Here is a 57,671-nt window from a genome sequence, read left to right as displayed (position 1 = left end):
GGGATGAGGACGTCGACCAGGCCCCGGGCGCGCATCAGCTCCCGCACGCTCTCCCGGCTCTGGCCCGGCACGAGCTGGACCGCGTCGGCGGGCAGTCCGGCACCGCCGACGGCGTCCCGGATCACCCGGACGAGGGCGGTGTTGGACTCGTAGGCGGAGGCGGAGCCGCGCAGCAGGACGGCGTTGCCGGACTTCAGGCACAGGGCGGCGGCGTCCACCGTCACGTTCGGGCGGGCTTCGTAGATGATGCCGACGACGCCGAGCGGGACGCGGACCTGGCGCAGGTCGATGCCGTTGGGCAGGGTCGAGCCGCGCACCACCTCGCCGACCGGGTCGGGCAGCGCGACGACGTCCCGCACGTCGGAGGCGATGGCGCGCACCCGCTCCGGGGTGAGCGTCAGCCGGTCGACGATCGCCTCGCTGGTGCCGGCCTCGCGGGCGGCGGCGACGTCCTTGGCGTTGGCGTCGACGATCTCGCTCGTACGGACCTCCAGCGCGTCCGCGATGGCGAGCAGCGCGTCGTCCTTGACGGACCGCGGCAGCGGCGCGAGGTCGGCGGCGGCTGCCTTGGCGCGGTAGGCGGCCTGGGTGACCGGGGTCATCGAGTCGTACGGCGAGAGCGTGGTCATGAGGGAAGCGTAGTGCGCGGGACGGGCCGGTTCACGGGATGTCCCACACCGCGAGACAAGCCGTCCGAAGCTCACGCAAAAGGGGTTCTCCAGGGGCGCTCGACGCGGCGGTGTCAGTAGGGGTGCACACCCACCGGGGAGGCGGGCGGCGGGCCGTATCCCTCGGCGATGCGCTGGTGGTAGGTCTCCCGGTCGATGACCTCCAGGCCGACGATCTCCCAGGGCGGCAGGCCGGCGCTCTGCCGGTGCTCGCCCCACAGGCGCAGCGCCACGGCGGCCGCGTCGTGCAGGTCGCGGGCCTCTTCCCAGTACCGGATCTCGGCGTGGTCGTGGGCGTAGCGGCTGGTCAGCAGGAAGGGGTGGTCGTGGGCGAGCTGTTCGAGGGCGCGCCGCACCTCCTTCAGCGGGGCTTCCTCGCCGGAGACGCTGAGGGTGACGTGCCACAGCCGGGGCAGGTCCGCCGGCTTCGTTCCCCCGGCCAGCTCGCCGGTCGCGACGCTGGTCAGGGCGCGCTCCTCACCGACCGCCCGGGAGGAGGAACCGCCGATTCCACCGCCGGACGCCGCCGCCCCAGGGCGCACTCGTCTCACGACGGCCTCCTTCGTCCCACGGTCGAGCAGTGCTCGCACGGAATGTCCCTGAGACAAAGTTGAGCAGTCCGCAAGCAGTTCTGTGGCACTTTTGCGGAACGTCCACCTGAGGGCGACACCTTTGCCGGGGCGTTCACCCCGTTTTCGGACGGAGGCCGGGTCAGGGCTCCAGCAGGACGAGATCGTCCCGGTGGACGACCTCGCGTTCGTAGGCCGGGCCGAGTTCGCGGGCCAGCTCGCGCGTGGAGCGTCCGATGAGCTGGGGGATCTCCTTGGCGTCGAAGCTGACGAGGCCGCGGGCCACCGCCCGCCCGGTGCTGTCGCGCAGCTCGACCGGGTCGCCCGCGCTGAACTCGCCCTCCACGGCGGCGATCCCGGCCGGCAGCAGCGACTTGCGGCGGTCCACGACCGCCCGCACCGCGCCGTCGTCCAGGGTCAGCGAGCCCTGCGGGGTGGAGGCGTGCTGGAGCCACAGCAGCCGGTCGGCGGACCGCTTGCCGGTGGCGTGGAAGTAGGTGCCGGTGTCCCCGCCGGACAGCGCCTCGGCCGCGTGGACGGCGCTGGTGAGCACCACGGGGATGCCCGCGGCGGCGGCGATCCGGGCGGCCTCGACCTTGGTGACCATGCCGCCGGTGCCGACGCCGGCTTTGCCGGTGCTGCCGATCTCCACGTCCGCGAGGTCCTGGGGTCCGCGCACCTGCGCGATCCGGGAGGTGCCGGGCTTGCTGGGGTCGCCGTCGTACACGCCGTCCACGTCCGACAGCAGGACCAGCAGGTCGGCGCGGACCAGGTGGGCGACGAGGGCGGCGAGCCGGTCGTTGTCGCCGAAGCGGATCTCGTCGGTGGCGACGGTGTCGTTCTCGTTGACGACCGGCAGGGCGCCCATCGCCAGGAGCTCGTCGAGGGTGCGGGAGGCGTTGCGGTGGTGGGCGCGGCGGCTCATGTCGTCGGAGGTGAGCAGCACCTGGCCGACGCGGACGCCGTAGCGGGCGAAGGAGGCGGTGTAGCGGGCGACGAGCAGGCCCTGGCCGACGCTGGCGGCGGCCTGCTGGCGGGCGAGGTCCCGGGGGCGGCGGCGCAGTCCGAGCGGGGCGAGACCGGCCGCGATGGCGCCGGAGGAAACGAGAACAATCTCACGTTCTCCCCCGCTGCGGATCTTGGCGAGGACGTCCACGAGGGCGTCCACCCGGTCCGCGTCGAGCCCTCCGGAGGCGGTGGTCAAGGACGAGGAACCCACCTTGACGACGATCCTGCGGGCCTCGCCGACGGCCTGCCTTACGCCTGTCACCTGGTGTTCCGTCCCCTCGCGCGTCGACTGTCCCGCAATCTACGCGAACGGCGCCGCCCGCCGCTCGCCGGTCCACTGCCCGGACAGCGGGCCGGTAACCGCACGCTCACTCCTCGCGCATGACCGAAAAGTTGTACTGGATGCTTATAGAAATGAACGGCCGATCAAACTTACTCTGACGTTTGTGTCATCGAATGTTCCTCCCTCACGGCGCATCCTCCTCAGATCGGGGAAGAGCCCCTTCGACGTCGTCCCCGTGGAAGAAGCCCTCCACCGCGACGTCATCGCCACCAACTCCGGCAACCTGATCTTCAGCGACGCCACCCACAAGATCCTGGAAGTCCCGGGCACCGAGGTCGTGTCCAACGGCATCCGGACGAATGTGCAGGCCGCGGGGAGGATCAACGAGAAGTACGACGCCTTCGTCGTGCCGCTCGCCAACGCGTTCCGGCCCTCCTTCGAGCCGCAGCTGACCCGGCTGACCCAGCTGATCACCCGGCTGAAGATCCCCGTGGTCGTGGTGGGCGTCGGCGCGCAGACCGGGCTGTCCTACGACCCGGCGCGGCTGAAGCCCATGGAGCCGGCCGTGCGCGCGTTCGTCTCCGCGGTGCTCGACAAGAGCGCCTCGATCGGGGTGCGCGGCGAGTTCACCGAGAAGTACCTCAAGGACATGGGCTTCAAGGACGTCGAGGTCATCGGCTGCCCGTCGATGTTCATGCACGGCAAGGACCTCACCGTCGCCAAGCGGGCCCCCGAGCTCACCCCCGAGTCCCGGGTCGCCGTCAACGGCTCGCACAGCGCGGTCCGCACCCAGGGCATGGACCGGATCATCATGCGGGCGCACGAGCGCTACCCGCACCTGCGTTACATAGGCCAGAACCTCAGCGACGCCCTCCAGCTGCACTGGCGGGACGTCTCCGGCCCCAACGGCAAGATCACCGAGATGCCGACGCACCCGGACCACCCGATGTACCGGGAGGACAAGGCCCGCGTCTACATCGACCCGATCACCTGGATCGACGATCTGCGCGAGTTCGACTACTCCTTCGGCTCCCGCATCCACGGCAACATCGCGGCGCTGCTGGCCGGCACCCCCGCGACCGTGCTGTGCAGCGACTCCCGCACGCTGGAGCTGTGCCGCTACTTCGACATCCCGCACCAGCGGATCGACGAGGTCGGCAAGGGCGAGGACGTCGACCCGGCGAAGCTGTACGCGCAGGCGGACTTCGGCCCGCTGGTCAGCGGCCACCACGAGCGCTTCGAGCGGTTCACCGGCTTCCTGGACCGCAACGGCCTGAAGAACACCTTCACGCACGGCGACGGCGGAGCCGCGTTCGAGCAGCGCATGCGCTCGCTGTCCTTCCCGGCCGGCATCCGCCCGTGGAACGACGCCGATCCCATCGCCATGGCGGCCCGGTTCGGCTTCCTGCAGAACCGGATCAGCAAGCTGAGCGCGGACAACGCCAAGCTCAAGCAGGAGCTGGCGCGTTCCGGCTCCAAGGCGGTCGTGGCCCCGTCCTCCGTGTACCGGCGGGCGCGCCGCGTGGTCGGCAGGGCGCTCCACTCGGGCCGCCAGTAGCACAAGGGCTCACTCCAAGGCGTTTCGGACACCTGCGTGTCGTCCGGAGGCAGGCGCGCGTTAACCCAAACGCACGTCCTGCGCCGACCTTGGAGTGACCGCAGTGCCCCTGTCCTTCCCCCGCCCGCCCCGCCTCCGGATCCCGGTGCGGGCGCTGGTGGCGGCCCTTCTGGCGGGCGCGTTCTGCGTCCAGGCCGTGGCCGCCCTGCGCCCGCACGTCCCGTTGCTGATCGCCGCGACCGTGCTCTCCCTGGCCGTGGAGGGCGTCCTGTACCGCTGGCAGCGCGGGATGCTGTCGGTGTTCGCCAAGTCGCACCTGGACATCACCGTGCGCCATGTGCTGCGGGACCTGTTGCTGGTGGTGGGCCTGCTGCTGCTCGGCGGCCAGGACCGGGAGTCGGGGTACGCCCCGCTCGTGGCCGGTCTGCTCGCCTTCTACGCCCTGCACTGCGTGATCCAGGCGGTCTCGGTCCTGGTCCGGCGCACCCGCACGCTGCCGGTGGTGACCCGGAACATCGACGCCTCCGCGCTGCGCCTGTCCCCCGCCCCACCGGTCCTGCTGCGCCGCCCCGGCCCCCGGCTGCTGGCCTTCGGCCTGCCTGCGACCGCCGGTCTGCTCGCCACGGCCGCCACCGCCGACCGCCACTGGGCCGCCCTCGGTATCGCGCTCTCCCTCGGCCTCGCGGTGCTGGGCCTGTGCGACCTGCTGCTGCGGCTGCTGCCGAGCCGCCGCCCTGCGAACGAACAGCAGACACTGGACTGGCTGGACGCCTGGCTGGCCGAGTACCGCCCCACGGTCGGCCTGTACTTCTCCGGCGGCCCCTCCTCGGCGTACCAGGCGAACATGTGGCTGGAGCCGCTCGCCAAGCTGGAGGGCCGGCCGCTGATCGTGCTGCGCGAGCGGTTCATGGTCCAGAAGCTGGCGGCGACCGACGTCCCGGTCGTCTGCCTGCCGAAGGTGTCCACGCTGATGCGCCTGGAGCAGTCCACGCTGCAGGTCCTCATCCACCCGTCGAACTCCGGCAAGACCTCCCAGGTGGTGCGCATCCCCACCATCAAGCACACCTTCGTCAACCACGGGGAGAGCGACAAGCTGTCCTCCTGCAACCCGTACGCGAAGGCCTACGACGAGGTGTGGGTCGCCGGACCCGCGGCCCGCGAGCGGTACGCGCTCGCCGAGGTCGGCGTCGAGGACAAGGACGTCGTGGAGATCGGCCGCCCCCAGCTGGACGCCGTACGGCCCTGCGCGGGCCCGCCGGCCGGGACGTACACGACCGTCCTGTACGCGCCGACCTGGGAGGGCTGGGACGGCAACCCCGGGAACACCTCGGTGATCGAGGCCGGGGAGAACATCGTCCGGGCGCTGCTGGCGGATCCGCGGGTGCGGCTGCTGTACAAGCCGCACCCGCTGACCGGTTCGGTCGATCCGCGGGCCGGGGCGGCCGATCTGCGGATCCGGGAGCTGGTGCGGGCGGCGAACCGCGAGCGCTCGGGGGAACGGCCCGCCGAGGACGGCGAACTCGCCCGTCTCACAGCGGAGTTGGACCGGCTCACCCGCTGCGTCGCCCGGTCCGGTGCCGATCAGCTGGAGCGGATGGGGAGCCAGTCGGCACCGGAGGAGGGGCGCGCGGAGGCGGTGGCCCGGGTCACCGAGGCGTGGGACGCGGCCTACTGGGCGGCACTGCCGGAGTGGGAGCACCAGGTCGTCACGGAGGCCCGGCCCGCGCTGTACTCCTGCTTCAACCAGGCGGACCTGCTGATCAGCGACGTGTCCAGCGTGATCAGCGACTTCCTGGCCAGCGAGAAGCCGTACGCGGTGGCCAACACCAGCGGGCTCTCGGCGGACGGGTTCCGCAAGGCGTTCCCGACCGTGCGGGCGGCGACCGTGCTGACGCCGGACGCGTCCGGGGTGCCGGAGCTGCTGTCCGCGGTGCGGGACCCCGGGAAGGACGAACTGGCCGGGGCGCGGGCCGAGTTGAAGCGGCATCTGCTGGGGCCCGCCGAGCCGGCCGCGCAGGAGCGGTTCAACACGGCTGTACAGGAGCTGTGTGCGGCCGCTCGGGAGCACCGGGTGCGGATGGCCGAGCGGCTGGCGGCGGAGCTCCCCGGGCCCCGGCGGCGGGAGGTGCCCGCGCCTCAGTGACCGGCGGTCGCGGTCCGGCCGCCCGAGCGGAGCGTCCGGCGCAGCTTGCGCAGGACGCGGCGCAGGAAGAGCCCGGGTCCGCCCTCGCGGTAGCCGGGGTGGGCGCGGGCCTCCCGGGGCTCGGCGAGATAGACCGCGTCGGGGATGCCGGCCTCGGGGTCGCGGAAGTACGGGTAGGCGAGGTACAGGCGGCGGCCCCGCTGCTCCAGGAGGGCCGCCGGCTGCTGTCCGGCCTTGGTGAACCGCAGGACCTCCAGCAGGCGTTCGGTCTCCTGCCGGGCCACCAGACGCAGCCGCAGCCGTTCGTCGACCTTGAGGCGCCGGGCGGTGTCCTCGTTCCAGTACGCGGCCATCAGCGGCGCGGCCAGCTCCAGCTTGTGCCGCCGGATCTTCGCGCTGTCCTTGAGGAACCTCGGGCCGAACTGCGGCAGCAGGGTCACCAGGAAGGGCCGGACCAGGAGCGCGTCGCGGCGCGGGCCGGGCGGGACCATGTCGGCGATCAGCTGCATCAGGGCGCGCGCGGAGTCGAAGCGCAGGGTGTAACTCCCGCCCTTGGTCACATGCTTGCCGTCCGCGCGGCCCACCAGGTAGTAGCAGGTGTAGTCGGCGAGCACGGAGACGCCGTCGGCCCGCAGATAGGCCTCCATGGTGAACAGCGCGTCCTCGCCGGTCCACAGGGACTCGTCGAAGCGCATGCCGTGCCGGGTGAGCAGTTCCCGGCGGAACAGCTTCTGCGCGCTCAGCGTGAACTTGATGTTGGAGGACCAGACGTCGGTGCGCTCCAGCGTGCTGCCCCACATCGACTGCGGGGGCTTGCGGTTGACGCCCTCGACCCGGCCGAGGACGACGTCGGTGCCGTTGCGGTCGGCCATGGCGACCATCCGCTCCAGGGCCTCGGGGCCGAGCCGGTCGTCGGCGTCGAGGAAGAAGACGTAGCGTCCGGTGGCCTTGCCGAGGCCGACGTTGCGCGGGGCGCTGGGACCGCCGGAGTTGGCCTGCCGGATCACCGTGACCGGCATGGGGGCGCGGTCCGCGAACTCCTCCAGGCAGGCGCCCGTGCCGTCGGACGAGCCGTCGTCCACCGCGATGACCTCGACGCGTGCCGGGTCGATGGTCTGCGCCTCGACGGACGCCAGGCACTCGACCAGGTACGGCATCGCCTCGTACGCCCCGATGACGACGCTCACATCAGGCTGCGTCACGGTCACCTGTTTCCCCTCAGTCAACGGAAGGTTTTCTCCCGTTTCTCCTTTTCGCTACCTAGTAGACGGTTCAAGTCGAGAAGCGGTTGCTCCGCGGCGAACGTTTCGTGACTCAGGTCACAGTACGTACCAGGTGTCAAAAGCGTTCGGCCCCCGAGGAGTTGAACTCCTCGGGGGCCGAAGGGGGTCTCGGTGAACCGGCGGTCAGCCCGCCAGTTCCGCCTCCTCGGTCGCCGCGATCCGGGCCGCCTGGCCGAGGTTGCGGGTCTCGGCCTTCAGGGCGAGGTTCGCGACGGCGGTGTTGAACTGGTCGAGGGAGGTCGGCTCGTCCGGGCCGAGCAGATACCGCTTCAGCTCGCCGCGGTCCTCGGCCAGCGGGTCGGCGGACGGGTCGCGGACCGCGTCCAGCAGACCGCCGAGCTCGGCGGCGCTGTTGGAGAGGATCACGGCGGCCCGCACCGCGGTGTTCTGCCGCTTGAACTCCTCCTCGCCCAGCTCCCCGGAGTCCGTCACCGCGTACGGCTTGCCGCTGGCGATGAAGTCGGAGACCACGCTGGAGATGTCGGAGACCATCGCGTCGGAGACGTTGAAGCAGTCGTACAGCCGCGGCTCGGCGCCCGTGATCACCCGGTGCTCATGGCTGCCGAAGGAGCGCCAGTACGCGTCGTTCCATTGCGCGCGCAGCCGGGCGACCTCCTCGTGCCGGGCCACGTCCACCAGGCTGTCCCGGGTGGCCTCGGCCTCGTCGCCGCGCTCCTTGCCGTTGCCGGCCAGCTCGGCGAGCCGGGCCTCGATCCGGGCCAGTTCGGCCTTGGCGGCGCTCTGGGCCGCGGTGTCGGCGGCGAAGCGGGCGTCGGCGGCGCGCTCGGCGCCGGCCTTCTCCACCAGGGCGGTGATCCGCTGGTGGGCGGCCTTGGCCTCGGCGCTGACCGTACCGGTGAACGGGTGCGGCTTGTACAGGACGCGGACCGGCGGATCGGCCTTGACCAGGCTCTTCACGATGTTCTCGCCGGCCAGCACGATCGAGGTGTTGCCGGGGTTGCCGTCCCAGCCCTCCCAGGTGGGGGCGTACAGCACGGTCGGCATCCGACCTTCGGGCACGCCCTGCCAGGTCTGGATGGGCGCCAGCTGCGGGCGGCCGACCTCGACGATGTCGTCGTCGCGGACGCCGACGTCCGCTATGGCGTACCGGTCGCGGCCCGCGCGGCCCGCGGTCCACACCTCGTCGTAGACCTTGCTGAACGGGTTGACGCTGGCCAGCTTGTCGCTGTCGCCGTGGCCGATGAAGACGTGCTTCATGGTGGGCACGCGCAGCAGGTGGATGTTCTTGCCGACGTTCGCCGCGTACAGCGCGACCCGCACCGTGCTCAGGTCCAGGTTCATCAGGTGCACCCCTCCGGGCACGCAGATGACCGGGACCGTGGTCGGCGCCAGGTTCGCCAGGATGACCCGCTCGCGCAGGATGATCAGCGGCCGGGTGTCCAGCTGCTCCATCGTCTCCAGCCACATGTTGACCTGGTACGCGGACTCCTTGGAGCCGGAGAAGTACAGCACCGTCTCGGGCCGGTACTCGGCCAGCCAGGCGTCCATGGCGGCCAGTACGGCGTCCGCGTTCGGCGGGATCTTGCTGCCGCGGACGTACGGCACGAGCGCGAGGACGTAGAGGCAGCCGAGGAACACGGTGACGCCGATGCCGATGAACCCGGCCATGGCCTCGTCCAGGAACGCCGAGACCAGCACGCCGGCCATGGCGGCGAGGTCGAGGTGGAGCATCTTCTCGGCGGAGCGGTTCAGCAGACCGCGCGGCGGGGCGTCCGGGATGCGGATGCGGGAGGCCAGGTCGATGTTGCGGGTGGCGACCGGCATCCGGCGGCGATTGCGGATCAGGGTCACCAGGGCGCCGTGCGGGGCCTGCAGGCCGTAGAAGGCGATGAAGCCCGCGACCGCGGCGTAGAAGACCAGGTTGTCCGAGAGGTCGACCCGGGCCAGCAGCAGGATCAGCAGCAGCTGTCGGATCAGGAAGCGGATCGACAGGCCGGCGCGCACCTTGCTCAGGCGGTTGACCAGGTAGCTGCCCTTGCGGTGCAGATAGTGGTCCGCCAGGTACGTCACGGCCGCCGCAACCGTGAAGGCGGGAACGCTCGGGACGAGCGCGGCCACCATGAGGCAGGGGAAGCCCAGCATCACGAGGACCGCCGCGGCCAGCTCGGCCGCGCTGCCCACCCGGGCGACGCGTATAGCGGTGGAGATCACGGATAAACCTGCTCTGGGAGGGGTTGCCGGTCTGGAGGGCCAAGGACTCAGGCCCCTGTGAATTCTTCGTGAATGAAGAAACGCAGAGGCCTGAATTCCGTAAGGCTATTAAGAGCTGATTATGCCACGCCGTCCTGACGGTCCAGCACACTGGCCAGCGCCGCCTCGAAGCCGGACGCCTGGCCCGCGGCGGCCGTCGGGTCCTGCTGGCGGACGTCGATGACATGACCGGTCAGCTCGGAGAGCAGCACGTCCAGCGAGGTGCGCGCGACCGCCTCGGAGGAGAGCAGGGAGCCGGCCGGCTCCTGCCCGAAGGCCTTGGTGCGCATCGGGGTGGCGGTGCGCTCGGGGTTGATGCAGTTGACCCGGACGCTGTCGCCGGCCCACTCGTCGGACAGCGCCTGGGTGAGGTTGACCATGGCGGCCTTGGTGGAGGAGTACAGGCTGTACTCGGCGCGGCCGCGGGTGTAGCTGCTGGAGGTGTACAGCAGCAGCTGGCCGCCGGTCTCCGCGAGGTACTTGTACGAGGAGCGGGCGATCTGCACCGGCGCGAGGTAGTTGACCTTCAGCGCCTCCTCGATGGTGGCGTTGTCGGTCTCGGCGAGCTTGCCGATGCGCAGCACCCCCGCGGTGTTCACCACGTAGTCGATGCGGCCGGTCTCGGCGTACGCCTTGGACAGCGCGTCGTCGACCTCCTCCGGGTTCTCCACGTGGGTGCCGGTGGTGGAGCGGCCGAGGGCGTAGACGTTGGCGCCGTAGGACCCGGCGAGCTCGGCGATGTCCTTGCCGATGCCGTAGGAGCCGCCGAAGACGACGATGGTCCGGCCGGTCAGCAGCTCGCGGTAGGCCTCCTCGGAGACCTGCTCGGGCGCGGCGGTGGAGGCCAGCTGGAACAGCTTGTCGGCGATGAAGACGTCGACGGGCTGGGTGACCTTCATGTTGTACTCGTCGCCCGCGACGACGTTGATCGGCACGTCCGGCAGGTACCGCAGGACCACGGTGCAGTCGTCGGTGGCCTGGAAGTTCGGGTCGCCGGCCGCGACCTCGTAGGCGCGCTTGATCGTGGACAGCTTGAAGGCCTGCGGGGTCTGGCCGCGGCGCAGCCGGGAGCGGTCCGGGATCTCGGTGATGAACTCGCCGTCCTCGCCGTGGGTGCGGGTGACGATGATCGTGTCCGCGGACGGGATGGCGACGTCGACGGCCTGGTACCGCTCCAGGGCGGCGACGCAGTCGTCGATCACCCGCTGTGACAGCAGGGGGCGCACGGCGTCGTGGAAGAGGACGTTGCGGTCCTCGCCCTCGGCCAGGCCCTCACCGAGGGCGGCGATGGCCCGCTCGGTGGTCTCGTTACGAGTGGCGCCACCCTCGATGATCTTCGTGACCTTCGTGAACCCGGCCTTGGCCACGATCTTCTCGATGTCGGGGACGTAGCCCGGCGCCATCAGCACGATGATGTCGTCGATCGAGTCGGCCTTCTCGAAGGTGGTCAGGGTGTGCTCGATGACTGCCTTGCCGGCGATCTTCAGCAGCTGCTTGGGGATCGAGAGACCCACACGCTGACCGGTACCACCGGCCAGGATCACTGCGGTGGTACGGGGCTTGGCTATGTGCTGGGACACAGGTGACCTACCTTGTGGCGACTGGGAACCTCGAAATGTTCCCACTTCCGGTAACCGCAGTGCAAGGTGAGCGACCTTCCCCGCATATGTGCGCGCAACCTGTCATTCACCTTGCACTCCTGGTGACAGTCGGAAAACTTCCGTGGACGGTGCGGAATTGCCGGGCGTAGCTGTGAGTAACCGCACAGCTCAGCGGCGGCGCAGCCGCTTCAGGGCACGATGTCCGAGTACCCGCACGAGTTCCTTGGACGCCGTCCGGTGAACCGTCCGCGCCTGCCCGGGCAGTCCGTTCGGCAGGGGCGCCCCGGCGGCCGCCGCGACAGCCCCGTACAGTGCCCGCGCGGCCACCTCGGGAGGCAGGCGCGGCTCGGCGTCGGTGCCCGTCGGGGGCTCGGGTACGGCGGAGAGGATCCCGGGGTCGCCCAGCACCCGCACGCCCGTCGCGCCGATCCGCAGCGCCATCTCGGCACCGATCCCGGCGGCGGCCTCGGCGGCCCACTGGGGGGTGCGGATCTTCACGTCGTCGGGGCCGGGTGCGCACGCGTTCTTCATATGCAGCACGGCGCCATATCGGATGAGCTGTGAATAAAACTCTTCCGGCAGCTCATTTCCACGGAATTCCACATTAAGATTCCGCAGCATTTCGGTCTCGGCGAGGGTGAGTGAGCGGTTCGCGGTGTCCGGAACCTCGTGGAGCAGATTCTCCGGCAGCCCGAGCAGCGCCTCGAAGGTACGCATCAGGCCGCCGCGGTCCCGGTCGTCGACCACCACGACGGTGACCCGGTCCGCGCCGGTGACCCGTACCCACCGCTCGACCAGCCGGTCGTGCCGGTGCCGGCGCCAGAAACTGGGGTTGGGCTTCTCGTACGGCGGCTTCTTCAGCATGTGCCGGAGCCAGTCCTCGTAGCCCATGCGCAGGCCGTTCTGCACGTACTGCTGCCACTGCGACGGCATGATCCTGGCCAGCGGGCGCAGCGTGACCAGGACGTGCACCCGCTCGCCGCCCAGTTCCCGGACGATCCGCTCGATCGTCTCGTCGTCGGGGGCGTCGGCGAAGAACTCGCTGCTGATCACCGAGGTGCGCCGACCGGTGGCGGCGACCTGCTCCACCAGCGTCTCCCAGTGCCGCTCGCCGGGCTCTGCGTCGCCCATCATCCCGGGGCGGCCGCAGACCGCGAGCGCCGCCGACATGGGGTGCCTGCTGGTGGCGGGGAAGTCGACGCCGTGCGCGGCCATCGCCTCCTTGGCCCCGAACAGGGCGCCCTGGATCGAGGTGGTCCCGGTCTTGTGCGGGCCGATGTGCAGCAGCCTCGTCCCGGCCGCCGGCGCAGTGGGCGCGCTGTCGGCCGGGACGTCGTCTCTCGTACAGTCCGTCTCCATGGACAAGGGACGGTAGGAGGTGTTCCTGAGGGTGGGCTGAGAGCCGTATGGGACAGCGATGAGCGCCCCACCGACCGGGTCAGACCACCTCGACGCCCGGGCGGCCCGCCTCCACCCGCAGCTTGGCCAGCGTGCTCGGCACCGCCGTCGGCCGGCGGACCGTGTCCACCACCCGGACCTGTGCGTCGATGCCGTCGCGGCGGATGTCGAAGAGGTGGTAGCCGCGGTGGGCGTCCAGCAGCTTCCAGTGCGGGTTGTCCGCCCGGCGCGGGTCCCAGTCCCTGCGGAACGCGTCCTGGTCCTGGTCGCCGTTGCTGGAGATGGAGGTGCCGACGAACTCGGCGCCGACGACCGCGGAGTCCGGGTCCGCGAAGTCCTCCTTCAGGTCGCTGACCATCGTCAGGTGGCGGTCCCCGGTGAGCACCACCGGGTTGCGCACGCTCCCGAACTCCTTGAGGAACAGGTTGCGTTCGGCCTGGTAGCCGTCCCAGGCGTCGTAGTACCACTGCTTGCCCTCGCCGACCAGCAGATCGGTCTCGGCCATCATGATCTGCGAGGCGATCAGGTTCCAGCGGGCGGGCGAGTCCCGCAGCCCGTCCAGCAGCCACTGTTTCTGCGCGGCGCCGAGCATGGTGCGCGAGGGGTCCGCCGCCCCGGCCTGGGTGGTGGCCTGGTCGCTGCGGTACTGGCGGGTGTCGAGGACGTTGAGCCTGGCCAGCCGGCCGAACTCCAGGCGCCGGTGCATCCGGATGTGCGGTCCGTTCGGGACGGCCGTGGCGCGCACCGGCATGTGCTCGTAGTACGCCTGGTAGCCCGCGGTGAGCCGGGCCACGAACGCGTCGTGCGGCTGCTTCGCCGGGTCCTGCGGGATCTCGCCCGCGAAGTCGTTGTCCACCTCGTGGTCGTCGAAGGTCACCACGAAGGCGGCGCCCGCGTGCATCGCCGCGAGGTCGGGGTCGGAGCGGTACTGCGCGTAGCGGTTGCGGTACTGCTCCAGGGTGTACGGCTCCCCCGTGCCCTCGTGCCGGCGCGGGGCCGTGGCCGAGGGCACCGACTCGTAGATGTAGTCCCCGACGAACAGCACGACGTCGGGATCCTGGGCCAGCATGTCGGCGTACGGCGTGAACCAGCCGTGCTGCCAGTTCTGGCAGGAGGCGAGCGCGAGGCGCAGGTCGCCGCCGGAGCTGCGGGGGTGGGGCGCGGTACGGGTGCGGCCGACGGGCGAGATACGGCCGCCGGCGCGGAAGCGGTACCAGTAGCGGCGGCCCGGGCGCAGGCCCCGTACGTCCACGTGCACGCTGTGTCCGTACTCGGGCCGCGCCTGGGCGGCGCCGCGGCGCGCGACCTTGCGGAACCGCTCGTCCTCGGCGAGTTCCCACTCCACGGGCACGACGGCGTCGGGCATGCCCCCGCCGTTCAGCGGGTCGGGGGCCAGCCGGGTCCACAGCACGATGCCGTCGGGCAGCGGGTCGCCGGAGGCCACACCGAGGCTGAACACACCCTCGGGCAGGGCGGTTTCGGCGGCGCGGGCGGTGGCGGGCAGCCACAGCTGGGCGGAGGCGGCGGCACCGAGCACGGCGGCGCCGGCGGTCAGAAAGCGGCGGCGGTCGGGTGATCCTGCTGCGGTCATCGACGAACTCCCCTGCGTCGCGGGCCCCTTGGACACCTGGAAGCTCACGCTTCCGGGCAGGCCACCCGCTGAACCTCAGGGTTCGCGTGCATGACAAATGGGCGAGCAACAGGAGGGCGAGGGACAGATCACTGCGGGAAACGGTCGCCGAACCGCGAGTCGGCGGCGGTCATGCCGAACGCGCCGGCACCGAAGGACAGGACGCCCTTCGCCGTGAACATCCAGACCCCGCCCGCCCATTGGTTCTCGCCGACGGCCGAGACGACCGGCTCGGCCACTCCGTCGCCGTTGCTGTCGACGACGTCGGTGTCACTGCCGAAGCGGTCGTTCTGCTCGGCGCTGCCGGGCACGCCGAGGCTCGCCTGGCCGAACACCTCGCTGCCCGCCCCGGTCGGCCCGTCGGGCCCGCCCGGCAGGACCGCGAAGGTGCCCGCGTCCGCCTTCCCGCCGAGGTCCTCGGTGGGGTTCCCGGCCACGATGTCGCCGTAGCCGTCGCCGTCGAGGTCGCCCACCGAGACGGCGGCGCCGAAGCTGTCGCCGGTCTCATGGGCGCCGGGGACACCGGGCGTGTCCTGCGTGAGCACCCGCAGGCTGCCGCCGTCGACGACCCTGACGTCATTGCCGCCGCCGGTCACGATCTCGGCGCCCGCGTCACCGTCGACGCTGCCGACGGCCAGGGACTCGTGCCAGGGTTCGGCCGTACGGAAGGTCGTGACGGTGACCGGCGCGAGCAGTCCGTCCCGGCTGCCGCGGCTGAGCTGCACGGAGTAGGCGAAGAGGTTGTCGCTCTCCCGCTCGTGGGCCCGGGCCAGCGCGACGACGTCGGTGATGCCGTCGCCGTCGGTGTCCCCGGCCGCGAGGGCCGTCAGCTGGTCGCTCGTGTCGAACTCGGCGCCCTGCCGCACCAAGGCTGCGCCCCCGTCCCGCCCGAACGGCCCGAACCGCACCTCCCCCGGCCGGGCCAGGTCCTGGTGCCCGTCACCGTCGAAGTCCCCGGCGAGGGTCGTGCCGCCCTGGTACTTGCCGGCCGTCAGCGCGGGCAGCACCTTGCCGGAGGTAAGACCGCCCGGGCCGCCCCACAGCACGGAACGGTTGCCGTCCCGGGCGATGCCGTCCTGCGTCCACTGCTCGTTGTCGGACTCGACCAGCAGATCGGTGTAGCCGTCGCCGTCGAGGTCCGCCACGGCGAGGTGGGCGCCGAACATGTCGTGGGACTCGACGGTGCCCGGGATGCCCGGGGAGGCCTGGCTGTAGACCTTCCTGGTGCCGGGCCCGTTCGCCGAGCCGTGGACGACGGCGATGTACCCGGCCCGCTTCTTCCCGGCCACCTGCCCGAACGGCACCCCGGTGACCAGGTCCTCGTAGCCGTCACCGTTGAAGTCCTGCCTGACCGTCTCGGGCGTGGCATGCGCGGGGGGCGCTGCTGCGACGGTGGCGCCCAGCAGGGCGAGGGCGATCACAAGACTGCGGCGTACGGGCACGTCGACTCCGGGCATCGAAAGGGCGGTTGGCCGCGGAGAGAACCAAGATCCTCATCCGCGGCGCCCTGTACGACTCGCCGGACCGACGGTTGGTTGCCCCGCCGTACGCCCCGGCTTTCCCCGGCCTTAACCCTCGAAGGGCTCGAAGTCGTCGTACTCCCGGTCGACGTCGTCCCGCTCGGCCTGCCGGTCCCTGCGGCGCTGGGCCGCCGGGCGCGGCGCCTCGAAGCGGTGGTCCTCACCGCGTCGGCCGAGCATCTCGGCACCGGCCATGACGGTCGGCTCCCAGTCGAAGACGACGGCGTTGTCCTCGGGACCGATGGCGACCCCGTCACCGGCCCGGGCGCCCGCCTTCATCAACTCCTCCTCGACACCGAGGCGGTTGAGCCGGTCGGCGAGGTAGCCGACGGCCTCGTCGTTGCTGAAGTCGGTCTGCCGCACCCAGCGCTCCGGCTTCTCGCCGCGCACCCGGAACAGCCCGTCCTCCTCGCGTACGACGGTGAAGCCCGCGTCGTCCACGGCCTTGGGCCGGATGACGATCCGCGTCGCCTCCTCCTTCGGCTTCGCGGCCCGCGCCCGGCCGACCATGTCGGCGAGCGCGAAGGACAGCTCCTTCAGCCCCATGTGGGCGACCGCGGACACCTCGAAGACCCGGTAACCGCGCTTCTCCAGATCCGGCCGCACCATCTCGGCGAGGTCCTTGCCGTCCGGTACGTCGATCTTGTTCAGGACGACGATCCGCGGGCGGTTGTCGAGGCCGCCGTACTCGCGCAGTTCGGCCTCGATGATGTCGAGGTCGGAGATCGGGTCGCGGTCGGACTCCAGCGTCGCCGTGTCCAGCACGTGCACCAGCACGCTGCACCGCTCCACGTGCCGCAGGAACTCCAGGCCCAGGCCCTTGCCCTGGCTGGCACCCGGGATGAGCCCCGGCACGTCGGCGATGGTGTAGACGGTCGAACCGGCGGTGACGACACCGAGGTTCGGCACCAGCGTGGTGAACGGGTAGTCGGCGATCTTCGGCTTGGCGGCGCTCAGCACCGAGATCAGGGAGGACTTGCCGGCGCTCGGGTAGCCCACCAGCGCCACGTCGGCGACGGTCTTCAGCTCCAGGACGATGTCCTGGAGGTCCCCGGGCACGCCGAGCAGCGCGAAGCCGGGCGCCTTGCGGCGGGCGGAGGCGAGCGCGGCGTTGCCGAGCCCGCCCCGGCCGCCCTGCGCGGCGACGAAGGAGGTGCCGTGGCCGACCAGGTCGGCGAGGACGTTGCCCGCCTTGTCCAGGACGACCGTGCCGTCCGGCACCGGCAGGATCAGGTCCTGGCCGTCCTTGCCGGAGCGGTTGCCGCCCTCACCGGGCTTGCCGTTGGTGGCCTTGCGGTGCGGGGAGTGGTGGTACTCCAGCAGCGTGGTCACGGACTGGTCGACGGTCAGGATGACATCGCCGCCCCGCCCGCCGTTCCCGCCGTCCGGTCCGCCGAGCGGCTTGAACTTCTCGCGGTGGACGGAGGCGCAGCCGTGACCTCCGTTACCCGCGGCGACATGCAGTTCGACGCGGTCCACGAAGGTGGTCATGGTGGGTGCCTCCAGTTACTTACGGAAATGTCATAGCTGTAACACGCGAAAGGCGGACCCGCCTTCCCACCAGGGAAGTGAGGTCCGCCTCGCGAAAAGCTTCCGATCAGGCGACCGGAACGATGTTCACGACCTTGCGGCCACGGTGGGTGCCGAACTGCACCGAACCGGCCTGCAGCGCGAACAGCGTGTCGTCGCCGCCACGGCCCACACCGGAGCCCGGGTGGAAGTGGGTGCCACGCTGACGGACCAGGATCTCGCCCGCGTTGACGACCTGACCGCCGTAACGCTTCACGCCGAGGCGCTGAGCGTTGGAGTCACGACCGTTACGGGTGGACGATGCGCCCTTCTTGTGTGCCATCTCTCCTCAGTCCCTTACTTCGCAGCCGCGGGGATCTCAGTGACCTTGATCGCCGTGTACTGCTGGCGGTGGCCCTGACGACGGCGGTAGCCGGTCTTGTTCTTGTAACGAAGGATGTCGATCTTGACGCCCTTGTGGTGGTCCACGACCTCGGCCTGGACCTTGATGCCGGCCAGCACCCACGGGTCGCTGGTCACAGCGTCGCCGTCGACAACGAGCAGGGTCGAGAGCTCGACCGTGTCGCCAACCTTGGCAGTGGAAATCTTGTCAACCTCAACGATGTCGCCGACAGCAACCTTGTGCTGCCGACCACCGCTGCGCACGATGGCGTACACGCGGGTCTCACTCTCTCGCTCGAGAAACGGCACCCCCGCAGTCCAGCCGCCCGACTGATCAGCGGACGGCCTCTCCCGGCCACGCGGACCAGGAGGAAAAGGTTTACGGGGATGTGGCGTGTCAGTGGACACGCCGACGGTCAAGGTTACGGGGCCGCGGCCGAACGGGTCAAACCGGGCCGGGCCCCGGGGGTGTGCGGCCGGTCACGCCGGCCGCGCACCCCCGAGGGGTCAGTCCTCGTCGGTGGAGGCCGAGACGGAGGGCGGCGTCTGCTGCGCCGCTGCCGCGGTCTTCTTCGACGTCGCCTTCTTGGCGGCCGTGGCGGTCTTGGCCGCCTTCTTGGCCGTCGTCTTCTTGGCCGCCGTCTTCGTGGCCGCGGTCTTCTTGGTGGCGGCCTTCTTGGCCGTCGCCTTCTTCGCCGTCTTGCGCGCCGCGGTCTTCTTGGCCGGGGCGGGCTCCTCCTCAGCCGCCGGGGCCTGCTCGGCCGCCACGGTCTCCGTCGCCGCGGGGACGACCACGACGGCCGCCTCCTCGGACGCGGTGGGCGCGGTGGCCTTGCGGACGGCACGGCGGCGCGGACGGGCCGGGGCGGCGCTCTCGGCGGGCGCCTCGGCGACCGGCACCGGCTCGGGGGCCGGGGCCTCCTCCGCCTTCGGCTCGGGCGCCGTCTCGCTGACGGTCACCACGGCCGCCTCCGCCCCCGCGGGGGAACCGGCGGGCGCGGTCGCCTTACGGGTCGCACGCCGACGCGTACGGCCCTTGGGCGCGGCCTCCTCGGCCGGGGCGGCCGGGGTCTCGACGACCGCGTCCTCCACGGCGGCGGGCGCGGCCTTCGCCTCGGCGGCCGACTCCGGCTGCACCGGACGCTCGACCTCCTCCTCGACGGTCACGTCCTGAGCGGTGGGCGCCTCGGCCTCGAACGCCTCCGCCTTCGGCGCACCGGCCGGGGCCGACGCACGACGGCTCGCCCGGCGCCGGCTGCGGCCGCCGCGGGTGACCGCGGCCTCCGCCTCGGCGACGCTGCTGTACAGCTCCTCGTCCACCGCGAAGGCGGGCTCCGGGAGCGCGACCGGCTCGGCGGCCTCGGCGGCCACCTCGGCGGCGCTCTCCGTCTCCGGCTCCACCGGCTCGACGGCCGCCGCGGTCTCGTGCTCGTGCACGTCGCCGCCCCGCCCGCGCTTCTTGCGCTTGCCGCCGCCACCGGCGGAGGTCGGCTGCTCCATGTGCACGATGACACCGCGGCCGTTGCAGTGGACGCACGTCTCGGAGAACGACTCCAGCAGGCCCTGGCCGACCCGCTTGCGGGTCATCTGGACGAGCCCCAGCGAGGTCACCTCGGCGACCTGGTGCTTCGTACGGTCCCGGCCCAGGCACTCCAGCAGGCGCCGCAGCACCAGGTCCCGGTTGGACTCCAGCACCATGTCGATGAAGTCGATCACGATGATGCCGCCGAGGTCGCGCAGCCGGAGCTGACGCACGATCTCCTCGGCCGCCTCCAGGTTGTTCCTGGTGACCGTCTCCTCCAGGTTGCCGCCCTGGCCGGTGAACTTGCCGGTGTTGACGTCGACGACGACCATCGCCTCGGTCCGGTCGATCACCAGCGAACCGCCGCTGGGCAGCCAGACCTTGCGGTCCAGCGCCTTGGCGAGCTGCTCGTCGATCCGGTAGGTGGCGAAGACGTCGACCTCGGAGGTCCACCGCTGCAGCCGCTCGGCGAGGTCGGGCGCGACATGCGCGACGTAGCCGTGGATGGTCGACCACGCCTCGTCGCCGCTGACGACGACCTTGGAGAAGTCCTCGTTGAAGATGTCCCGGACGACCCGGACGGTCATGTCCGGCTCGCCGTAGAGCAGCGTCGGGGCGTTGCCGCTCTTGGCCTTCTTCTGGATGTCCTCCCACTGCGCCTGCAGCCGCTCCACGTCACGGCGCAGCTCGTCCTCGCTCGCGCCCTCGGCGGCGGTGCGCACGATGACGCCCGCGTCCTCGGGGACGATCTTCTTGAGGATGGTCTTCAGCCGCGCCCGCTCGGTGTCGGGCAGCTTGCGGCTGATGCCGGTCATGGAGCCCTCGGGGACGTACACGAGGTAGCGGCCCGGCAGGGAGACCTGGCTGGTCAGACGCGCGCCCTTGTGCCCGATCGGGTCCTTGGTGACCTGGACGAGGACGGACTGGCCGGACTTCAGCGCGGACTCGATGCGCCGCGGCCCGTTGGCCATGCCCAGCGCCTCGAAGTTGACCTCACCGGCGTACAGGACGGCGTTGCGCCCCTTGCCGATGTCGATGAACGCGGCCTCCATCGAGGGGAGCACGTTCTGGACCTTGCCCAGGTAGACGTTGCCGACGTACGAGGTCGACTGCTCCTTGTTGACGTAGTGCTCCACGAGCACGTTGTCCTCGAGGACGCCGATCTGCGTACGGTCGCCGTGCTGGCGGACGACCATCACGCGCTCGACGGCCTCGCGGCGGGCCAGGAACTCGGCCTCGGTGATGATCGGTACGCGCCGGCGGCCCTGCTCCCGGCCCTCCCGGCGGCGCTGCTTCTTGGCCTCCAGACGGGTCGAGCCCTTGATGGACTGCACCTCGTCGGACGGCTCGGCCTTGGCCCGCGGCTCGCGCACCTTGACGACGGTGCGCTCCGGGTCGTCGGCGGACGGCTCGGCCTCGGGGGAGGCGTCTCCGGCCCTACGGCGACGGCGGCGCCGGCGACGGCTGCTGGAGCTCGAGCCACCGGAGTCGTCACCGCCGTCCTCGGCGTCCTCTTCCTCCTGCTCGGCGGTGTCCTCGGCGTCCTGCGCGGCCTGCGCGGCGACGGCCTCGTCGGAGTCGGCGTCCGCGGAGTCGCCGCCCTCGTCGGAGTCGGCGGACTCACCGCGGCGACGGCGGCGGCCGCCCCGGCGACGGCGGCGGCGCGACCCGGTCTCCTCGGTCTCGTCGCCGTCGACGGAGTCCTCGGCCTCGTCCGCCTCGTCCTCCTCGTCGACGGTCTCGTCGCTGAGGGCCTCGGCGCCGCGCGTCTCGGCGGTCCGGGCCTCGGCGGTACGGGTCTCCGCCTCGTCGGCTGCCGCACCCCGGCGGCGACGACGGCGACGGGCGCCGACCGGCTCCTCCGGGAGCTCCTCGGCCTCTTCGACCTCTTCGACCTCGTCGACCTCTTCGGGCTCGTCCAACGGCCCGGCGGCGGCCGCGGCGGCGGCGCGCTCGGGGGTCTGGAACCTCGGCTCGGTGAAGACGGGCGGCTGGAAGACGGCGACGGCGGGCCGCGCCGGACGACGCGGGGCGTCGGCCTCCTCGGCCTCCTCCTCCACGGCGGGCCGCGCGGGCTCGGAGAACCCGGTGGCGGCCTTGCGGGCGACCCGGCGACGGCGACGCGGGGCGGCGTCCTCGGCGGGCCGGTCGGTCTCGACGGCTTCGACGGTCTCGGCGGGGGTCACGGCCTCGGCCGCCCCGCTCTCCTCGGCAGTGGTCACGGGCGCCTCCACGTTCTCGGGCGCCCCGGCGGGCGCGGACACGCGACGCGTGGCACGCCGGCGGGTACGACGGGGGGCGACGTCCTCGGACGCGTCCGGGGTCACTTCGGCCGGGGCCGGGGCCTGCTCGACCGGGACCTCTTCGGCCGGGGTCTCGGCGATGGGCTCGGTGACCTCGGCGGGCGCGGCCACCTTGCGGGTCGCACGGCGACGCGTACGGGGCTTCGGCTCGGCGTCCTCGGCCGCCGGCACCTCGACGGCCTGCTCGACCGGCGCGGCCTCCACGGGGGCGACGACCTCCGCGGCCTCGGGCGCCCCGGCGGGGGCCGACACCTTGCGGGTGGCACGGCGGCGGGCGCGGCGCGGGGCGGCGTCCTCGACGGCACCGGCGGACGAGGCGGTCTCCACGCTCTCGGTGGCGGGCGCCTGCTCCTCCGCGGAGTTCGTGGCGGGCACGATGGTCTCGGCCGCCTCGGCGGGCGTGGCTGCCCCGGCGGGCGCGGACGCCCGGCGCACCACACGGCGACGCGTACGGCCGGCGGGGGCCTCCTCGACGACGGCGGCCGGGGCCTCGGCCTCGGCGGTCTCCGCAGTCACCGCGACCACGGTCTCCTCGGCCTCGGCCTCGGTCTTCTCGACCTCGGTCGCGGGTCCGGCGGACGCCTTGCCGACGGGGGGACCCGCCGGCCGGGAAGCGGCCCGGCGCCGACGACGCGGCGGCAGGGTGTCGCTGGGGGTATTCGGTTCGGAACCCTCTGTGGGTTCGATCGGCTCGAGCATGCGGGCGTTTCTCCCGTCAGGCTCCCGGGCGCCGCGCCTGGTCCGGCGGTGTGCCGGTGACGTCCGCGGCTCGCGTCGTGCGCGACTGCCGCCGTCCGGGGCGCGGGCGCCGCACGGGAGCTCTCTGTGTCCTGTCTCGCCGGTTCCGTACACCGAATGCGTACGGCCTGGCGAAAGTCTTGTGGTCGGTGCGCTGCCCGACCCAGGTGGCTCCCGAGTACGAGGGCGGCGCTTCGACGTCCGTCCCTTCGCGGGACCTTCCTTACGCCGACGCCTTCGCGGTGGCAGCGGATTCGGCCGTTAGGGCCGCCGCCGCCTCGCGGTCGGGCGCGAGCGGGTCGGTCACCGTGCCGCTCTCTGCATCGAACAGCCCCTGCGCCAGCCTGGTCACCGCTGCGGGGACCGGCGGCGCCAGGTCGGCCACGGCGCGGAGACCGGACAGGACGTCGTCGGGTCGTACGGCAGGCGTCACGTGCCGAACAACCAGCCGCAGTATCGCACAGGGCTGGTCGGTCGGCCTATCAGCCGTCGAACTGTGCGTTTCAAGATCTGCGACCGCGGGGCGGGCGTCGAAGGTCCGGACGCCGTTCTTGGTCATGCGCTGGACCTCGACGGACTCGGCGGCCTTGAAGGCGGCGACGGCCTGTTCGGCCTGGGCCGGCTCCACGCCGTCCAGCCGCAGCTCCCACACGGAAGCGGTCAGCCGGTCGGCGAGCCCGGAGGTCCGGGCCTCGACCGCGTCGATGACGTCGAGCCCGGCGGGCAGCGATTCATCGAGCGTCCGCCTGAGCTGCTCAGGGTCCCGCGCCGCGGTGAGCGCGATCTCCAGGTACTCCGCCTCACTGCCCGTGCCGGTGGGTGCGGCATTGGCGTACGACACCTTCGGATGCGGCGTGAACCCCGCCGAGTACGCCATCGGTACGTCGGCACGGCGCAGCGCACGCTCGAAGGCGCGCTGGAAGTCTCGGTGGCTGGTGAACCTCAGGCGGCCGCGCTTGGTGTAGCGCAGTCGGATGCGCTGCACCGCAGGTGCGGGCGGCGGGCCTTCGGGCTGTCGCTTGCCCAGTGTCCTAGTCCTTCGTGAGAGCGGTCGTACTCCTACCAAGAGTACGTGCCTCGGCGCCGAGAGGTTCCCGCCGGGCCACCGCGGCCCGCTCACGGGGCTCCCCGAACACCATCCGCCGGATGTCGGCACGGGCCTGACGCGCGGACTCCCGCGCCGCGGCGAGCGCCTGTCGGCCGATCCGCCCCGCACCGCGCGCGGCCTCGGCACAGGGCCGCAGCACCGCGTCCCGCACGACGTGCCCGACAGGTGTGAGAACCGTCCGGTAGGCCCATCGCACCGGTTCCACGAAGATCCACCGGAAGAGGGTCCCGAGGAACCGTCCGACGGCCGACGAGATCCGCCCGGCCACCCGCCAGGCATGCCCGAGCGCGTCCCAGGTCTCCCGCCCGAGCACGGCGAGCACCCGCCCGACGGGCACCAGCACCCAGCGCCACAGGGCCAGCGCGGGCAGCACGAACAGCACCCGGGTGATCCAGTACAGCGCGAGCCCGATCCCCCGCACGACCCACAGGAAGGCGTGCCCGACCGGCGTGAGCACCCACTGATAGACCCACAGTGCGGGCACGACGAGCAGGTACCGCACCAGCCAGGCGACCGCGGTGTACAACCCGATGCCGAGGGCGGCGAGCCCGGCGCCGATCCCCCGCAGCACCCCCATGCAGCCCTGCCCGATCGGCGTGAGCACGCGCGCGTAGACCCATGCCAGCCCGGCCCAGATCCACCGCCCGGCCCAGGCGAGCGCATGCCCGACCGGGGTCAGCACCCAGCGGTACGTCCAGACGAGCGGTACGACGACGAGCACCTTCCCGAGCCAGGCCAGCCCGCGCCCGAGCGGCACCAGCGCGTACCGCCACAGCCCCACGAAGGGCCACACGAACAGCGCCCGCCCGATCCACAGCAGCGCCCGCCCCGCGGGCCGGAACACGGTGTCGGTCAGGAACCGCCCGGCGACGACCAGCGCGTCCCACACCATGCGCACGGGCACGACCAGCACCAGCACGACGATCCGCACCGGGAGGCGGATCGCCGCGACGAGGCAGCCTTCCGGCTGCCGGGGCTCGGGCAGTGACTTCTGCGGCTCCATACCGCCCAAGACGCCACGGCCCGCGAGGCGGATGCGCCCCGTGGGTTGCGATGCCGTCACAACGCCGGCGCGCTCTCGCACTACGAGCTGCGGGCCGCGCTGACACCGCCGGACAACACGGCGTACGCGGGCATCCGCGACGAGGGGCCCTTCCCGCGCGGGAAAGGGCCCCAGCAGAACCTCAGTGCGCGTGCCCGCCAGGTGCCGGTGCCGAGTTCGTCACCGTCAGCGGCAGCAGCTTCTTGCCCGTGGGGCCGATCTGGATGTGGGTGTCCATCTGCGGGCACACCCCGCAGTCGAAGCACGGCGTCCAGCGGCAGTCCTCGACCTCCGTCTCGTCGAGGGCGTCCTGCCAGTCCTCCCAGAGCCAGTCCTTGTCGAGGCCCGAGTCCAGGTGGTCCCAGGGGAGGACTTCCTCGTACGTCTTCTCGCGGGTGGTGTACCAGTCGACGTCCACGCCGAAGGGGGCCAGCGCCTTGTCGGCGCACCGCATCCAGCGGTCGTAGGAGAAGTGCTCGCGCCAGCCGTCGAAGCGGCCGCCGTCGTCGTAGACCGCGCGGATGACCGCGCCGATCCTGCGGTCACCGCGCGAGAGCAGGCCCTCGACGATGCCGGGCTTGCCGTCGTGGTAGCGGAAGCCGATGGAGCGGCCGTACTTCTTGTCGCCGCGGATCTTGTCCCGGAGCTTCTCCAGGCGCGCGTCCGTCTCCTCGGCGGAGAGCTGCGGCGCCCACTGGAAGGGGGTGTGGGGCTTGGGGACGAAGCCGCCGATCGAGACCGTGCAGCGGATGTCGTTCGCCCCCGACACCTCGCGGCCCTTGGCGATCACCTTCGTCGCCATGTCCGCGATCTGCAGGACGTCGTCGTCGGTCTCGGTGGGCAGGCCGCACATGAAGTACAGCTTCACCTGGCGCCAGCCGTTGCCGTACGCCGTCGCGACCGTCCTGATCAGGTCGTCCTCGGAGACCATCTTGTTGATGACCTTGCGGATGCGCTCCGAGCCGCCCTCGGGGGCGAAGGTCAGGCCGGAGCGGCGGCCGTTGCGCGTCAGTTCGTTCGCGAGGTCGATGTTGAAGGCGTCCACGCGGGTGGACGGGAGGGACAGGCCGATCTTGTCCGCCTCGTACCGGTCCGCCAGGCCCTTGGCCACGTCGCCGATCTCGGAGTGGTCCGCGGACGACAGGGACAGCAGGCCGACCTCCTCGAAGCCGGTCGCCTTCAGGCCCTTCTCGACCATCTCGCCGATGCCGGTGATCGACCGCTCGCGCACCGGGCGGGTGATCATGCCCGCCTGACAGAAGCGGCAGCCGCGGGTGCAGCCCCGGAAGATCTCGACCGACATGCGCTCGTGGACCGTCTCCGCCAGCGGCACCAGCGGCTGCTTGGGGTAGGGCCACTCGTCCAGGTCCATCACCGTGTGCTTGGACACCCGCCACGGGACACCCGACTTGTTGGGTACGACACGCGCGATCCGGCCGTCGGGCAGGTACTCCACGTCGTAGAAGGCCGGGATGTACACCCCGCCCGTCTTCGCCAGCCGGAAGAGGACCTCCTCGCGGCCGCCGGGGCGGCCCTCGGCCTTCCACTCGCGGATGATCCGGGTCATGTCGAGCACGGCCTGCTCGCCGTCGCCGATGATCGCGGCATCGATGAAGTCGGCGATCGGCTCGGGGTTGAAGGCCGCGTGGCCGCCGGCCAGCACGATCGGGTCGTCGACCGTGCGGTCCTTGGACTCCAGCGGGATGCCGGCGAGGTCGAGGGCGGTGAGCATGTTGGTGTAGCCGAGCTCGGTGGAGAAGCTCAGGCCCAGCACGTCGAAGTCGCGCACCGGGCGGTGGCTGTCCACCGTGAACTGCGGGACGCCGTGCTCCCGCATCAGGGCCTCCAGATCCGGCCAGACGCTGTAGGTGCGCTCGGCGAGGACGCCCTGCTGTTCGTTCAGGACCTCGTAGAGGATCATGACGCCCTGGTTGGGCAGTCCGACCTCGTAGGCGTCGGGGTACATGAGCGCCCAGCGGACGTCGCAGCTCTCCCACGGCTTGACCGTGGAGTTGAGCTCTCCGCCCACGTACTGGATCGGCTTCTGCACATGCGGGAGGAGGGCTTCGAGCTGCGGGAACACCGACGCAGCGACTTCGGCAGGCATGTCGCGTACCTTCGTGAGCTGGACTGAACGGACAGGGGTGACCATCTAGCCTAACGCGGCGGTGGACACCCCCCGTCCGTCCGAAGGCTCACAGGGCGTCCGCAGCGTCCTTGTTCCCGGCCCAGAACCCGGGCAGCTCGGTCTCCACGGCCGCCGCCCGCTGCTCCTCGCGCCCGTACAGCAGCCCGTAGGTGAAGGCGCTCTCTCCCCCCGCGTGCGCGACGGCGGACAGCTCGCGCAGGGTCTGGCGGGCCATGACGCTGTCCTGGTGTTCGCCGAGCAGGGTCTGCAGCGCCTTCATGGTCTTGATCAGGGACTTCGCGGAGGCGCCCAGGACGGGCTTGGCGGCCTCCGCCGCGTAGCGGGTGCGCTTGGTCTTCTTGCGGGCGTCGTGTAGGGCGGTGTCCCGGTCGGTGCCGGGGTCGAGTTCCAGGGCCTGCTCGACGAGCGCGGACACCTTGCCGAAGTCCTTCCGCACCGCCTTGCCGAGGACCTTGCCGGGCTTGTTCCCGGCCGCCTGCAACAGCGGTGGATCCGTGAGCACGCCGTCCAGGGCGTCGAGCAGGGCCAGGTAGCGGCGGGAGTCGAGGATCCCGATCAGCCGGCTGCTCGCCCCGCCCGGCCGCTCCCCCGCCCAGCGGTTCAGCCGCTCGGCGACCGGGCCGTAGACCAGCGCGGAGGGCACCTCGTCGAGGGCGGCCGACAGGCGTTCGGTGAGCACCTCCCGGTCCCGGTCCACGCCCAGCTCGCCGGCCAGCCACTTCAGCTCGTCGGCGATCGGGTCGGTGACGTCCCGGTCCAGGATCGTGCGGAAGGACTTGAAGGTGCTGCGCATCCGGCGGGTGGCGACGCGCATGCTGTGCACGGAGTCCTCGACGTCCCGGCGCACGGCGGGGTCGAGCGCGACGATCGCGTCCCGCTGGGTGCGCAGATAGGCGAGGACGTGATCGCCCGCGGTGACGGGTGCCTCGGAGGTCTTCTCCTTGCGCCGCTTCTTCTTCGGGGCGGTCTCCGCCAGGGCCCGGGCCAGTTTCGAGGCCGCTGCCGAGGGGCGTACCCCGGCCTTGCGCAGCCGCTTGTCGAGCGTGGCGAGGAGGGCGGGGTCGCCGCCGTCGGCGAGCTCGACCTCGATCTCGGTCCACTGGGCGCTCGCCCCGGTCCCGAGGCGTTCGGCGCGTACGGCGTCCACGCTCACCTCGGCGAGCAGCAGGCCGTCGGCGTCGACGAGGTGGCGGAGGTCGCGGTCGGAGCGGAGCCGGACCAGGGGGAGCAGTTCGGTGTCACGGACCCGGGAGCGGACTAGGCCGGTGAGGCTGCCGGGGACGGTGCCGGACAGCGGCGCCTGGATCTCGTCGCGGACGCCGGGGGCGACGGGGAGTTTCAGGTGCCAGCCCGCGTCGGTTCCTCCGGTGCGGCGGCGCAGCGTGATGGAGGACGCGGCGAGGCGTTCGTCCTCGGTGTCGTAGTAGGTGGCGTCCAGGTGGGCGACGCCCTTGTGGATGACGGCCGCGACACCGGCGACGCCGGTCAGGTCGGGCAGACCGCTCTCGTCGGACTCGTACTTTCGCTCGATCTCACGCTTGGTGTCCGCCATGACCCGAATCTAATCGGAGTCATGGCGGTACAACAGGGCCACCGGTGTCCAACCTCAGGGAAAACGGGGGGTGACCAGCGGCTATGCGGACATCGGGCGTTGCACCCGGATCGACTGCAGCAGCCCGACCGCCACCCACACCGCGAACATGGACGAGCCGCCGTACGACACGAAGGGCAGCGGCAGACCGGTGACCGGCATGATGCCGAGGGTCATGCCGATGTTCTCGAAGGACTGGAAGGCGAACCAGGCCACGATCCCGGCCGCGACGATGGTGCCGTAGAGCTCGGTCGTCTCGCGGGCGATGCGGCAGGCCCGCCAGATCAGGATGCCGAGCAGGACGATGATGAGCCCGCCGCCGACGAAGCCCAGCTCCTCCCCCGCGACCGTGAAGACGAAGTCGGTCTGCTGCTCGGGCACGAACTGGCCGGTGGTCTGCGAGCCGTTGAAGAGGCCGGACCCGGTCAGTCCGCCGGAACCGATGGCGATCCGGGCCTGGTTGGTGTTGTAGCCGACGCCCGACGGGTCGAGGCTGGGGTTGGCGAAGGCGGCGAAGCGGGCGATCTGGTAGTCGTCCAGGATGTGCAGCTGCCACACCGCGATCCCGCCGATCGCGCCGGCCGACAGCAGGCCGAACACCCAGCGGTTCGAGGCGCCGGAGGCGAGCAGCACGCCCAGCACGATGACGACCATCACCATGACCGAGCCGAGGTCGGGCATCAGCATCACGATCAGCATCGGCACGGCGGCGAGCCCCAGCGCCTGGAGCACCGTGCGATGGTCGGGATAGGGCTTGTCGCCCGCGTCGACTCTGGCGGCGAGCAGCATCGCCATGCCGAGGATGATCGTGACCTTCACGAACTCCGAGGGCTGCAGCGAGAAGCCGGCGCCGAGCGCGATCCAGGAGTGCGCGCCGTTGACCGTGGTGCCGAGCGGGGTGAGCACCAGCAGGATCAGGAACAGCGAGGCGCCGTACAGGATCGGCACCGCGGTGCGCAGGGTGCGGTGGCCGAGCCATACCGTGCCGATCATCAGCGCGAGGCCGATGCCGGTGTTCAGGATGTGCCGGACCAGGAAGAAGTACGGGTCGCCCTGGTTGATCTCGGTGCGGTTGCGGGTCGCGGAGTAGACCAGGACCGAGCCGATCAGCGACAGCGCGAGCGCCGCGAACAGTATCGGCCAGTCCAGCCGGCGGGCGAGCGAGTCCCGGGCGAACAGCCGGGTCCAGCCCGCCCGCTCGGGGCCGTACCCGGATACCTGGAAGCTGTTGGCGCCGGTCACGTCAGCCTCCTCGGGCCGCGTCGGCGCTGCCGCCGGCGACGCGTCTCACGGTTCTCCGTCGTGGGTGCCCCCACGGTCGCCGCCTGTCCGTCCTCGCCGGGGACGCCTCCCTCGGGGACGCCCTCCTGGCTGGCCCGCTGGTCCTTCGCCGGGTCCTTGGCGACCTTCGGGGAGAGGATCGACCCGTCGGTCTGGATCTTGGGCAGGTTCTTCTGCGGGGTCGGCAGCAGCGCGTTCTTCTTGTTGATGGCGCCGTCGTCGGAGACGCCGTACAGCGCGTCGTAGACGTTGCGGACGGCGGGGCCGGAGGCGCCGGAGCCCGTACCGCCCTGGGAGATCGTCATGACGATGGCGTAGTCCTTGGTGTACGTGGCGAACCAGGACGTCGTCTGCTTGCCGTAGACCTCGGCGGTACCGGTCTTGGCGTGCATCGGGATCTCGTCCTGCGGCCAGCCCTCGAACCGCCAGGCGGCGGTGCCGCGGGTGGCGACGCCGGCCAGGGCCTCGTCCATCTGGGCCAGGGTCTGTTTGCTGACCGGCAGCTTGCCGTGCGCCGTGGGCTCGATCTCGGAGACCTGCTTGCCGTCGGCGCTGACGATGGCCTTGCCGACCGTCGGGTCGTAGAGGGTGCCGCCGTTGGCGATGGCGGCGTAGATGGTGGCCATCTGGATCGGGGTCACCAGGGTGTCGCCCTGGCCGATGGAGTAGTTGATCTCGTCACCGGCGCGCATCTTGTTGCCTTCGAGGCAGTTCTCGTAGGCGATCTTCTCGACGTAGTCGCCGTCCTTCTTGCCGGTCTTGCACCAGGCGTCCTTGTTGGCCTTCCAGTAGGACTGCTTCCACTCGCGGTCGGGGACCCGGCCGGTGACCTCGTTGGGCAGGTCGATGCCGGTCTCCGCGCCGAGGCCGAACTGGTGGGCGGCCTTGTAGAAGTAGTCCTTCGGCTTGCCCTTGGGGTTGATGCCGCCGTCCTTCTTCCACTCGCTGTGCGCGAGTTGGTAGTAGACGGTGTCGCAGGAGACCTCCAGGGCGCGGCCGAGGTCGATCGGGCCGTGGTTCTGGGACTCGAAGTTCTTGAAGACCTGTCCGCCGACGGAGTAGGAGCTGGAGCAGTTGTAGCGGCCGTCGAAGTCGTAGCCCGCCTGGACCGCGGCGGCGGTGGAGACCACCTTGAAGATGGAGCCGGGTGCCGCCTGACCCTGTATGGCGCGGTTCAGCAGCGGGTAGTTGGACGCCTTGCCGGTGAGCTGCTTGTAGTCCTTGGCGGAGATGCCGCCCACCCAGGCGTTCGGGTCGTAGGTCGGGTTGGAGGCCATGGCGACGACCCGGCCGGTCTTGGCCTCCATCACCACGATCGCGCCCGCGTCGGCCTTGTAGCGCTCCTGGGTGTTGCGGTCCCACTCCTTGCGGGCCGCCTTCATCGCCTCGTTCAGCTCGTACTCGGCGACCCGCTGGACGCGGGCGTCGATGCTGGTGACGAGGTTGGATCCGGGCTGGGCGGGGTCGGCCTCGGCCTCGCCGATGACCCGGCCGAGCTTGTCGACCTCGTAGCGGGTGACGCCGGCCTTGCCGCGCAGCTCCTTGTCGTACTGGCGCTCGACGCCGGAGCGGCCGACCTGGTCGGACCGGAGGTAGGGCGAGTCGGTGTTCTGCGCCTTGGTGATCTCCTCGTCGGTGACCGGGGAGAGATAGCCGAGGACCTGGGCGGTGTTGGAGCCACCGGGGCCGGGGTAGCGGCGGACGGCCTGCGGTTCGGCGGTGATGCCGGGGAAGTCCTCGGCGCGCTCGCGGATCTGGAGGGCCTGCCGGGGGGTCGCCTCGGCGGTGACGGGGATCGGCTGGTACGGCGAGCCGTTCCAGCAGGGCTGGGGGGTCTCGGCGTCGCACAGCCGGACCTTCTCCCGCACTTCCTTGGGCGTCATCCCGAGGACACCGGCGAGCTTGGTGAGGACGCCCTTGCCGTCGTCCTTCATCTTCAGCAGTTCGGTGCGGGAGGCGGAGACGACCAGCCGGGTCTCGTTGTCGGCCAGCGGTACGCCGCGGGCGTCCAGGATCGAGCCGCGCACCGCCGGGTCGACGACCTGCTGGACGTGGTTGCCGGAGGCCTCCTCGGCGTACTCGTCGCCTTCCCGGATCTGGAGGTACCACAGCCGCCCGCCGAGGGTGCCGAGGAGGGACAGGACAAGGATCTGGATCACGATGAGCCGGATCTGGACCCGTGGGGTCCGCCCGGTCTCGGGGATGTTGGTCACTGCGGCTGCCGCCCCCTCTCAGTGCGCCGGAGTGTGTGCGCGTACGAATGATGAACGGCCGGCCGGTGAGGCCGCGTTCCGCCTCGGCGAACCCGTTCGGGTGAACTCGAACCCGCGTGCCCTCACAGTCGCTTGACCCCCTTGATGCGGCCGGCGCGGGCGGTGCGCGCCCGCGCCGCCTTCACCCTCAGACCGCCGAGGCCGCCGCGCTGGCCGCCGATGCGCAGTCCGGTGCCGCCGGCGAGCCAGCCGGTGGAGATGTCGGCCTTCGCCGCGGAGTTGGTCTCGACGAGCGGATCGTTGTCCGCGCGTCGCGCCAGGGCCATGATCCCGGGGACCACGAAGGGGGCGAGCAGCAGGTCGTAGAGCAGCGCCGTGAACAGCAGGCTGCCGAGGCCCACATGGCGGGCGGCGGTGTCGCCGACGAGGGCGCCGACCCCGGCGTAGAGCAGCGTGGAGCCGACCGCCGCGGCGGCGACCACGACCATGGGTCCGGTCGCCGATTTCAGCCGGCCGTTGTCCGGCTTGATGAGCCCGGCGAGGTAGCCGATGACGCACAGCACCAGGGCGTAGCGGCCGGCCGCGTGGTCGGCGGGCGGGGCGAGGTCGGCGAGGAGTCCGGCGCCGAAGCCGACGAGGGCGCCGCCGACATGGCCGTAGACCATGGCGAGGGCCAGGACCGTCAGCAGGAGCAGGTCGGGGACGGCGCCGGGGAGGTGGAGCCGGGCGAGGACGCTGACCTGGAGCACCAGGGCGACGACGACCAGCGAGGAGGAGAGCAGGATCCGGTTGACGCGCATGGGCTTCAGCTCCTACTGCTCTTCTTGCGGGTACTGGCCGTCGACCGGTGCCTGGGCGGACGGGGTGACCGTCACCGTCACCGTCGGTCTGGGGGTCGGCTTGGGCTTGTCGGGGAGCACCGTGTCGCGCGGGTCCTTCTTCGGGGCCTCGACGACGACGCCGACGATGTCGAGCTTGGTGAAGCTGACGAACGGCGTGACGTAGAGGGTGCGGGTCAGGTCGCCGCCGGAGGGGTCGACGCGGTTGACCACGCCAACTGGGACACCCGGCACGAAGGGCCGGTCGGCCTGCGAGCCGAAGGTGACCAGGCGGTCGCCCTTCTTGATCTGCGCCTTGCCGTTGAGGAGTTCGACGCGCAGCGGGCGGTCGCCCTGTCCCGAGGCGAAGCCGAGTTCGTCGTTGCCCTCCATCCGGGTGCCGACGGTGAAGTCGGGGTCGCTGGCGAGCAGCACGGTCGCGGTGTCGGGGCCGACGGTGGTGACGCGGCCGACCAGGCCGTCGCCGTTGAGGACCGTCATGTCGCGCTTGAGGCCGTCGTTGGCGCCGGCGTCGATGGTGATGGTCCAGGAGAAGCCCTGGGCCGCTCCTATCGCGATGACCTCGGCGCCCTTGATGCCGTACTGGCCCCGGCCCGCGATCTTCATCATCTTGTCGAGCTGCGCGAGTCTGCTGCGGTTGCGGTCGTCGCTGCCGAGCTTCGCCTTGAGAGCGGCGTTCTCCTTCTCCAGCTCGGCGATGCGGTCGTGCCGTTCGCCCGAGTCGCGGATCGCGGAGACCGCGTTGCCGACGGGGTCGACCGCGCTCGAGACGCCGTTCTCGATCGGCCCGAAGACGGTGGCCGCGGTCTGCCGGGCACCGTCGACCGGGGAGTCCTCCCCGCCGCGGATGTCCACCGTGATCAGCGCGAACGCGACGGCGATCAGCAGCACCAGGAGCAGCCGGCTCTCTCGTGTGTCCCTCACGTGCGGCGGCCGTGCCCTTCCTCATAGGAATTCGGGAAGCCCCAGGGAGGCCCGGGGGCTGCTTTTGCGGGAGCTTGTGTCTCTGGATCGACTGTCTCTATATCAACGATCCGCCGCACGAGAGGAGATCGTCTCGTACGGCGGAATCGAAGGGTTGCGTCATCTGCGCGGCTGGGCGTCGAGGACCTGCTGGAGCGCCTCGAACTCCTCGACGCACTTGCCGGAGCCGAGCGCCACGCTGTCCAGCGGGTCCTCGGCGATGTGGATCGGCATGCCGGTCTCCCGGCGCAGCCGCTCGTCCAGGCCGCGCAGCAGGGCGCCGCCGCCGGTCAGCACGATGCCGCGGTCCATGATGTCGCCGGACAGCTCCGGCGGGCACTTGTCGAGGGTCGTCTTGACGGCGTCGACGATGGCGTTGACGGGTTCCTCGATCGCCTTGCGCACTTCGGCGGCCGAGATGACCACGGTCTTGGGCAGCCCGGAGACCAGGTCCCGGCCGCGGATTTCGGTGTGCTCGTCGGAGTCGAGGTCGTACGCCGAACCGATCGTGATCTTGATCTGCTCGGCCGTGCGCTCACCCAGCAGGAGCGAGTACTCCTTCTTGATGTGCTGGATGATCGCGTTGTCCAGTTCGTCGCCCGCCACGCGGATGGACTGCGCGGTGACGATGCCGCCGAGGGAGATGACCGCGACCTCCGTGGTGCCGCCGCCGATGTCGACCACCATGTTGCCCGTGGCCTCGTGGACCGGCAGGCCGGAACCGATGGCCGCGGCCATGGGCTCCTCGATGATGTGCACCTGACGGGCGCCGGCCTGGGACGACGCCTCGATGACGGCGCGGCGCTCGACGCCCGTGATGCCCGAGGGCACACAGACGACGACCCGCGGACGAGCCAGATACCGCCGCTTGTGGATCTTCAGGATGAAGTAGCGGAGCATCCGCTCGGTGATCTCGAAGTCGGCGATCACGCCGTCCTTCAGCGGGCGTACGGCAACGATGTTGCCCGGCGTGCGCCCGATCATCTTCTTCGCTTCGGCGCCGACCGCGAGGATGCCACCGGTGTTGGTGTTGATCGCGACGACGGACGGCTCGTTGAGTACGATCCCGCGACCCCTGACGTACACCAGCGTGTTGGCGGTCCCGAGGTCGACAGCCATGTCACGGCCGATGAACGACATTGAGTTCCCCATCAGGATTCGTCTGGCCTTCCCACGAGCTTTTGAGGGCTTTTCAGGTCGGCGAGGTGGGTGCTGTGACGTGAAGGGTTCCATCGTAGACGCGCCTTCGCGAACACGGCGTGAGGGTCCTTCGCCATTGTCAGCAGATGATGTGCGGGTTCGCTCTCGGAGACGAGCGTTTGGGGCCTGTCGTTCCCCCGAACGCCCGGCATGTGCCGGAAAGTCCGGGGGCGGCGCCCCCGGGCTCTCCGAACCGCCGCTGAACGTCAGGCGCGACCGGGGAAGAAGATCTTCACCTCGCGCTCGGCCGACTCCTCGGAGTCGGAGGCGTGGATGAGGTTCTCACGGACGATCACACCGAAGTCGCCGCGGATGGAGCCGGGCGCGGCGGCGATCGGGTCGGTCGGGCCGGCCAGCGCGCGCACGCCCTCGATGACCCGCTCGCCCTCGACGATCAGCGCGACGACCGGCCCGGAGGACATGAACGCGAGCAGCGGCTCGTAGAACGGCTTGCCCTTGTGCTCGCCGTAGTGCTGCTCCAGCGTGTCCTGGTCCAGGGAGCGCAGCTCCAGCGCGGTGATCTGCCAGCCCGCCTTGCGCTCGATGCGGCTGATGATCTCGCCGGTCAGGCCACGACGGACGGCGTCGGGCTTGAGGAGGACGAGGGTGCGCTGGGTCACGACGGGCTCCTTAGTGCATCACGTGTGCGGGAAGAGCAGGTTACCCGGCGTGTCCGGGCGTCTGTTACGCAGCGTCAGGTGTAGAGGATCAGCCGCGCCCGGTACAGAGGCCGCCTCAGACGGAGAGGATCAGGCCGCGTCCGGGGCGGAGGCGTCGGCCTGCGCCGCGAACCTCGCCTTCGCCTCGTCGATCTTCCTCCCGTAGTGCACCGACGCCCACCACAGGGCCGCGAAGGCCGCGCCCAGGACGAACATCGACGGCACCACGAACCCGGAGGCGATCAGCACGACCTGGAGCGCCCAGCCGAGGGCGGTGCCGCCGGGCCGGGTGACCAGACCGCACAGCAGCAGGCACGCGAACATCGCGATCCCGCAGACCGTCCACACCGTCGACATGGACAGATCGGGGTCCTTCATGGCGACCAGACCGGCGAACCCGATGACGAAGAACTCGCCGATCAGCGTCGACGCACAGAGCGTACGCATCCTTGAAAACCTCAGCCCTTCCCCAGCAGCAGCCGGGCCTCTCCCACGGTGATGACGGAACCGGTGACCAGCACCCCGCCGCCCGCGAACTCGCCCTCCTCCTCGGCCAGCGTGATCGCGGCCTCCAGCGCGTCCGGCAGCCGCGGCTCGACCTGCACCCGCTCGTCGCCGAACACCTCGACGGCGATGGCGGCCAGCTCGTCGGCGTCCATCGCGCGGTGGCTGGAGTTCTGCGTGATGACGACCTCGGCGAAGATCGGCTCGAAGGCCTCCAGCAGCCCGCGTACGTTCTTGTCGCCGCTGGCCCCGACCACGCCGATCAGCCGGCTGAAGTCGAAGGCCTCCCCGATCGCCTCGGCGGTCACCCGGGCGCCCGCCGGGTTGTGCGCGGCGTCCAGCACGACGGTCGGCGAACGCCGTACGACCTCCATGCGGCCCGGCGAGGAGACGGCCGCGAAGGCCTTGCGGACGGTGTCGAGGTCGAGCGGCTCGGCACGCTGGGCGCCGACCCCGAAGAACGCCTCCACCGCGGCCAGCGCCACGGCGGCGTTGTGCGCCTGGTGGGCGCCGTGCAGCGGGAGGTAGACCTCGCCGTACTCGCCGCCCAGGCCCCGCAGGGTGACCAGCTGGCCGCCGACCGCGACCTGCCGGGAGACCACCCCGAACTCCAGGCCCTCGCGGGCGACCGTCGCGTCGACCTCCACGGCCTTCTTCAGCAGCACCTGCGCCGCGTCCACCGGCTGCTGCGCCAGGATCACGGTGGCGCCCTGCTTGACGATCCCGGACTTCTCCACGGCGATCTCGGCGGGCGTCCCGCCGAGCCGGTCGGTGTGGTCCAGGTCGATGGGGGTGACGACGGCGACGTCACCGTCGATGACGTTCGTGGCGTCCCAGGTGCCGCCCATGCCGACCTCCACGACGGCCACGTCGACGGGCGCGTCCGCGAAGGCGGCGTACGCCATGCCGGTCAGCACCTCGAAGAAGGACAGCCGGTACTCCTGCTGGGCGTCGACCATCTCCACGTACGGCTTGATGTCGTGGTACGTCTCGATGAACCGCTCGGCGGAGATCGCGGCGCCGTCCAGGCTGATCCGCTCGGTGACCGACTGGACGTGCGGGCTCGTGTACCGGCCGGTGCGCAGTTCGAAGGCGCCGAGGAGCGCCTCGATCATGCGGGCGGTGGTGGTCTTGCCGTTGGTCCCCGTGATGTGGATCGAGGGGTACGAGCGCTGCGGCTCCCCAAGGACGTCCATCAGCGCGGCGATACGGCTGACCGAGGGCTCCAGCTTGGTCTCGCCCCAGCGGGTGGCGAGCTCCGCCTCGACGTCGCGCAGGGCCTTGTCGACCTCGGGGTCCTCGGGGCGCGTCGGTACATCCGCCTGCGGCGGGCCGCCCTGGGTGCGCAGGGTACGGCTGCCGGCCTCGATGACCGCGAGATCGGGGTCGCGGTCGGTCTCTTCCGCGATGATCTCGTCGAAGGGGTCGCTGTCACTCACGGGGCCAGTCTACGGAGGGGGACCGGCAGACGGAGGCCAAGGCCCCCGGAGCCGGGTGGCTGCGGGGGCCTTGGCACGCGCCTACTACGGCTTACGCCTCGGGGAGCCGGTCCAGCTGGGCCTGGATGCGGGCGATGTCCTCGTCCGCCTTCGCCAGCCGGCCGCGGATCTTGTCCACGACGTTGTCCGGGGCCTTCGCCAGGAAGGCGTCGTTGCCGAGCTTGGCCGTGGCCTGGGCCTTCTCCTTCTCGGCGGCGGCCAGGTCCTTCGCGAGGCGCTTGCGCTCCGCCGCCACGTCGATCGTGCCGGAGAGGTCCAGCGCGACCTCCGCGCCCGCGACCGGCAGGGTCGCCGTGGCCGTGAAGGCGTCGCCCTCCGGCTGCAGGCGCAGGAGCTGGCGGATGGCGGCCTCGTGCGGGGCCAGTGCCGTGCCGTCCAGGCTCAGCCGGGCGGGGACCCGCTGGCCCGGCTGCAGGCCCTGGTCGGCTCGGAAGCGGCGGACCTCGGTGATGACCGACTGGAGGCTCTCGATCTCCCGCTCGGCCGCCTCGTCCCGGAAGCCACTGTCTTCGGGCCACTCGGCGATGACGACCGACTCGCCGCCCGTGAGGGTGGTCCACAGGGTCTCCGTGACGAACGGGACCACCGGGTGCAGCAGCCTGAGGGTGACGTCCAGGACCTCGCCCAGGACCCGCTGGGAGACCGCGGCCGGCTCGCCGCCCGCCTGGAAGGTGGTCTTGGACAGCTCGACGTACCAGTCGAAGACCTCGTCCCACGCGAAGTGGAACAGCGCGTCGGAGAGCTTCGCGAACTGGAAGTCCTCGTAGAGCGCGTCGACTTCGGCGACGACGGAGTTGAGGCGCGAAAGGATCCAGCGGTCGGTCGCCGACATGCGGGAGGCGTCCGGGAGTTCACCTTCGAGCGTCGCGCCGTTCATCAGCGCGAAGCGGGTGGCGTTCCAGATCTTGTTGGCGAAGTTGCGCGAACCCTGGACCCAGTCCTCGCCGATGGGGACGTCGACGCCGGGGTTGGCGCCGCGGGCCAGCGTGAACCGGAGTGCGTCGGAGCCGTACTTGTCCATCCAGTCCAGCGGGTTGACCGCGTTGCCGAAGGACTTCGACATCTTCTTGCCGAACTGGTCGCGGACCATGCCGTGCAGGGCGATGGTGTGGAACGGCGGGGTGCCGTCCATCGCGTACAGGCCGAACATCATCATCCGGGCGACCCAGAAGAAGAGGATGTCGTAGCCGGTGACCAGGACGGAGTTCGGGTAGAACTTCGCGAGCGAGTCGGTCTGTTCGGGCCAGCCGAGGGTGGAGAAGGGCCACAGGCCGGAGGAGAACCAGGTGTCGAGGACGTCGGTGTCCTGGTGCCAGCCCTCGCCGGTGGGCGCCTCGTCGTCCGGACCGACGCAGACGACCTCGCCGTTCGGGCCGTACCAGACCGGGATGCGGTGGCCCCACCACAACTGCCGCGAGATGCACCAGTCGTGGAGGTTGTCGACCCAGTCGAAGTACCGCTTCTCCATCTCCTGGGGGTGGATCTTGACGCGGCCGTCGCGGACCGCGTCACCGGCCGCCTTGGCCAGCGGGCCAACCTTGACCCACCACTGCATGGACAGCCGCGGCTCGATGGTGGTCTTGCAGCGCGAGCAGTGGCCCACCGAGTGGACGTACGGCCGCTTCTCGGCGACGATCCGGCCCTCGGCGCGCAGGGCGGCGACGATGGCGGAGCGGGCCTCGAGCCGGTCCAGGCCCTGGAAGGGGCCGTGGGCGGTGATGACGGCGTGCTCGTCCATGATCGTGACGGCGGGCAGGTCGTGCCGCTGGCCGATCTCGAAGTCGTTCGGGTCGTGGGCCGGGGTGACCTTGACGGCGCCGGTGCCGAACTCGGGGTCGACGTGCTCGTCGGCGACGACGGGGATACGGCGGCCGGTGAGCGGCAGCTCGATCTCGCGGCCGACGAGGTGGCGGTACCGCTCGTCCTCGGGGTGGACGGCGACGGCGGTGTCACCGAGCATCGTCTCGGCGCGGGTGGTGGCCACGACAATGGCGTCGTCGCCCTCGCCGTACCGGATGGAGACGAGCTCGCCCTCGTCGTCCTGGTACTCGACCTCGATGTCGGAGATGGCGGTCAGACAGCGCGGGCACCAGTTGATGATGCGCTCGGCGCGGTAGATGAGCTCGTCGTCGTAGAGCCGCTTGAAGATGGTCTGGACGGCCTGCGAGAGCCCCTCGTCCATGGTGAAGCGCTCGCGGGACCAGGCGACGCCGTCGCCGAGCCGCCGCATCTGCCCGGAGATCTGGCCGCCGGACTCGCCCTTCCACTGCCAGACGCGCTCGACGAAGGCCTCGCGGCCGAGGTCGTGCCGGGATTTGCCTTCCTTGCCCAGCTCGCGCTCGACGACGTTCTGCGTGGCGATGCCGGCGTGGTCCATGCCGGGCTGCCACAGCGTCTCGTGGCCCTGCATGCGCTTACGGCGGGTCAGGGCGTCGATGAGCGTGTGCTCGAAGGCGTGCCCGAGATGGAGGCTGCCGGTGACGTTCGGCGGCGGGATGACGATGGTGTACGGCGGCTTGTCGCTCTTCTCGTCCGCCTCGAAGTAACCCCGCTCCACCCAGCGCTCGTACAGCGGCCCCTCTACGTCGGCCGGCGCGTACTGGGTCGGCAGTTCGGTGTGGGGCGCTGGTGGCTGCTGCTGAGCGTTCTCGGTCACGGAGTCAGTTTAGGGGTGTCGCGGCGGTGTCCCGAAACGGCTTTGTTCTGTAACGGTGGGGGCCCCGATGCACCGCGCGCCCCCCGGCTGGGCCAGGATGTCAGGACCACATAAGCATCTGGAGGGGAACCCAGTAATGAGCTACAACCAGCCGGGCCCGTACGGCGGGCAGCCCCAGCAGCCCGGACCGTACGGCCAGCCGGGTCCGTACGGCCAGCAGCCGCAGGCTCCGCAGCCCGGCTATGGCTACCCCCAGCAGCCGCAGGCCCCGCAGCCGGGTTACGGCTACCCCCAGCAGGGCGGCGTCCCGCCCCAGCAGCCCCCCTACGGCGCCCCCATGCCCCCGGCCCCGGGCGGCGGCAAGAAGAAGACGGGCCTCATCCTGGGCGCGGTAGCGGTCGTGGCGGCGATCGGCGTGGGCGTGTATTTCGTGGTGGGTGGGAGTGGGGGCAGCGGTGATGCCGCCGGGGACGACGGCCCGCACAAGCTGACCACGCCGGCCACGGTCCTCACGGAGTACAAGAAGGCCGAGGACAACGGCTCGGACAGCGCGATGACGAAGGACGACCTCCAGAACGCCGAGGACTGGGGCGTCAAGAACCCCAAGGACGTCAGCGCGAACTACCAGTCGGGCGACGAGAGCAACCCGCTGGCGGGCAAGCTGGTGACCTTCGGCGGCGTGTACGGCGAGATCGAGGACCCCGAGAAGGCGGTCGACGGACTCCTCGCGTACATGAAGAAGGACGCCGAGAAGGAAGACGTCACCATGAAGGGCGAGCCGAAGGCGTACACCCCCGAGGGGTTCGACGGCACGGTCCTGAAGTGCCAGCAGGCCAACATGCAGAACCCCGACGCCACCGCGGGTTCGGGTGAGCCGTCCGAGATGAACATGACGTACTGCGTCTGGGGCGACTACAGCACGATCGGCTTCGTGATGCCGATGGAGATCGCCGACATCGCGGCCGGCAAGGAGACCGACCCGACCCAGGCGGCGGCCCTCACCGCCAAGTTCCGCAAGGACGTCCGCGTCAAGATCTGACGCCTGCCGTCGGACAGCAACCACGACAGGGGCCCCGGTCGACCGACCGGGGCCCCTGTCGTACGTCTGATGCTGTTACGCCGTCTTCTGCTCCCCCGGCCCCCGGCCGTTCCGGGCGTCCCTCGGGATCAGGGTGGGGTTGACGTTCGAGTGGACGACGTCGGCCGTGATGACGACACGGGCCACGTCCTTGCGGGACGGGACCTCGTACATCACCGACATCAGGACCTCCTCCATGATGGCGCGCAGGCCGCGCGCGCCGGTCTGGCGGAGGATCGCCTGGTCGGCGATGGCTTCCAGCGCCTCGCGCTCGAAGTCCAGCTCCACTCCGTCGAGTTCGAAGAGGCGCTGGTACTGCTTGACCAGGGCGTTGCGCGGCTCCACCAGGATCTGCAGGAGCGCCTCGCGGTCGAGGTTGTGGACCGAGGTGATCACCGGCAGACGCCCGATGAACTCGGGGATCATGCCGAACTTGACCAGGTCCTCGGGCATGACGTCCTCGAACTGGTCCTTCGCCTCCAGCTCCCGCTTGGAGCGGATCGTCGCGCCGAACCCGATGCCCTTCGCACCGGCCCGCGACTCGATGATCTTCTCGAGACCGGCGAAGGCACCGCCCACGATGAACAGCACGTTCGTCGTGTCGATCTGGATGAACTCCTGGTGGGGGTGCTTGCGCCCGCCCTGCGGCGGCACCGAGGCCGTCGTGCCCTCCAGGATCTTCAGCAGCGCCTGCTGGACGCCCTCGCCCGAGACGTCTCGCGTGATCGACGGGTTTTCACTCTTCCGCGCGACCTTGTCGATCTCATCGATGTAGATGATCCCGGTCTCGGCCTTCTTGACGTCGTAGTCCGCCGCCTGGATCAGCTTCAGCAGGATGTTCTCGACGTCCTCGCCGACATAGCCCGCCTCCGTCAGCGCCGTCGCGTCCGCGATCGCGAACGGGACGTTCAGCATCCGGGCGAGCGTCTGCGCCAGCAGGGTCTTCCCGGAGCCGGTGGGGCCCAGCAGCAGGATGTTGGACTTCGCCAACTCGATGGCGTCCTCGCGGCTTTGACCACCGCCGTGCTCGCCGGCCTGGACCCGCTTGTAGTGGTTGTACACCGCGACCGACAGGGCCTTCTTGGCGGCCTCCTGGCCGACCACGTACCCCTCGAGGAACTCGTAGATCTCGCGCGGCTTCGGGAGCTCCTCCCAGCGCACCTCGCTGGTCTCCGCGAGTTCTTCCTCGATGATCTCGTTGCAGAGATCGATGCACTCGTCGCAGATGTACACACCGGGCCCTGCGATGAGCTTCTTGACCTGCTTCTGGCTCTTGCCGCAGAACGAGCACTTGAGCAGATCGCCGCCGTCACCGATGCGTGCCACGGTGTGCTTCCCCTTCGCCTGGGAGACGCCTAGGTCCAGCGGCTCCTGGTGCTGCCTTCATCCGACGGTACCTTGCCGGGGCCCTTGTTCGGGCCCCCCTTGGCACGGTTCACTTTGTCGTGCACCGTGCCAAGGAGCGGCCGACGATACAGCCTCCGGCTCAGCGCACCTCTGCGTTGTTCATCTTCCGGGTGGAGATGATCTGGTCGATCAGGCCGTACGACAGGGCGTCCTCGGCCGTGAGGATCTTGTCGCGCTCGATGTCCTCGCGGATCTTCTCGATCGGCGTGGTGGAGTGCTTGGCCAGCATCTCCTCCAGCTGCGCGCGCATCCGGAGGATCTCGTTCGCGGCGATTTCCAGGTCCGAGACCTGACCGCGGCCCGTCTCGCTGTACGGCTGGTGGATCAGCACGCGCGCGTTCGGCAGCGCCATGCGCTTGCCGGGCGTACCGGCGGCCAGCAGGATCGCGGCGGCGGAGGCCGCCTGGCCCATGCAGACCGTCTGGACGTCCGGCTTCACGAACTGCATCGTGTCGTAGATGGCCGTCAGCGCGGTGAAGGAGCCACCGGGGCTGTTGATGTAGACCGAGATGTCCCGGTCGGGGTCCATCGACTCCAGGCACAGCAGCTGCGCCATGACGTCGTTGGCGGAGGCGTCGTCGATCTGCACGCCGAGGAAGATCACGCGCTCCTCGAAGAGCTTCGCGTACGGGTCGTACTCACGAATGCCCTGCGACGTGCGCTCGACGAAGCGCGGGATGACGTAGCGGGACTCGGCGACAGGGCCGGTGTACTCGGCCTGCGGGCGGTCCTGGAAGCCGCTGCCGGGGAAGGTGTTCACGGTGTCTCCAAAAAGGGGCTGTAGCGGGGGCTGGGGGCGGGTGGAGGCTCGTACGGCCCTGGGGTGTCCCGGGGGCCGGTACCGGCCCTACGCCGCTCCGGTACCGCCGCCGCCCGGCATACCGGCGGCCGTGGGGATGACGTCGTCGATGAGGCCGTACTCCTTGGCCTCGAAGGCGTCGAACCAGCGGTCGCGGTCCGAGTCGCGGGTGATCTGCTCGATCGTCTGGCCCGTGTGCTGGGCGGTGAGCTCGGCCATGCGCTTCTTGGTGTGCAGCAGCCGCTCGGCGTGGATCTTGATGTCCGAAGCCGAGCCGGCGAGGCCGGCGGACGGCTGGTGGATCAGGATCTCTGCGTTCGGCAGCGCGAAGCGCTTGCCGGGGGTGCCCGCACTGAGCAGGAACTGGCCCATCGAGGCGGCGAGGCCCATGGCGATGGTGACCACGTCGTTCTTGATGAACTGCATGGTGTCGTAGATCGCCATACCGGCCGTGATCGAACCGCCCGGGCTGTTGATGTAGAGGTAGATGTCCTTGTCCGGGTCAGCGGCAAGGAGCAGCAGCTGTGCGGTGATCTTGTTCGCGATGTCGTCGTCGACCGGCTGGCCGAGGAAGATGATCCGCTCGTTGAGCAGCCGGTTGTAGACCTGGTCGCCGAGGCCACCACCGATGGAAGGCTCGCCGGCGGCGGAGGGCATCAGATTCGTCACGTATCCACCTGCTCGTCTTACGACGGCGCCGGGCCGTCTTCACGTTTCCCTGCCGGGGGCCTCCGGCGGTTTCGCCGACTCCCCTGCCCCCGTACTCATGGACCCTAACGCGCTGGTCCCTTCAGGGAATCCCGGAGCGGGGGGTGTTCGCCGGGGGCGTAGAGCCTGCGGCGGGTGGGCCGCCGCCTACGCCCCGTGACCGCCCGCGAGCGCCCCGCCCACCGGATGCCGGAAAGGCCCCGGGGATCGTCCTCCCCGGGGCCTTCCTACGGCGTCACAGGCGCCGAAGGCGTGCTCAGCCCTCGGTCTTCTCGTCGGCCTCGGCCTCGGTGGCGTCGGCCTCCGTGGCCTCGGCGGCGATGTCGGTGGCGGCCTCGTCCTCGTCGTCCAGGTCGATGATCTCGCCGTTGGTGTCCTTGACCGTGGCCTTCTCGACCACGACGGCCAGGGCCTTGCCGCGGGCGACCTCGCCGACCAGGAGCGGAACCTGGCCGCCCTCGACGACGGCCTGGGCGAACTGGTCGGGGGACATGCCGGAGGAGGCCGCGCGCCGCATGAGGTGCTCGGTGAGCTCCTCCTGGTTGACGTTGAGCTTCTCCTGCTTGACGAGCTCGTCCAGGACGAACTGGGTCTTGATGCCCTTGACCGCGGCTTCCTTGGTCTCGGCGTCGAACTCCTCGACCGTCTTGCCCTGGATCTCGAGGTACTTCTCGAGGTCGAGGCCCATCTGGCCGAGCTGGTGGTGCTCCAGGTTGTGCTTGCGGGTGTTGATCTCGTCCTCGAGCAGCTTCTCGGGGACGGGCACCTCGACGAGCTCCAGCAGCTTCTCCAGGACGCGCTCCTGGGCCTGCGTGGCCTGGTCGTACTGCTTCATGTTCTCGAGGCGCTTGCGGCTGTCGGCCTTGAGCTCGTCGAGGGTGTCGAACTCGGAGGCGAGCTGCGCGAAGTCGTCGTCCAGCTCGGGCAGTTCGCGCGCGGCGACCTGGGTGACCTTGACGGTGACCTCGGCCTCCTTGCCGGCCGCAGAGCCGCCCTTGAGCTCGGAGGTGAAGGTGGCCTCGCCACCGGCCTCCAGGCCCTTCACGGCGTCGTCGATGCCCTCGAGGAGCTCACCGGAGCCGATGGTGTAGGCGACACCCTCGGCGACGCCGTCCTCCAGGACCTCGCCCTCGACCTTGGCCTGCAGGTCGATGGTGACGACGTCGCCGTCCTGGGCGGGGCGCTCGACCGGGGAGGTCGAGGCGAAGCGCTCGCGGAGCTGCTCGACCGACTTCTCGATGTCCTCGTCGGTGACCTCGACGGCGTCGACCTCGACCTCGATGCCGGAGTAGTCCGGGATCTCGATGGCCGGGCGGACGTCGACCTCGGCGGTGAAGTTCAGCGTCTCGCCGTCCTTCAGCTCCGTGATGTCGACCTCGGGCTGGCCCAGGACGTTGAGCTCGGCCTCGTTGACCGCCTCCGTGTAGAACTTGGGAAGCGCGTCGTTGACGGCCTCCTCCAGCACGGCGCCACGGCCGAACCGCTGGTCGATGACCCGGGCGGGAATCTTGCCCTTGCGGAAGCCCTTCACCGTGACCTGCTGGTTGATCTTCTTGTACGCCGCGTCGAGGCTGTCCTTGAGCTCCTCGAAGGGCACCTCGACAGTGAGCCGAACCCGAGTCGGGTTCAGGGTCTCCACGGCGCTCTTCACGGTTCGGTCTCCTTGTGGCTGACTTCTTGGGTTTGCCGGGCCAGACTGGTCCGGCGGATTCGCTGCCCGGAGGACTTCGGTAAGTGAGAGACACACGGGCGCGCAGCTTGCATAGTAACCGCAGCCGCTGAACGACCCAAAGGCGATCACCTGGATGATCAGGCAGGTGGTCGGGGTGGCGGGATTTGAACCCACGGCCTTCCGCTCCCAAAGCGGACGCGCTACCAAGCTGCGCCACACCCCGTCTGGTGCGACACGTAGGGTACATGCCCGCAGGCCATGGGGCCGCCGCATTTATGGGGTGTGCGCCGAGGGGGGCCGACCCGCTACGATGCCTTCAGTGCCGCGGTCGGCTGACCTGCGGCGCGTCCTGTGCGGGCGTAGCTCAATGGTAGAGCCCTAGTCTTCCAAACTAGCTACGCGGGTTCGATTCCCGTCGCCCGCTCCAGTTCGGCCGCCGGCCCGGTTCCTCGGAACCGGGCCGGCGTCGTTTGTGCGGTCCGGCGTTCTAGAACTGGATCGAGTTGATCGTCTCGGCTATCGAGTCGAGGAACCGCTGGATGTCGTCGGCCATGCCGGTGGAGGCGAGGAAGAAGCCGAAGAGCACGGCGACCACCGCGGGGCCGGCCTTGAGGGAGCCACCTCGGATCAACACCACCAAGATGATCGCCAACAGCAGCACCACTGACAGCGAAATGGCCACAACTGATCACACCCTCGGTCGGTCCGCTCTCCCGGCCCGGGGGTGCCTGCCCCGCGCACCCCCGCCAGAACCATCGTGCCACCAACAGGGCCGCCGTATGCGGCGGGTGGGGCATCAGTGGTCACAACTCCGGCCGGTGCGGGCGGCTCCGGGCCCCGCGGGGGCCATCCCGCGCACTCCGCACGGGAATTCGAAGTGACACTCGTAAGAGAAATTCGGTGTGATCGTTTCCATGTCCACACAAGGTGTTCGCGGGTAATTCGAATTGTTGTCACAGGTGACCCCAACTCCGGCCCACACCTTGCGTTATGTACGATTTAGCATGGATTAAACATCACAAGGCAGGCACATAAGTGGTAATGGCGTCCCGCGTTTTACTCATCCGCACAGCCGCCGCTAAGGTGCCTCAGATGTTCCACGCTGCCTCGCCACCCGCACAGTCGCAGGCCCCGGGAGTGCCGAGTCCGCGCTCCCCCGAGAAACAGCAGAGACCGAACACAAGAGCAGGCAAGCGCGACGCCTTCTTCGACAACGCGAAGTTCCTGGCGATCGTGCTGGTGGCCGTCGGTCATGCCTGGGAGCCCCTGAAGGGCGACAGCCGGATCCTCGAAGGCCTGTACATGGCCGTGTACGCCTTCCACATGCCGGCGTTCATCATCATCTCCGGCTACTTCTCACGCAGTTTCGACATGCGCCCGGACCGGCTGCGCCGGCTGATCACCGGTGTCGCCGTGCCGTACATCGTCTTCGAGACCGCGTATCCGCTGTTCAAGCGGGTGATCGACGATGACCCGAGCATGCCCGTCAGCCTGCTCGACCCCTGGTATCTCACCTGGTTCCTGGCCGCGCTGTTCGTCTGGCGGCTGACCACCCCGATCTGGAAGTCGATCCGCCGGCCGCTGCCTGTCGCGCTCGGCATCGCGGTGCTGGCGTCCGTCACGCCGGAGATCGGCGACGACCTCGACCTCCAGCGTGTGCTGCAGTTCCTGCCGTTCTTCGTGCTGGGCCTGCACATGAAGGCCGAGCACTTCCAGTGGGTGCGCCGGCGTTCCGTGCGGATCCTGTCCGTGCCGGTGTTCGCGCTGGCGCTCGCCGTCAGCTGGTGGGCGGTGCCGCGCATGAACACCGGCTGGTTCTACCACCGTGACTCCGCGCAGGAGCTGGGCGCGCCGTGGTGGACCGGGCCCGTCATGGTGTTCGCGCTGTTCGGCTGCTCACTGGTGCTGACGGCGTGCTTCTTCGCCTGGGTGCCGCGCCGGCACATGTGGTTCACGGCGCTGGGCGCGGGCACGCTGTACGGCTATTTGCTGCACGGCTTCGTGGTGAAGGCCGGTGACTACCAGGGCTGGTTCGACCACGACTGGCTGCACCGGCCGCTCGGCCAGATCTTCGTCACCGTGCTCGCGGCGGCGGGTGTGACGCTGCTGTGCACCGCGCCGGTGCGGCGGGTCTTCCGGGCGGTGATGGAGCCCGAGATGAAGTGGGCGTTCCGGCGGGACCCCGCGGAGGCGGCCCGCGAACGCGAACGTCAGAAGACCGCCGCCTAGTTCAGGGGTGCGGTGCCCGGCTCAGGGCTGCAGGCCGAGAAGTGCGCGCATGCGCGCGTACTTCTCGGTCAGGCGTACGCGCGTCGCCTCGTCCAGGACCGCGAGGCGGGCCGGGTCCGCGTTGTGCGCCAGGTCCGCCTCCTTCACCAGCAGCGCGCCCGGCGTGGCGAGGATCCGCCCGGCGTACGCCTCCGGCGTCTCCCCCGCGCGCTTGGTGAGGGCGAGGACGATGTCCTTCGTACGGCGGCTCAGCGCGGCCTCGTGCAGCCACCGCTCGGTGAGGGCGTCGTCCTCGACGGCGTCGTGCAGCCAGGCCGCCGCGATCTGGTCGTCGTCGCCGCCCCGGGCACGGACGCCGTCGGCCACCGCCTTCAGGTGCTCGGCGTAGGGCCGTCCCGCCTTGTCCGTCTGGCCCTCGTGGGCGGCGCGGGCGAGGGCCTCGACCTCGGGAACGGCGAGCGTCACGCGTGGCCCCCCGCCTGTGACGTCACCGTAGGGCCCTCGCGGCAGATCAGCAGCAGCGCGCGGTCGTCGTTGACGTCCTTGGCCACCGCCTCGATGAGATGCCAGGCCGCGCCGTGGAAGCCGCCCGCGACATAGCGGTCCGCCTCGCCGGTGAGGCGGTCGATGCCCTCGACGATGTCGCGGTCGGAGGTCTCCACCAGACCGTCTGTGAACAGCATCAACACATCCCCGGGCCGCAACGAGCCCTTCACGGGGTCGAACTGGGCGCCGTCGTACACACCCAGCAGCGGGCCCTCCGCGGCCTTCTCCTCCCAGCGGCCGCTGCCCGCGCTGAGCTGGAGGCCCGGCGGGTGTCCGGCGGAGTAGAGCTCGTAGTCGCCGGAGTCCAGGTCCAGGACCAGGTGGATGGAGGTGGCGAAGCCCTCCTCCCAGTCCTGGCGGAGCAGGTAGCCGTTGGCGGCCGGGAGGAAGGCGTGCGGGGGCAGCGAGCCGAGGAGTCCGCCGAAGGCGCCCGACAGCAGCAGGGCCCGCGAGCCCGCGTCCATGCCCTTGCCCGAGACGTCCGTGAGGACGACCTCCAGGGTCCGGCCGCCGTTCGTGCGGGCCGCGACAACGAAGTCACCGGAGAACGACTGGCCGCCCGCCGGGCGCAGCGCCATCTCGCGGTGCCAGCCGTTGGGCAGCTGCGGCAGCTTGCTCTGCACCCGGATGCGTTCGCGCAGGTCGAACAGCATGGTTCCGCCGCGCCGCCAGGGCACGCCGACGCGGCTGCGGAACTGGGCGATCAGCAGGCCGACGAACCCGCAGGCCGCGACCACCAGGACCACGCCTGGAGTGACCCGGGCGGCGCCCTCGGTGTACGGGCCGAGCTGCACCGACTCCACGATCAGGGCGGTGGCCGCGGCCGCGTACAGGCCGAGCAGGCTGGCCGGGCGCAGCAGCAGACCGCCGGCGACGATGGGCAGGACCAGCGCGGCCGGAGCGCACCAGACCGAGTTGGCCAGGGTGGTGGCGGTGATGAGCGGGACGGTGAGCAGCAGTGCGGCCAGCGCGACCCAGTCGGAGCCGTCGCCGCGGAAGTAGTCCACGGCACTTCTGCGCAGGCCGACGCGGACCCGGTGCCACTGGATACGCAACCGGGCCGCGAGCGTGTCGGCGGCCGCGCGCCGCTGTCGTCCTGCTGCCATTAGTTCGGGACCCTATCCATCGGACCAGCCGCTTGGCACGGGAGGTCCACCTTGTCCCCCGTCCGAGGCTCAACTCCACAGTGAACTTCACGAGAAGCCATCGCGCGGCCCCCCGGCGGAAATTCCGTGGCTCGTCCCGCATCGCCCTGGTAGGCATGGCGCATGGGGACACACTTCACGACCGGTTCCGCGACCGAGCTGCGGCGGCTGGCGCCCGAGCATTGGGACATCTGGTACGACGTGCTGCTGCGCGCCTTCGGCGGGGTGCCGGAGCCCACCGAGGAGCGTGAACTGTACCGGGGGCTCACCGAGTTCGACCGGTTCCTCGGCGCCTGGGACGGTGACCTGTGCGTGGGGTCGGCCGGGGCGTTCCGGTTCGGGGTGACCGTGCCCGGCGGGGCCTCGGTGCCCGCGGCGGGGGTGACGATGGTCGGGGTCGCCGGCACGCACCGGCGACGCGGGGTCCTTACGTCGATGATGCGCAGGCAGCTGGACGACGTGCGGTCCTGGGGCGAGCCGCTGGCGGTGCTGACGGCGTCCGAGCCTGCGATCTACGGGCGGTTCGGGTACGGCGTGGCGACCCTTCAGCTCGCCGCCGAGATCGACACGACCCGGGTGCGGTTGTCGGTGCCGGCCGGGACGGACGACGTACGGCTGCGGTACGCGGAGCCGGTGGACGTCATCGACGCGTGCGAGCAGGTGTACGCGGCGCTGGTGCCCGTCCGGCCCGGGATGCTGGCCCGGGTGCGGCCCGGCTGGGAGCGGGTGGGGGTGCTCGATCCGGAGGGCGGGCGGGGCGGGGCGTCGCCGTTGCAGTGCGTGCTGGCGGAGCGGGACGGGGAGACCGTCGGGTACGCCCGTTACGCGGTCAAGCCGGAGTGGGGGGTCGCCGGGAACGACGGGGTGGTGCAGCTGCGGGAGCTGGCCGGGGTGGACGCGGCGGCGCAGGCCGCGCTGTGGCGGTTCCTGTTCGACCTGGACCTGACGGCGACGCTGAAGGTGCACGGGCGGCCGATGGACGAGGCCTGGCAGCACCAGGTGTCGGACCTGCGGCGGTGCCGGCCGCGGTACCGGGACGGGATGTTCGTCCGGCTGGTCGAGGTCGGGGCGGCGCTCTCGGCCCGGACCTATCAGGCGCCGGTGGATGTGGTGCTGGAGGTCGAGGACGCCTTCTGCCCCTGGAACTCCGGGCGTTGGCGGCTGTCGGGGGACGCGAAGGGGGCGTCCTGCGAGCGGACCCGGGACGCGGCGGATCTGGCCCTGTCCGTACGGGAGTTGGGGTCGGCGTATCTCGGCGGGGTGAGCCTGGTGTCGCTGGGGGCCGCCGGGCGGGTACGCGAGGTCCGGCGGGGGGCGCTGGCGGAGGCGTCGGTGGGGTTCGGCTCGGCCGTCGCGCCCTGGTTGCCGCACGGGTTCTAGAACAGCGGTTCGCGGGGTTCCGGAACGGCGGCTCACGGGTTCTGGAACCGGCTCACAGGTTCTGGAATCGGCTTACCGCTTCTGGCAGTTGGGGCACCAGAAGAGGTTGCGGGCGGCGAGATCGGCGGTGCGGATCTCGCCGCCACAGATGTGGCAGGGCAGGTTGGCCCTGCGGTACACGTAGACCTCCCCGCCGTGGTCGTCCACGCGGGGTGGGCGGCCCATCGCCTCGGGGGTGTGTTCCGGGCGGACGGTGTCGATGCGGTTGTTGCGGACGCCCTCGTGCATGAGGTCCACCAGGTCGGCCCAGATGGCTTCCCACTGCCGGGGCGTGATGTCCTTGCCCGCCCGGTAGGGGTCGATGCCGTGCCGGAAGAGGACCTCCGCGCGGTAGACGTTGCCGACGCCCGCGATGATCTTCTGGTCCATGAGCAGGGCGGCGATCGTGGTGCGGCTGCGGGAGACGCGCCGGTAGGCCGTCTTCGGGTCCGCGTCGTCGCGCAGCGGGTCCGGACCGAGGCGGTCGTGTATGGCCTGCTTCTCGGCGGGGGTGATCAGGGCGCAGGTGGTGGGGCCTCGGAGGTCGACGTACGCGGTGGTGTTCGCGAGGCGGAGGCGGACCGTGTCCGTGGGCGGGGGTGCGGGGGCGGGGCCGAAGGTGACCTTGCCGAAGAGGCCGAGGTGGATGTGGACCCAGTCGCTGTCGCGGAAGCCGAGGAAGAGGTGTTTGCCGTGGGCCTCGGTGGCGGTGAGCTCGGTGCCGGTGATCAGGGCGGCGGCGTCGGAGAACTTGCCCTGGGGGCTGGTGGCCTGGGGGGCGGTACCGGCGAAGGCGGCGGCGTAGTCCTTGGCCAGCCGGTGGATGGTGTGCCCCTCAGGCACGGTGGCTCCTCTGGACGGGCTGGAAGGCGCCGACCGGCGTCGCTGTGCGCGGACGCCGGACGGGCTGAAAGGCTTACTGCTGCGGGTGGTGCGGGGGGATCGGGGGGAGGTCGCCCGTGGTCTCGTAGGACGCCAGCATGTCGATGCGGCGGATGTGGCGCTCGTCGCCCGAGAACGGGGTGGCGAGGAAGGTCTCCACGAACTTCGTCGCCTCGTCCTGGGTGTGCATGCGGGCGCCGACCGCTACGACGTTGGCGTCGTTGTGCTGGCGGCCCAGGGCCGCGGTCTCCTCGCTCCAGGCCAGTGCCGCACGGACACCCTTGACCTTGTTCGCCGCGATCTGCTCGCCGTTGCCGGAGCCGCCGATCACGATGCCGAGGGCGTCGGGGTCGGCGGCGGTGCGCTCTGCGGCGCGGAGGCAGAAGGGCGGGTAGTCGTCCTGGGCGTCGTAGAGGTGAGGGCCGCAGTCGACGGGGTCGTGCCCCGCCGCCTTCAGCCACTCGACGAGGTGGTTCTTGAGTTCGTAGCCCGCATGGTCGGAGCCGAGGTACACGCGCATGCGACGAGTGTGACACGCCTGTTCCCGGGCAGCCGCCCCGGGGGTTGATCCCGAAAAGCCTGAGCAACAGTACAGAACCTCAGGCAAACCTCAAGTAACGATCCGGAATCAAAGGTTCAATTAATCCTTTGCCTCAGATTCACTGGACCAACTTGTTAGGCACCGGCACGAAGGAATTTCCCCCTATGACCTCGCAGCCGACCCTGTCGAAGGCTGAAAAGGACCCTGGAGCCCCCGGCGATCCCGGTAACGGCCTCCAGGCAGGGCTCAAGAACCGCCACTTGTCGATGATCGCGATCGGCGGTGTCATCGGCGCCGGACTCTTCGTCGGGTCCTCCTCCGGTATCGCCACCGCGGGCCCCGGCATCCTCCTGTCGTACGCACTCGTCGGCACGCTCGTGGTGCTGGTGATGCGGATGCTCGGTGAGATGTCCGCGGCCAACCCGACCTCGGGTTCGTTCTCGGCGCACGCCGACCGTGCGCTCGGCCGCTGGGCCGGTTTCTCCATCGGCTGGCTGTACTGGTTCTTCTGGGTCGTGGTGCTGGCCGTCGAGGCGACCGCCGGCGCGGTGATCCTCGAAGGCTGGATCCCGGCCGTACCGCAGTGGGCCTGGGCGCTCATCGTGATGGTGGTGCTGACCGCCACCAACCTGGTCTCCGTCGGCTCCTACGGCGAGTTCGAGTTCTGGTTCGCCGGTATCAAGGTCGTCGCGATCGCCGCGTTCATCGTGATCGGCGGGCTCGCCGTCTTCGGCCTGCTGCCGGGTGTCGACAGCGAGCAGGCCGGGCTGGGCAACCTCACCGAGCACGGCGGCTTCCTGCCGAACGGGCCCGGCGCGATCCTCACCGGTGTGCTGCTCGTCGTCTTCTCCTTCATGGGCAGTGAGATCGCCACGCTGGCCGCCGGCGAGTCCGAGGACCCGCAGCGGGCCGTCACCAAGGCGACCAACAGCATCATCTGGCGCGTCGCCGTCTTCTACCTCGGCTCGATCTTCGTCGTGGTCACGTTGCTCCCGTGGGACAGCAAGTCGATCGCCGAGGACGGTTCCTACGTCGCTTCCCTCGACTCCCTCGGCATCCCGCACGCCGGTCAGATCATGAACTTCATCGTGCTGACCTCGGTGCTGTCCTGCCTCAACTCGGGTCTGTACACGGCGTCCCGCATGGCCTTCTCCCTCGGCCGGCGCGGGGACGCGCCCAAGGCGTTCGCGAAGACCACCGGCCGGGGGGTGCCGCTCGCGGCGATCCTCTCCTCCGTCGTCTTCGGCTTCGTCGCCGTCTTCTTCAACTACCAGTACCCGGACACCGTCTTCCTCTTCCTGCTCAACTCCAGCGGTGCGGTGGCCCTGTTCGTCTGGCTGGCCATCTGCTTCTCGCAGCTGCGGATGCGGAAGATCATCCAGGCCGAGGCGCCGGAGAAGCTGGTCGTCCGGATGTGGCTGTACCCGTATCTGACCTGGGCCACGGCCGCGATGATCGTGTTCGTCCTGGGATACATGCTCACCGACACCGAGCACGACGGACGCCGGACGGTGCTGTTGTCGCTGCTGGTCGCGGCGATCGTGCTGGCCATCGCGTTCGTCAAGGAGAAGCTCCGGGGCGACGCCGACGAGGTCGACGAGGTCGACGAGGTCGACGAGGTCGACGAGGTCAAGGTCGGCTGATCCGCTCGCACATGCGTGAAGGGGGCCCCTCGGGGCCCCCTTTGCGTGTTCAGAGGAGGGTGAAGCTGTCCTTGACCTTCTCGTAGGTGCGCAGGGCCCGGTCCTCGATGTCCGGCTGGTACCAGGTGTTGATCTGGTACGACTTCCCCTTCTCGTTGAAGCCCAGCAGCCTTGCGTGCCAGGGGACTCCCTCCAGCGTGAAGGTGTACTCCCAGACGACCGCGGGAGAGCCGCGGAACGTCGTCTCCTCCAGGCGGATCTTTTGGTACGCCTGCCCCTGGTGGGCGTTCTGTTCCGAGGTCTCCCAGGTCTCCATGAGGTCGCCGCGGGCGAGGGAGGACTTCGTGACGAGTTCCTGTCTGCCGTCGGGCGAGGTGTAGTGCACCTCCGCGCCCGTCTTCACGTCCCGCCGCCAGCCCTCGGGGGGCACCCAGGCGAACCCGCCGGACTCCGCGCGCGCTCCCGGCGGCAGGGTCTGCGGGCGGGCGGTGCCTTCCACGGTGGGCGAGGGGGAGGTGGGTGAGGGCGAGTACGCGGAGGAGGAGGAAGCCGAGCCGCCGGCCTTGTCGTCCTCGGGGGACCCGCCGGCGTTCATGAGCAGGACGACGGCCACCACGGCTCCGGCGGTGACGAGCCCCGCTGCGGCAAGGAGGGCGGGCCCGCGGCGCCCCGGGCGGGGGCGGACGGGGGCTGCAGGGTCGGGCAGCTCGCCCGGGGGCATGGGGCGGGGGCCGGGCAGCTCGCCCGGGGGCGCGGGGCCCGGGCCGGGGGCGAAGGCGGGGCCCGGCCGCCGTTCCGTCTCGGCCTCGTGGCGCAGGACGGCGGGGGGCTGGGGCTCGTGGCGCGGCACGGCGGGGGGCTGGGGCTCATAGCGCGGCACGGCGGCCGGATCGGCCGCGTGGCGCAGGACCGCGGCCGGGTCGGGCGCCTGCCGCGGCACCGCAGCTGGGTCGGGCTCGTGGTGCGGCACCGCGGTCGGCTCGGCCTCGTGGCGCCGGACCGAGGCTGGGTCGGGCGCCTGCCGCAGCACCGCGGATGGGTCGGCCTCGTGGCGCGGCACCGCCGCTGACTCGGGTTGCTGTGGCAGCACGGCGGCGTGCTCGGGCCTGTGGCGCGGCACCCCGGCCGGGCCGGCCTCGTCGCCCAGCACCCCGGCCGAACCAGGCTCCTGCCGCAGCACCGCAGCCGACTCAGGCTCCTGCCGCAGCACCGCGGCCGGGCCGGGCTCGTGGCGCGGCACCGCCGCCGACTCGGGTTCCTGTGGCAGCACGGCGGCGGGCTCGGACCTGCGGCCCAGCACCCCGGCCGGGCCGGCCTCGTCGCGTGGAACCCCGGCCGAACCAGGCTCCTGCCGCAGCACCGCAGCCGACTCAGGCTCCTGCCGCAGCACCGCGGCCGGGTCGGGCTCGTGGTGCGGCACCGCCGCTGACTCGGGTTGCTGTGGCAGCACGGCGGTGGGCTCGGGCCTGTGGCGCGGCACCGCGGCCGGGTCGGCCTCGCGGGGGACCCCGGTCGGCTCGGGCTCCCTGCGGGCGAGGGAGATGCCCGGGGTACGCGAGGTGCCGGGGCTTCGGTGGCCGAAGGTGTGGGTGGGGCGGTGCGCTTCGGCGGGCGGGGTGTCGGTCGGCTCGGGCTTCCTGGGGTCTCGGGCCAGGGACTCCTCCCGTACCGGCTCCGGGGCCTCCCTCGCCGTCGGCACCGCCACCGTGGGCGTGGGAGGCGGGAACGCGATCGGCTGCAGGGCGCTGTCCAGCTCCCCCAGGCTGGGGCGCAGCTCCGGTTCCTTCTCCAGCAGGGCCGCCAGGATGGGGCGCAAGTGACCGGCCGAGGCGGGCAGTTCGGGCTCCTCGTACAGGACCGCGTGCAGGGTGGCCAGGGTGGTGCCCCGGGAGAAGGGGGAGCGGCCGCCCAGGGCCGCGCACAGCGTGGCGCCCAGCGACCAGACGTCCGACGGCGGTCCCTGCGGGCGCCCGGAGATCCGCTCGGGGGCCATGTAGTCGGGCGAGCCGACCAGCATGCCCACCATGGTGAGCGCCGTCGTGTCCTGGATCGCCGCGATGCCGAAGTCCGTGAGGACCACGCGCCGGGCCCGCGCCTCCACCAGGACGTTGCCGGGTTTGATGTCCCGGTGCAGGACGCCCCGTTCGTGCACCTGGCGCAGCGCGGCCACCAGGCCGAGTCCGATGCGGGCCGCCTCCGCCGGGCTCAGCGGGCCCTCCTCGGCGATGATCCGTTCCAGGGAGCGGCCGTCGACCAGCTCCATGACGATCCACAGCCGTTCGCCCTCGTCCACGACGTCGTAGACCCGCACCACGTGGGGGTGGTCGATGCGGGCGGTGGCCCGGGCCTCGCGCAGGGTGCGTTCGCGGCGGGTGCGGGTGTCCTCGGCGTCGAGGCCGTCTATCCGCATCTCCTTGATCGCCACCGGCCGGTCGAGTATTTCGTCGGCGGCCCGCCACACCCGCCCCATTCCCCCCTGCCCGATGCTTTCGACCAGCCGATAGCGCCCGGTCACCAGTAGCCCCGGAATCCCGCCGCTCCTCGTGTTTCCCGTATTTCCCGGCAATGCGCTGCACCCCCTCAAAGCCCGTGAATTGGCCACCGAGTCAGTCCGTTTGAAACACGATGGTCACACTTCGCGCCACCCCAGCATAGTGCGGAGAAATCTTGTGGTACCTCTTCAAGTACTGCGAATTCAGGCGCAGCCAAGGGGGACGAACATGAGTTCTCGTCGTACGACGACCATCGCGGGATCGCTGGTTGCAGCATCCTTCTCGGCAGTGATGATCCTTCCGTTCACCGCCGCGGCGAAAGACCAGGGACCTCAGAGCAGCAAGGGGGGAAAGGCCGTTGACGAGGCGCCGGCCGGGGTGGAAATGACCACGACTCTGCCGGAGAAGATCTCGGTCGACAACGCGTCGCAGGAGACGGAGATTACCGCCACCGTGAAAAACGAAGGGACGAAGGAGAGCGGAGAGATCAGGCTTCTGGTCGTTGGATTCGACGGCCTGACGGTCAAGAATGTTCAGGGCTGTTCACAGATTGCCAAAAGCGATCTGCCGGAAGGTTCGAACAGCGGATTCGCCTGCGCCGTGGACAATCTCGCGGCCGGCGACTCGAAATCGTACGACGTCGAGGCGACGTACGACCTGGGCAGGACGGGAAAGATCTGCCTGCCCGTCCAGACCGCGTCGGGCGACAAGACGTACTGGCAGCAGGGCCCGGTGCCGTTCGGTACGACGAACCCGTCGCCGAACGCCCCGGCCACCCCGCTGCTGCTGGGCACCGACAACAAGCCGGTGGCGCCCGGCGGCGACGAGCTGGCCGAGACCGGCAGCAAGCGGGACGTGCTGCCGCTGGGGGCGGCCGGGGCGGCGCTGCTGGCGGCGGGCGCGGCCGGGCTGTGGTGGTCCGGGCCGCGGCGGCCGGCCCGGCAGGAGAGCTGAGCCCTGAGACACCTCGGCCGGGGGGGCCCCCCCCCCCGGGGGGGGGGCCCCGCCCCGCGGGGGGGCGGTTCATTGCGCCCGGCCTAATGGGTCGCACCCGACCCCC

The 57,671-nt window shown here is 70.7% G+C and carries 43 protein-coding genes and 2 tRNA genes (1 of these 45 only partly in view); 8 read left to right on the top strand and 37 right to left on the bottom strand.

Annotated features, from left to right (window positions below; translation table 11 throughout):
• The 3 genes from ACFYW5_RS07855 to proB form a co-directional block, all read right to left on the bottom strand.
• Positions 1–629, bottom strand: the 5' end (the start) of a protein-coding gene (locus tag ACFYW5_RS07855; RefSeq protein WP_389416061.1) for a glutamate-5-semialdehyde dehydrogenase. 658 nt of this gene lie to the left of the window's left edge; 629 of the gene's 1,287 nt are visible here — the first part of the coding sequence; it begins with the start codon at positions 627–629; its stop codon lies beyond the left edge, outside the window.
• Between the two features lie 113 nt (positions 630–742).
• On the bottom strand, positions 743–1,210 hold the full coding sequence (locus tag ACFYW5_RS07850; protein WP_389416431.1) for a hypothetical protein: 468 nt from the start codon (positions 1,208–1,210) through the stop codon (positions 743–745).
• A gap of 169 nt (positions 1,211–1,379) precedes the next feature.
• Positions 1,380–2,507, bottom strand: a complete 1,128-nt coding sequence (gene proB / locus ACFYW5_RS07845; RefSeq protein ID WP_389416060.1) for a glutamate 5-kinase — start codon at positions 2,505–2,507, stop codon at positions 1,380–1,382.
• Positions 2,508–2,691: 184 nt separating this feature from the next.
• On the opposite strand from proB, the gene ACFYW5_RS07840 reads away from it, so the two are divergent.
• A complete protein-coding gene (locus ACFYW5_RS07840) occupies positions 2,692–4,086 on the top strand; it encodes a polysaccharide pyruvyl transferase family protein (RefSeq protein ID WP_389416059.1) in 1,395 nt (464 codons plus the stop codon).
• A gap of 94 nt (positions 4,087–4,180) precedes the next feature.
• Positions 4,181–6,229 (top strand): hypothetical protein, encoded by a 2,049-nt coding sequence (locus ACFYW5_RS07835; protein WP_389416058.1) that lies wholly within the window; start codon positions 4,181–4,183, stop codon positions 6,227–6,229.
• Here the strand turns inward: ACFYW5_RS07835 and ACFYW5_RS07830 are convergent.
• The 23 genes from ACFYW5_RS07830 to ACFYW5_RS07720 all read right to left on the bottom strand — a co-directional run bounded on the left by ACFYW5_RS07830 (position 6,223) and on the right by ACFYW5_RS07720 (position 40,050).
• Positions 6,223–7,437 (bottom strand): glycosyltransferase family 2 protein, encoded by a 1,215-nt coding sequence (locus ACFYW5_RS07830; RefSeq protein ID WP_389416057.1) that lies wholly within the window; start codon positions 7,435–7,437, stop codon positions 6,223–6,225. The genes ACFYW5_RS07835 and ACFYW5_RS07830 overlap by 7 nt on opposite strands.
• A 198-nt stretch (positions 7,438–7,635) precedes the next feature.
• Complete coding sequence (locus ACFYW5_RS07825) at positions 7,636–9,684, bottom strand: hypothetical protein (RefSeq protein ID WP_389416056.1); 2,049 nt, start codon at positions 9,682–9,684, stop codon at positions 7,636–7,638.
• Between the two features lie 119 nt (positions 9,685–9,803).
• Positions 9,804–11,303, bottom strand: coding sequence for a D-ribitol-5-phosphate cytidylyltransferase (locus ACFYW5_RS07820; RefSeq protein WP_389416055.1), 1,500 nt, complete (start codon positions 11,301–11,303; stop codon positions 9,804–9,806).
• Between the two features lie 189 nt (positions 11,304–11,492).
• Complete coding sequence (locus tag ACFYW5_RS07815; protein WP_389416054.1) at positions 11,493–12,683, bottom strand: hypothetical protein; 1,191 nt, start codon at positions 12,681–12,683, stop codon at positions 11,493–11,495.
• A 79-nt stretch (positions 12,684–12,762) separates the two neighbouring features.
• Complete coding sequence (locus tag ACFYW5_RS07810; RefSeq protein ID WP_389416053.1) at positions 12,763–14,313, bottom strand: alkaline phosphatase D family protein; 1,551 nt, start codon at positions 14,311–14,313, stop codon at positions 12,763–12,765.
• A gap of 128 nt (positions 14,314–14,441) precedes the next feature.
• A complete protein-coding gene (locus tag ACFYW5_RS07805; RefSeq protein WP_389416052.1) occupies positions 14,442–15,809 on the bottom strand; it encodes an FG-GAP repeat domain-containing protein in 1,368 nt (455 codons plus the stop codon).
• 111 nt (positions 15,810–15,920) lie between these two features.
• A complete protein-coding gene (gene obgE, locus ACFYW5_RS07800; protein ID WP_389416051.1) occupies positions 15,921–17,363 on the bottom strand; it encodes a GTPase ObgE in 1,443 nt (480 codons plus the stop codon).
• 106 nt (positions 17,364–17,469) lie between these two features.
• Positions 17,470–17,724, bottom strand: coding sequence for a 50S ribosomal protein L27 (gene rpmA, locus ACFYW5_RS07795; protein ID WP_389416050.1), 255 nt, complete (start codon positions 17,722–17,724; stop codon positions 17,470–17,472).
• Positions 17,725–17,738: 14 nt separating this feature from the next.
• Entirely contained in the window at positions 17,739–18,059 is a 321-nt protein-coding gene (gene rplU / locus ACFYW5_RS07790; protein WP_007381993.1) for a 50S ribosomal protein L21, read from the bottom strand.
• Positions 18,060–18,290: 231 nt separating this feature from the next.
• Complete coding sequence (locus tag ACFYW5_RS07785; RefSeq protein ID WP_389416049.1) at positions 18,291–22,307, bottom strand: Rne/Rng family ribonuclease; 4,017 nt, start codon at positions 22,305–22,307, stop codon at positions 18,291–18,293.
• A 262-nt stretch (positions 22,308–22,569) separates the two neighbouring features.
• Positions 22,570–23,331, bottom strand: coding sequence for a TIGR03936 family radical SAM-associated protein (locus ACFYW5_RS07780; protein WP_389416048.1), 762 nt, complete (start codon positions 23,329–23,331; stop codon positions 22,570–22,572).
• A gap of 46 nt (positions 23,332–23,377) precedes the next feature.
• Positions 23,378–24,457, bottom strand: a complete 1,080-nt coding sequence (locus ACFYW5_RS07775; protein ID WP_389416047.1) for a hypothetical protein — start codon at positions 24,455–24,457, stop codon at positions 23,378–23,380.
• Positions 24,458–24,638: 181 nt separating this feature from the next.
• Positions 24,639–26,603 (bottom strand): TIGR03960 family B12-binding radical SAM protein, encoded by a 1,965-nt coding sequence (locus ACFYW5_RS07770; RefSeq protein ID WP_389416046.1) that lies wholly within the window; start codon positions 26,601–26,603, stop codon positions 24,639–24,641.
• 88 nt (positions 26,604–26,691) lie between these two features.
• The gene (locus tag ACFYW5_RS07765; RefSeq protein WP_389416045.1) at positions 26,692–28,197 is read right to left on the bottom strand and encodes a CHAD domain-containing protein; all 1,506 of its coding nucleotides are present in this window, start codon (positions 28,195–28,197) and stop codon (positions 26,692–26,694) included.
• Positions 28,198–28,278: 81 nt separating this feature from the next.
• The gene (rodA, locus tag ACFYW5_RS07760) at positions 28,279–29,478 is read right to left on the bottom strand and encodes a rod shape-determining protein RodA (protein ID WP_389416044.1); all 1,200 of its coding nucleotides are present in this window, start codon (positions 29,476–29,478) and stop codon (positions 28,279–28,281) included.
• A complete protein-coding gene (gene mrdA, locus ACFYW5_RS07755) occupies positions 29,475–31,730 on the bottom strand; it encodes a penicillin-binding protein 2 (protein WP_389416043.1) in 2,256 nt (751 codons plus the stop codon). Before mrdA ends, rodA begins: the two co-directional genes overlap by 4 nt.
• Before the next feature lie 122 nt (positions 31,731–31,852).
• On the bottom strand, positions 31,853–32,530 hold the full coding sequence (gene mreD, locus ACFYW5_RS07750) for a rod shape-determining protein MreD (protein WP_389416042.1): 678 nt from the start codon (positions 32,528–32,530) through the stop codon (positions 31,853–31,855).
• A gap of 12 nt (positions 32,531–32,542) precedes the next feature.
• Positions 32,543–33,493: a rod shape-determining protein MreC gene (gene mreC, locus ACFYW5_RS07745; RefSeq protein ID WP_389416041.1), complete on the bottom strand. Its 951-nt coding sequence runs from the start codon at positions 33,491–33,493 to the stop codon at positions 32,543–32,545.
• Positions 33,494–33,652: 159 nt separating this feature from the next.
• Entirely contained in the window at positions 33,653–34,672 is a 1,020-nt protein-coding gene (locus tag ACFYW5_RS07740) for a rod shape-determining protein (protein WP_004001297.1), read from the bottom strand.
• Between the two features lie 266 nt (positions 34,673–34,938).
• Positions 34,939–35,352, bottom strand: a complete 414-nt coding sequence (gene ndk / locus ACFYW5_RS07735) for a nucleoside-diphosphate kinase (RefSeq protein ID WP_389416040.1) — start codon at positions 35,350–35,352, stop codon at positions 34,939–34,941.
• 129 nt (positions 35,353–35,481) lie between these two features.
• Positions 35,482–35,838, bottom strand: coding sequence for a DUF4233 domain-containing protein (locus tag ACFYW5_RS07730; protein WP_389416039.1), 357 nt, complete (start codon positions 35,836–35,838; stop codon positions 35,482–35,484).
• An 11-nt stretch (positions 35,839–35,849) separates the two neighbouring features.
• A complete protein-coding gene (locus ACFYW5_RS07725) occupies positions 35,850–37,334 on the bottom strand; it encodes a bifunctional folylpolyglutamate synthase/dihydrofolate synthase (protein ID WP_389416038.1) in 1,485 nt (494 codons plus the stop codon).
• Between the two features lie 91 nt (positions 37,335–37,425).
• Positions 37,426–40,050 carry a valine--tRNA ligase gene (locus ACFYW5_RS07720; RefSeq protein ID WP_389416037.1) on the bottom strand — a complete coding sequence of 875 codons (2,625 nt, stop codon included), beginning with the start codon at positions 40,048–40,050 and terminating at the stop codon, positions 37,426–37,428.
• A gap of 136 nt (positions 40,051–40,186) precedes the next feature.
• Between ACFYW5_RS07720 and ACFYW5_RS07715 the strand changes: the two genes are divergently transcribed.
• Positions 40,187–41,089, top strand: a complete 903-nt coding sequence (locus ACFYW5_RS07715) for a hypothetical protein (RefSeq protein ID WP_389416036.1) — start codon at positions 40,187–40,189, stop codon at positions 41,087–41,089.
• A gap of 75 nt (positions 41,090–41,164) precedes the next feature.
• Here the strand turns inward: ACFYW5_RS07715 and clpX are convergent, their stop codons facing one another.
• From clpX to ACFYW5_RS07690, 5 genes are all read right to left on the bottom strand, one after another.
• Positions 41,165–42,454 (bottom strand): ATP-dependent Clp protease ATP-binding subunit ClpX, encoded by a 1,290-nt coding sequence (gene clpX, locus ACFYW5_RS07710; RefSeq protein WP_250079212.1) that lies wholly within the window; start codon positions 42,452–42,454, stop codon positions 41,165–41,167.
• Positions 42,455–42,614: 160 nt separating this feature from the next.
• A complete protein-coding gene (locus tag ACFYW5_RS07705) occupies positions 42,615–43,295 on the bottom strand; it encodes an ATP-dependent Clp protease proteolytic subunit (protein ID WP_389416035.1) in 681 nt (226 codons plus the stop codon).
• Between the two features lie 87 nt (positions 43,296–43,382).
• Positions 43,383–43,991: an ATP-dependent Clp protease proteolytic subunit gene (locus ACFYW5_RS07700; protein ID WP_250079236.1), complete on the bottom strand. Its 609-nt coding sequence runs from the start codon at positions 43,989–43,991 to the stop codon at positions 43,383–43,385.
• 307 nt (positions 43,992–44,298) lie between these two features.
• A complete protein-coding gene (tig, locus tag ACFYW5_RS07695) occupies positions 44,299–45,693 on the bottom strand; it encodes a trigger factor (RefSeq protein WP_389416034.1) in 1,395 nt (464 codons plus the stop codon).
• Between the two features lie 167 nt (positions 45,694–45,860).
• Positions 45,861–45,937: transfer RNA gene (locus ACFYW5_RS07690), tRNA-Pro, on the bottom strand.
• Positions 45,938–46,067: 130 nt separating this feature from the next.
• On the opposite strand from ACFYW5_RS07690, the gene ACFYW5_RS07685 reads away from it, so the two are divergent.
• Positions 46,068–46,141, top strand: a tRNA-Gly gene (locus ACFYW5_RS07685).
• A gap of 60 nt (positions 46,142–46,201) precedes the next feature.
• Here the strand turns inward: ACFYW5_RS07685 and ACFYW5_RS07680 are convergent.
• The gene (locus ACFYW5_RS07680) at positions 46,202–46,396 is read right to left on the bottom strand and encodes a hypothetical protein (RefSeq protein ID WP_150949237.1); all 195 of its coding nucleotides are present in this window, start codon (positions 46,394–46,396) and stop codon (positions 46,202–46,204) included.
• A gap of 410 nt (positions 46,397–46,806) precedes the next feature.
• On the opposite strand from ACFYW5_RS07680, the gene ACFYW5_RS07675 reads away from it, so the two are divergent.
• Positions 46,807–47,943 (top strand): acyltransferase family protein, encoded by a 1,137-nt coding sequence (locus tag ACFYW5_RS07675; RefSeq protein WP_389416033.1) that lies wholly within the window; start codon positions 46,807–46,809, stop codon positions 47,941–47,943.
• A gap of 21 nt (positions 47,944–47,964) precedes the next feature.
• Here the strand turns inward: ACFYW5_RS07675 and ACFYW5_RS07670 are convergent, their stop codons facing one another.
• Both ACFYW5_RS07670 and ACFYW5_RS07665 read right to left on the bottom strand, forming a co-directional pair.
• Positions 47,965–48,408, bottom strand: a complete 444-nt coding sequence (locus ACFYW5_RS07670; RefSeq protein ID WP_389416032.1) for an HD domain-containing protein — start codon at positions 48,406–48,408, stop codon at positions 47,965–47,967.
• Positions 48,405–49,595, bottom strand: coding sequence for a PP2C family protein-serine/threonine phosphatase (locus tag ACFYW5_RS07665; protein ID WP_389416031.1), 1,191 nt, complete (start codon positions 49,593–49,595; stop codon positions 48,405–48,407). The genes ACFYW5_RS07670 and ACFYW5_RS07665 overlap by 4 nt, the downstream gene beginning before the upstream one ends.
• Positions 49,596–49,757: 162 nt before the next feature.
• Here ACFYW5_RS07665 and ACFYW5_RS07660 point away from each other — a divergent pair, with 162 nt between their 5' ends.
• The gene (locus ACFYW5_RS07660; protein ID WP_389416030.1) at positions 49,758–51,014 is read left to right on the top strand and encodes a GNAT family N-acetyltransferase; all 1,257 of its coding nucleotides are present in this window, start codon (positions 49,758–49,760) and stop codon (positions 51,012–51,014) included.
• A gap of 72 nt (positions 51,015–51,086) precedes the next feature.
• Here ACFYW5_RS07660 and ACFYW5_RS07655 read toward each other — a convergent pair whose 3' ends face one another.
• Together ACFYW5_RS07655 and ACFYW5_RS07650 are read right to left on the bottom strand one after the other, a co-directional pair.
• Positions 51,087–51,896, bottom strand: a complete 810-nt coding sequence (locus ACFYW5_RS07655; protein ID WP_389416029.1) for an Fpg/Nei family DNA glycosylase — start codon at positions 51,894–51,896, stop codon at positions 51,087–51,089.
• Between the two features lie 73 nt (positions 51,897–51,969).
• Positions 51,970–52,455: a ribose-5-phosphate isomerase gene (locus ACFYW5_RS07650; RefSeq protein ID WP_389416028.1), complete on the bottom strand. Its 486-nt coding sequence runs from the start codon at positions 52,453–52,455 to the stop codon at positions 51,970–51,972.
• A gap of 185 nt (positions 52,456–52,640) precedes the next feature.
• Here ACFYW5_RS07650 and ACFYW5_RS07645 point away from each other — a divergent pair, with 185 nt between their 5' ends.
• Complete coding sequence (locus ACFYW5_RS07645; RefSeq protein ID WP_389416027.1) at positions 52,641–54,119, top strand: amino acid permease; 1,479 nt, start codon at positions 52,641–52,643, stop codon at positions 54,117–54,119.
• Positions 54,120–54,168: 49 nt separating this feature from the next.
• Here ACFYW5_RS07645 and ACFYW5_RS07640 read toward each other — a convergent pair whose 3' ends face one another.
• Positions 54,169–56,634, bottom strand: coding sequence for a protein kinase (locus tag ACFYW5_RS07640; protein ID WP_389416026.1), 2,466 nt, complete (start codon positions 56,632–56,634; stop codon positions 54,169–54,171).
• Positions 56,635–56,839: 205 nt separating this feature from the next.
• Between ACFYW5_RS07640 and ACFYW5_RS07635 the strand changes: the two genes are divergently transcribed.
• Entirely contained in the window at positions 56,840–57,565 is a 726-nt protein-coding gene (locus tag ACFYW5_RS07635) for a hypothetical protein (RefSeq protein ID WP_389416025.1), read from the top strand.
• Positions 57,566–57,671 lie beyond the last annotated feature (106 nt).

It is taken from the genome of Streptomyces sp. NPDC002779, assembly GCF_042888685.1.
Taxonomy (GTDB): domain Bacteria; phylum Actinomycetota; class Actinomycetes; order Streptomycetales; family Streptomycetaceae; genus Streptomyces.
The sequence above is the reverse complement of the archived record's forward strand: the minus strand, read 5'-3'. Positions and strand labels throughout refer to the sequence as shown.

Excerpts from the sequence above, each read along its gene's own strand:
- ACFYW5_RS07815 (WP_389416054.1), bottom strand. The coding sequence starts at position 12,683 with ATGGAGACGGACTGTACGAGAGACGACGTCCCGGCCGACAGCGCGCCC.
- ACFYW5_RS07810 (WP_389416053.1), bottom strand. The coding sequence starts at position 14,313 with ATGACCGCAGCAGGATCACCCGACCGCCGCCGCTTTCTGACCGCCGGC.
- ACFYW5_RS07805 (WP_389416052.1), bottom strand. The coding sequence starts at position 15,809 with ATGCCCGGAGTCGACGTGCCCGTACGCCGCAGTCTTGTGATCGCCCTC.
- obgE (WP_389416051.1), bottom strand. The coding sequence starts at position 17,363 with ATGACCACCTTCGTGGACCGCGTCGAACTGCATGTCGCCGCGGGTAAC.
- rpmA (WP_389416050.1), bottom strand. The coding sequence starts at position 17,724 with ATGGCACACAAGAAGGGCGCATCGTCCACCCGTAACGGTCGTGACTCC.
- ACFYW5_RS07785 (WP_389416049.1), bottom strand. The coding sequence starts at position 22,307 with ATGCTCGAGCCGATCGAACCCACAGAGGGTTCCGAACCGAATACCCCC.
- ACFYW5_RS07775 (WP_389416047.1), bottom strand. The coding sequence starts at position 24,457 with ATGGAGCCGCAGAAGTCACTGCCCGAGCCCCGGCAGCCGGAAGGCTGC.
- ACFYW5_RS07770 (WP_389416046.1), bottom strand. The coding sequence starts at position 26,603 with ATGCCTGCCGAAGTCGCTGCGTCGGTGTTCCCGCAGCTCGAAGCCCTC.
- ACFYW5_RS07765 (WP_389416045.1), bottom strand. The coding sequence starts at position 28,197 with ATGGCGGACACCAAGCGTGAGATCGAGCGAAAGTACGAGTCCGACGAG.
- mreD (WP_389416042.1), bottom strand. The coding sequence starts at position 32,530 with ATGCGCGTCAACCGGATCCTGCTCTCCTCCTCGCTGGTCGTCGTCGCC.
- ACFYW5_RS07740 (WP_004001297.1), bottom strand. The coding sequence starts at position 34,672 with ATGTCGTTCATCGGCCGTGACATGGCTGTCGACCTCGGGACCGCCAAC.
- ACFYW5_RS07730 (WP_389416039.1), bottom strand. The coding sequence starts at position 35,838 with ATGCGTACGCTCTGTGCGTCGACGCTGATCGGCGAGTTCTTCGTCATC.
- ACFYW5_RS07715 (WP_389416036.1), top strand. The coding sequence starts at position 40,187 with ATGAGCTACAACCAGCCGGGCCCGTACGGCGGGCAGCCCCAGCAGCCC.
- ACFYW5_RS07700 (WP_250079236.1), bottom strand. The coding sequence starts at position 43,991 with ATGCCCTCCGCCGCCGGCGAGCCTTCCATCGGTGGTGGCCTCGGCGAC.
- ACFYW5_RS07675 (WP_389416033.1), top strand. The coding sequence starts at position 46,807 with ATGTTCCACGCTGCCTCGCCACCCGCACAGTCGCAGGCCCCGGGAGTG.
- ACFYW5_RS07665 (WP_389416031.1), bottom strand. The coding sequence starts at position 49,595 with ATGGCAGCAGGACGACAGCGGCGCGCGGCCGCCGACACGCTCGCGGCC.
- ACFYW5_RS07660 (WP_389416030.1), top strand. The coding sequence starts at position 49,758 with ATGGGGACACACTTCACGACCGGTTCCGCGACCGAGCTGCGGCGGCTG.
- ACFYW5_RS07650 (WP_389416028.1), bottom strand. The coding sequence starts at position 52,455 with ATGCGCGTGTACCTCGGCTCCGACCATGCGGGCTACGAACTCAAGAAC.
- ACFYW5_RS07645 (WP_389416027.1), top strand. The coding sequence starts at position 52,641 with ATGACCTCGCAGCCGACCCTGTCGAAGGCTGAAAAGGACCCTGGAGCC.
- ACFYW5_RS07635 (WP_389416025.1), top strand. The coding sequence starts at position 56,840 with ATGAGTTCTCGTCGTACGACGACCATCGCGGGATCGCTGGTTGCAGCA.